66 protein-coding genes and 2 pseudogenes are annotated in these 57,671 nt (G+C 34.5%); 11 read left to right on the forward strand and 57 right to left on the reverse strand.

Going from position 1 to position 57,671, the window contains the following annotated elements; translation table 11 throughout:
* Positions 1-582 precede the first annotated feature (582 nt).
* The 22 genes from DN410_RS00010 to DN410_RS00115 form a co-directional block, all read right to left on the reverse strand.
* Entirely contained in the window at positions 583-1,530 is a 948-nt protein-coding gene (locus DN410_RS00010; protein WP_149175048.1) for a DNA-binding domain-containing protein, read from the reverse strand.
* A gap of 798 nt (positions 1,531-2,328) precedes the next feature.
* A complete protein-coding gene (locus DN410_RS00015) occupies positions 2,329-3,237 on the reverse strand; it encodes a chemotaxis protein (protein WP_149174826.1) in 909 nt (302 codons plus the stop codon).
* A gap of 125 nt (positions 3,238-3,362) precedes the next feature.
* Complete coding sequence (locus tag DN410_RS00020; protein WP_149174827.1) at positions 3,363-3,848, reverse strand: LysR family transcriptional regulator; 486 nt, start codon at positions 3,846-3,848, stop codon at positions 3,363-3,365.
* A 292-nt stretch (positions 3,849-4,140) separates the two neighbouring features.
* On the reverse strand, positions 4,141-4,476 hold the full coding sequence (locus DN410_RS00025) for a DUF3964 family protein (protein ID WP_149174828.1): 336 nt from the start codon (positions 4,474-4,476) through the stop codon (positions 4,141-4,143).
* Positions 4,477-4,525: 49 nt separating this feature from the next.
* Positions 4,526-5,749 (reverse strand): flagellar hook protein FlgE, encoded by a 1,224-nt coding sequence (flgE, locus tag DN410_RS00030; protein ID WP_149174829.1) that lies wholly within the window; start codon positions 5,747-5,749, stop codon positions 4,526-4,528.
* A 17-nt stretch (positions 5,750-5,766) separates the two neighbouring features.
* A complete protein-coding gene (locus tag DN410_RS00035) occupies positions 5,767-6,345 on the reverse strand; it encodes a flagellar hook assembly protein FlgD (RefSeq protein WP_149174830.1) in 579 nt (192 codons plus the stop codon).
* 3 nt (positions 6,346-6,348) lie between these two features.
* Positions 6,349-7,461, reverse strand: coding sequence for a flagellar hook-length control protein FliK (locus DN410_RS00040; RefSeq protein ID WP_149174831.1), 1,113 nt, complete (start codon positions 7,459-7,461; stop codon positions 6,349-6,351).
* Positions 7,462-7,471: 10 nt separating this feature from the next.
* Entirely contained in the window at positions 7,472-7,882 is a 411-nt protein-coding gene (locus DN410_RS00045) for a cytoplasmic protein (RefSeq protein WP_149174832.1), read from the reverse strand.
* A gap of 114 nt (positions 7,883-7,996) precedes the next feature.
* Entirely contained in the window at positions 7,997-9,301 is a 1,305-nt protein-coding gene (fliI, locus tag DN410_RS00050; RefSeq protein WP_149174833.1) for a flagellar protein export ATPase FliI, read from the reverse strand.
* Positions 9,298-9,981, reverse strand: coding sequence for a FliH/SctL family protein (locus DN410_RS00055; protein WP_149174834.1), 684 nt, complete (start codon positions 9,979-9,981; stop codon positions 9,298-9,300). Before DN410_RS00055 ends, fliI begins: the two co-directional genes overlap by 4 nt.
* Entirely contained in the window at positions 9,968-10,972 is a 1,005-nt protein-coding gene (gene fliG, locus DN410_RS00060) for a flagellar motor switch protein FliG (protein WP_149174835.1), read from the reverse strand. Before fliG ends, DN410_RS00055 begins: the two co-directional genes overlap by 14 nt.
* Before the next feature lie 13 nt (positions 10,973-10,985).
* Entirely contained in the window at positions 10,986-12,560 is a 1,575-nt protein-coding gene (fliF, locus tag DN410_RS00065; protein WP_149174836.1) for a flagellar basal-body MS-ring/collar protein FliF, read from the reverse strand.
* Between the two features lie 22 nt (positions 12,561-12,582).
* The gene (gene fliE / locus DN410_RS00070; RefSeq protein WP_149174837.1) at positions 12,583-12,882 is read right to left on the reverse strand and encodes a flagellar hook-basal body complex protein FliE; all 300 of its coding nucleotides are present in this window, start codon (positions 12,880-12,882) and stop codon (positions 12,583-12,585) included.
* 15 nt (positions 12,883-12,897) lie between these two features.
* A complete protein-coding gene (gene flgC / locus DN410_RS00075) occupies positions 12,898-13,311 on the reverse strand; it encodes a flagellar basal body rod protein FlgC (protein WP_071711296.1) in 414 nt (137 codons plus the stop codon).
* Between the two features lie 21 nt (positions 13,312-13,332).
* On the reverse strand, positions 13,333-13,740 hold the full coding sequence (flgB, locus tag DN410_RS00080; RefSeq protein WP_149174838.1) for a flagellar basal body rod protein FlgB: 408 nt from the start codon (positions 13,738-13,740) through the stop codon (positions 13,333-13,335).
* A 378-nt stretch (positions 13,741-14,118) separates the two neighbouring features.
* Positions 14,119-14,391: a hypothetical protein gene (locus tag DN410_RS00085; RefSeq protein WP_001058067.1), complete on the reverse strand. Its 273-nt coding sequence runs from the start codon at positions 14,389-14,391 to the stop codon at positions 14,119-14,121.
* Complete coding sequence (locus tag DN410_RS00090; RefSeq protein WP_149174839.1) at positions 14,381-14,749, reverse strand: flagellar export chaperone FliS; 369 nt, start codon at positions 14,747-14,749, stop codon at positions 14,381-14,383. Before DN410_RS00090 ends, DN410_RS00085 begins: the two co-directional genes overlap by 11 nt.
* A 23-nt stretch (positions 14,750-14,772) precedes the next feature.
* Positions 14,773-16,173 carry a flagellar hook-associated protein 2 gene (locus DN410_RS00095; protein WP_149174840.1) on the reverse strand — a complete coding sequence of 467 codons (1,401 nt, stop codon included), beginning with the start codon at positions 16,171-16,173 and terminating at the stop codon, positions 14,773-14,775.
* 19 nt (positions 16,174-16,192) lie between these two features.
* The gene (locus DN410_RS00100; protein ID WP_149174841.1) at positions 16,193-17,056 is read right to left on the reverse strand and encodes a flagellar hook-associated protein 3; all 864 of its coding nucleotides are present in this window, start codon (positions 17,054-17,056) and stop codon (positions 16,193-16,195) included.
* A 135-nt stretch (positions 17,057-17,191) separates the two neighbouring features.
* Positions 17,192-18,490 (reverse strand): flagellar hook-associated protein FlgK, encoded by a 1,299-nt coding sequence (gene flgK, locus DN410_RS00105; protein ID WP_149174842.1) that lies wholly within the window; start codon positions 18,488-18,490, stop codon positions 17,192-17,194.
* Positions 18,491-18,507: 17 nt separating this feature from the next.
* Positions 18,508-18,960: a hypothetical protein gene (locus tag DN410_RS00110; RefSeq protein ID WP_149174843.1), complete on the reverse strand. Its 453-nt coding sequence runs from the start codon at positions 18,958-18,960 to the stop codon at positions 18,508-18,510.
* Positions 18,961-18,975: 15 nt separating this feature from the next.
* A complete protein-coding gene (locus tag DN410_RS00115; RefSeq protein ID WP_000946323.1) occupies positions 18,976-19,440 on the reverse strand; it encodes a YaaR family protein in 465 nt (154 codons plus the stop codon).
* Positions 19,441-19,583: 143 nt separating this feature from the next.
* On the opposite strand from DN410_RS00115, the gene DN410_RS00120 reads away from it, so the two are divergent.
* Together DN410_RS00120 and DN410_RS00125 are read left to right on the forward strand one after the other, a co-directional pair.
* Positions 19,584-20,081, forward strand: a complete 498-nt coding sequence (locus tag DN410_RS00120; RefSeq protein WP_149174844.1) for a flagellar motor switch protein FliG — start codon at positions 19,584-19,586, stop codon at positions 20,079-20,081.
* 39 nt (positions 20,082-20,120) lie between these two features.
* Positions 20,121-20,903, forward strand: coding sequence for a CheR family methyltransferase (locus DN410_RS00125; RefSeq protein ID WP_149174845.1), 783 nt, complete (start codon positions 20,121-20,123; stop codon positions 20,901-20,903).
* A gap of 30 nt (positions 20,904-20,933) precedes the next feature.
* Here DN410_RS00125 and DN410_RS00130 read toward each other — a convergent pair whose 3' ends face one another.
* The 7 genes from DN410_RS00130 to DN410_RS00160 form a co-directional block, all read right to left on the reverse strand.
* Positions 20,934-21,650 (reverse strand): hypothetical protein, encoded by a 717-nt coding sequence (locus tag DN410_RS00130; RefSeq protein ID WP_149174846.1) that lies wholly within the window; start codon positions 21,648-21,650, stop codon positions 20,934-20,936.
* A gap of 27 nt (positions 21,651-21,677) precedes the next feature.
* A complete protein-coding gene (locus DN410_RS00135) occupies positions 21,678-22,967 on the reverse strand; it encodes a transglycosylase (protein WP_149174847.1) in 1,290 nt (429 codons plus the stop codon).
* 29 nt (positions 22,968-22,996) lie between these two features.
* Positions 22,997-24,640, reverse strand: coding sequence for a flagellar motor switch protein (locus tag DN410_RS00140; RefSeq protein WP_149174848.1), 1,644 nt, complete (start codon positions 24,638-24,640; stop codon positions 22,997-22,999).
* 334 nt (positions 24,641-24,974) lie between these two features.
* Positions 24,975-27,038, reverse strand: coding sequence for a chemotaxis protein CheA (locus DN410_RS00145; RefSeq protein WP_149174849.1), 2,064 nt, complete (start codon positions 27,036-27,038; stop codon positions 24,975-24,977).
* Between the two features lie 128 nt (positions 27,039-27,166).
* The gene (locus DN410_RS00150) at positions 27,167-27,535 is read right to left on the reverse strand and encodes a response regulator (protein ID WP_000940567.1); all 369 of its coding nucleotides are present in this window, start codon (positions 27,533-27,535) and stop codon (positions 27,167-27,169) included.
* Between the two features lie 147 nt (positions 27,536-27,682).
* A complete protein-coding gene (locus DN410_RS00155; protein ID WP_149174850.1) occupies positions 27,683-28,360 on the reverse strand; it encodes an OmpA family protein in 678 nt (225 codons plus the stop codon).
* A 19-nt stretch (positions 28,361-28,379) separates the two neighbouring features.
* The gene (locus tag DN410_RS00160) at positions 28,380-29,210 is read right to left on the reverse strand and encodes a flagellar motor protein MotP (protein ID WP_149174851.1); all 831 of its coding nucleotides are present in this window, start codon (positions 29,208-29,210) and stop codon (positions 28,380-28,382) included.
* Positions 29,211-29,382: 172 nt separating this feature from the next.
* Between DN410_RS00160 and DN410_RS00165 the strand changes: the two genes are divergently transcribed.
* Entirely contained in the window at positions 29,383-29,985 is a 603-nt protein-coding gene (locus tag DN410_RS00165; protein WP_149174852.1) for an HD domain-containing protein, read from the forward strand.
* 27 nt (positions 29,986-30,012) lie between these two features.
* Here DN410_RS00165 and hfq read toward each other — a convergent pair whose 3' ends face one another.
* Together hfq and DN410_RS00175 are read right to left on the reverse strand one after the other, a co-directional pair.
* On the reverse strand, positions 30,013-30,201 hold the full coding sequence (hfq, locus tag DN410_RS00170) for an RNA chaperone Hfq (RefSeq protein WP_088231104.1): 189 nt from the start codon (positions 30,199-30,201) through the stop codon (positions 30,013-30,015).
* Between the two features lie 55 nt (positions 30,202-30,256).
* Positions 30,257-30,475: an aspartyl-phosphate phosphatase Spo0E family protein gene (locus tag DN410_RS00175; RefSeq protein ID WP_149174853.1), complete on the reverse strand. Its 219-nt coding sequence runs from the start codon at positions 30,473-30,475 to the stop codon at positions 30,257-30,259.
* 250 nt (positions 30,476-30,725) lie between these two features.
* On the opposite strand from DN410_RS00175, the gene DN410_RS00180 reads away from it, so the two are divergent.
* The 3 genes from DN410_RS00180 (at position 30,726) to DN410_RS00190 (ending at position 32,403) form a co-directional block, all read left to right on the forward strand.
* Complete coding sequence (locus DN410_RS00180; protein WP_071711308.1) at positions 30,726-30,848, forward strand: YjcZ family sporulation protein; 123 nt, start codon at positions 30,726-30,728, stop codon at positions 30,846-30,848.
* 188 nt (positions 30,849-31,036) lie between these two features.
* Positions 31,037-31,504, forward strand: a complete 468-nt coding sequence (locus tag DN410_RS00185; RefSeq protein WP_149174854.1) for a VOC family protein — start codon at positions 31,037-31,039, stop codon at positions 31,502-31,504.
* A 254-nt stretch (positions 31,505-31,758) separates the two neighbouring features.
* Complete coding sequence (locus tag DN410_RS00190; RefSeq protein WP_255446628.1) at positions 31,759-32,403, forward strand: sulfite exporter TauE/SafE family protein; 645 nt, start codon at positions 31,759-31,761, stop codon at positions 32,401-32,403.
* Between the two features lie 101 nt (positions 32,404-32,504).
* On the opposite strand, the gene DN410_RS00195 is transcribed toward DN410_RS00190, so the two are convergent.
* From DN410_RS00195 to DN410_RS00235, 9 genes and pseudogenes are all read right to left on the reverse strand, one after another.
* Complete coding sequence (locus DN410_RS00195) at positions 32,505-33,116, reverse strand: PH domain-containing protein (protein ID WP_149174856.1); 612 nt, start codon at positions 33,114-33,116, stop codon at positions 32,505-32,507.
* 1 nt (position 33,117) lies between these two features.
* Positions 33,118-33,246, reverse strand: a pseudogene (locus tag DN410_RS00200) (sigma factor-like helix-turn-helix DNA-binding protein); the annotation flags it as partial.
* Positions 33,247-33,594: 348 nt separating this feature from the next.
* Positions 33,595-34,623: a DUF4179 domain-containing protein gene (locus tag DN410_RS00205; RefSeq protein WP_149174857.1), complete on the reverse strand. Its 1,029-nt coding sequence runs from the start codon at positions 34,621-34,623 to the stop codon at positions 33,595-33,597.
* Positions 34,616-35,149, reverse strand: a complete 534-nt coding sequence (locus DN410_RS00210) for a sigma-70 family RNA polymerase sigma factor (RefSeq protein WP_000350214.1) — start codon at positions 35,147-35,149, stop codon at positions 34,616-34,618. Before DN410_RS00210 ends, DN410_RS00205 begins: the two co-directional genes overlap by 8 nt.
* Before the next feature lie 80 nt (positions 35,150-35,229).
* Positions 35,230-35,802 (reverse strand): recombinase family protein, encoded by a 573-nt coding sequence (locus DN410_RS00215; RefSeq protein ID WP_097815844.1) that lies wholly within the window; start codon positions 35,800-35,802, stop codon positions 35,230-35,232.
* A gap of 369 nt (positions 35,803-36,171) precedes the next feature.
* Positions 36,172-37,620, reverse strand: a complete 1,449-nt coding sequence (locus DN410_RS00220) for a serine hydrolase domain-containing protein (protein ID WP_016093005.1) — start codon at positions 37,618-37,620, stop codon at positions 36,172-36,174.
* 319 nt (positions 37,621-37,939) lie between these two features.
* Positions 37,940-38,742: pseudogene (locus DN410_RS00225) on the reverse strand (AAA family ATPase).
* Complete coding sequence (locus DN410_RS00230) at positions 38,735-40,180, reverse strand: Mu transposase C-terminal domain-containing protein (protein ID WP_149174858.1); 1,446 nt, start codon at positions 40,178-40,180, stop codon at positions 38,735-38,737. The pseudogene DN410_RS00225 and the gene DN410_RS00230 overlap by 8 nt, the downstream one beginning before the upstream one ends.
* A 19-nt stretch (positions 40,181-40,199) precedes the next feature.
* The gene (locus DN410_RS00235) at positions 40,200-40,754 is read right to left on the reverse strand and encodes a recombinase family protein (RefSeq protein WP_000904909.1); all 555 of its coding nucleotides are present in this window, start codon (positions 40,752-40,754) and stop codon (positions 40,200-40,202) included.
* Positions 40,755-40,988: 234 nt separating this feature from the next.
* Between DN410_RS00235 and DN410_RS00240 the strand changes: the two genes are divergently transcribed.
* Positions 40,989-41,522 (forward strand): ClbS/DfsB family four-helix bundle protein, encoded by a 534-nt coding sequence (locus tag DN410_RS00240; protein WP_149174859.1) that lies wholly within the window; start codon positions 40,989-40,991, stop codon positions 41,520-41,522.
* Positions 41,523-41,632: 110 nt separating this feature from the next.
* Here the strand turns inward: DN410_RS00240 and DN410_RS27750 are convergent, their stop codons facing one another.
* The 5 genes from DN410_RS27750 to DN410_RS00260 all read right to left on the reverse strand — a co-directional run bounded on the left by DN410_RS27750 (position 41,633) and on the right by DN410_RS00260 (position 44,705).
* Complete coding sequence (locus DN410_RS27750; protein ID WP_179958555.1) at positions 41,633-41,797, reverse strand: hypothetical protein; 165 nt, start codon at positions 41,795-41,797, stop codon at positions 41,633-41,635.
* 192 nt (positions 41,798-41,989) lie between these two features.
* On the reverse strand, positions 41,990-42,574 hold the full coding sequence (locus DN410_RS00245; protein ID WP_149174860.1) for a type 1 glutamine amidotransferase family protein: 585 nt from the start codon (positions 42,572-42,574) through the stop codon (positions 41,990-41,992).
* Between the two features lie 87 nt (positions 42,575-42,661).
* The gene (nfsA, locus tag DN410_RS00250) at positions 42,662-43,396 is read right to left on the reverse strand and encodes an oxygen-insensitive NADPH nitroreductase (RefSeq protein ID WP_149174861.1); all 735 of its coding nucleotides are present in this window, start codon (positions 43,394-43,396) and stop codon (positions 42,662-42,664) included.
* A gap of 269 nt (positions 43,397-43,665) precedes the next feature.
* A complete protein-coding gene (locus DN410_RS00255; protein ID WP_149174862.1) occupies positions 43,666-43,983 on the reverse strand; it encodes a magnetosome magnetite crystal formation protein family in 318 nt (105 codons plus the stop codon).
* A 143-nt stretch (positions 43,984-44,126) separates the two neighbouring features.
* Positions 44,127-44,705, reverse strand: coding sequence for a YdcF family protein (locus DN410_RS00260; protein ID WP_149174863.1), 579 nt, complete (start codon positions 44,703-44,705; stop codon positions 44,127-44,129).
* 160 nt (positions 44,706-44,865) lie between these two features.
* Here DN410_RS00260 and DN410_RS00265 point away from each other — a divergent pair, with 160 nt between their 5' ends.
* The gene (locus DN410_RS00265; protein WP_149174864.1) at positions 44,866-45,531 is read left to right on the forward strand and encodes a DUF421 domain-containing protein; all 666 of its coding nucleotides are present in this window, start codon (positions 44,866-44,868) and stop codon (positions 45,529-45,531) included.
* Positions 45,532-45,565: 34 nt separating this feature from the next.
* Here the strand turns inward: DN410_RS00265 and DN410_RS00270 are convergent, their stop codons facing one another.
* Positions 45,566-46,921, reverse strand: coding sequence for an MATE family efflux transporter (locus tag DN410_RS00270; protein WP_149174865.1), 1,356 nt, complete (start codon positions 46,919-46,921; stop codon positions 45,566-45,568).
* Between the two features lie 138 nt (positions 46,922-47,059).
* Positions 47,060-47,890: a MerR family transcriptional regulator gene (locus tag DN410_RS00275; protein ID WP_149174866.1), complete on the reverse strand. Its 831-nt coding sequence runs from the start codon at positions 47,888-47,890 to the stop codon at positions 47,060-47,062.
* Between the two features lie 269 nt (positions 47,891-48,159).
* On the opposite strand from DN410_RS00275, the gene DN410_RS00280 reads away from it, so the two are divergent.
* The gene (locus DN410_RS00280; protein WP_149174867.1) at positions 48,160-49,323 is read left to right on the forward strand and encodes a cation:proton antiporter; all 1,164 of its coding nucleotides are present in this window, start codon (positions 48,160-48,162) and stop codon (positions 49,321-49,323) included.
* 64 nt (positions 49,324-49,387) lie between these two features.
* Here the strand turns inward: DN410_RS00280 and DN410_RS00285 are convergent, their stop codons facing one another.
* From DN410_RS00285 to DN410_RS00320, 8 genes are all read right to left on the reverse strand, one after another.
* Positions 49,388-49,666 carry a DUF3986 family protein gene (locus DN410_RS00285; RefSeq protein ID WP_149174868.1) on the reverse strand — a complete coding sequence of 93 codons (279 nt, stop codon included), beginning with the start codon at positions 49,664-49,666 and terminating at the stop codon, positions 49,388-49,390.
* A gap of 81 nt (positions 49,667-49,747) precedes the next feature.
* Positions 49,748-51,097: an aspartate aminotransferase family protein gene (locus DN410_RS00290; RefSeq protein WP_149174869.1), complete on the reverse strand. Its 1,350-nt coding sequence runs from the start codon at positions 51,095-51,097 to the stop codon at positions 49,748-49,750.
* Between the two features lie 189 nt (positions 51,098-51,286).
* Positions 51,287-52,837: a solute symporter family protein gene (locus DN410_RS00295; protein ID WP_218947451.1), complete on the reverse strand. Its 1,551-nt coding sequence runs from the start codon at positions 52,835-52,837 to the stop codon at positions 51,287-51,289.
* A 2-nt stretch (positions 52,838-52,839) separates the two neighbouring features.
* The gene (locus tag DN410_RS00300) at positions 52,840-53,181 is read right to left on the reverse strand and encodes a DUF485 domain-containing protein (protein WP_000817374.1); all 342 of its coding nucleotides are present in this window, start codon (positions 53,179-53,181) and stop codon (positions 52,840-52,842) included.
* A gap of 235 nt (positions 53,182-53,416) precedes the next feature.
* Positions 53,417-54,046 (reverse strand): sterol desaturase family protein, encoded by a 630-nt coding sequence (locus DN410_RS00305; protein WP_149174871.1) that lies wholly within the window; start codon positions 54,044-54,046, stop codon positions 53,417-53,419.
* Positions 54,047-54,125: 79 nt separating this feature from the next.
* Complete coding sequence (locus DN410_RS00310) at positions 54,126-54,419, reverse strand: cytoplasmic protein (protein ID WP_088231518.1); 294 nt, start codon at positions 54,417-54,419, stop codon at positions 54,126-54,128.
* Between the two features lie 19 nt (positions 54,420-54,438).
* Positions 54,439-55,071, reverse strand: a complete 633-nt coding sequence (locus DN410_RS00315) for a LysE family transporter (protein ID WP_149174872.1) — start codon at positions 55,069-55,071, stop codon at positions 54,439-54,441.
* Between the two features lie 139 nt (positions 55,072-55,210).
* The gene (locus DN410_RS00320; RefSeq protein WP_149174873.1) at positions 55,211-55,939 is read right to left on the reverse strand and encodes a YqcI/YcgG family protein; all 729 of its coding nucleotides are present in this window, start codon (positions 55,937-55,939) and stop codon (positions 55,211-55,213) included.
* 263 nt (positions 55,940-56,202) lie between these two features.
* Here DN410_RS00320 and cspB point away from each other — a divergent pair, with 263 nt between their 5' ends.
* Both cspB and DN410_RS00330 read left to right on the forward strand, forming a co-directional pair.
* Positions 56,203-56,400 carry a cold shock-like protein CspB gene (gene cspB / locus DN410_RS00325; protein WP_001161727.1) on the forward strand — a complete coding sequence of 66 codons (198 nt, stop codon included), beginning with the start codon at positions 56,203-56,205 and terminating at the stop codon, positions 56,398-56,400.
* Between the two features lie 119 nt (positions 56,401-56,519).
* Positions 56,520-56,768 (forward strand): DUF2564 family protein, encoded by a 249-nt coding sequence (locus tag DN410_RS00330; RefSeq protein WP_000534394.1) that lies wholly within the window; start codon positions 56,520-56,522, stop codon positions 56,766-56,768.
* Positions 56,769-56,801: 33 nt separating this feature from the next.
* Here the strand turns inward: DN410_RS00330 and DN410_RS00335 are convergent, their stop codons facing one another.
* Together DN410_RS00335 and DN410_RS00340 are read right to left on the reverse strand one after the other, a co-directional pair.
* Positions 56,802-56,978 (reverse strand): zinc-finger domain-containing protein, encoded by a 177-nt coding sequence (locus tag DN410_RS00335; protein ID WP_149174874.1) that lies wholly within the window; start codon positions 56,976-56,978, stop codon positions 56,802-56,804.
* Positions 56,979-56,990: 12 nt separating this feature from the next.
* Positions 56,991-57,650 carry a ribonuclease H family protein gene (locus DN410_RS00340; protein ID WP_149174875.1) on the reverse strand — a complete coding sequence of 220 codons (660 nt, stop codon included), beginning with the start codon at positions 57,648-57,650 and terminating at the stop codon, positions 56,991-56,993.
* Positions 57,651-57,671 lie beyond the last annotated feature (21 nt).

A 57,671-nucleotide genomic window follows, 5' to 3' on the forward strand; every position in this document is an offset into this window, starting at 1 on the left:
TTTAATTAATGCAGATGTAAATGCTGCGGCTAACATTTTACGAAAAGTAATCCCAAATGCATGGACAAATGGGATAGAGGGGTTAGGCGTGAAACAGCTCGCTAATGTGTTAACTCCCCTGACGTTAATCGTCCGTTAGGTCGAAACGTTAGAAACCCCCACTTCAAGCTTCGCTAAGTGGGGGAGTGTTCATATAGATAGATTAAAAGTTTTCTTTTTAGCTTGGAGAGAAGCCCTAGCCGTATTTAAATGCGGTCGGTGCCTATTTCAATCCCCTCTCATGTTAAAACACAAACAGAAAATAAGAATAAATCCCCTTTCTTTTCATAGCCATTTAATAGATTTAAGACCATATGTGAACTTATAAGAAACGCGTATTGATACGAATTTTTCGATTATGAATAGCTAGACAGTTGGTGTTTGAGAACAAGTGGCGTATGCATGTGACGATTCGTAATAATGCTGATGCGTAAAGAGGAATTTGCACTTAGTATAGTTTCACAAGTAAACCAAATCCCACAAAAAAATAAAAGGGAAATGCATAGACCCTATGTATCTCCCTTTTATTTTGTACCCAATACTTTATGGCGTTACCGTCATAACTTGTCCTCTGCGGTCGACCATTATTTTCATGTTTCCGTCTTGTGCGTTGTATAATCCTATTTTATGTAATTCTATTTTGCAGTCTTTCACAAATTTCGGTAGTTGACGAATTTGATCGATGTCGGAACTCGTAATGAAGTTAATTACATGACACGTCATATCTTTAACATCTTGTACAAGTTCTTCTTTCTCTCGTTGTAACCTCGCATTTTCTGCTTGTAGCAACTGCAATTCACTTTCTATACTACGTGCATCCTTCTCGTCTTTCGAACGCTCTGCAGCCATGCTAGAAAGCTTATATATACCTTCCATAAACTGATACAGTTCATGTTCTTTCTTTTCACTATTGTTACGAATTGTGTCAAAATTATCAACGATTCCAGATAGAACTGTTACAAGGCTTTTTTCATCCTCTTCCACTATAGCGACTTCTTTTACTTCTTCCTTATTCGCTATTATCGTTTCAGCCATTACTTTTTTTATAGGTGTATATTTTCGTTTTCGCCCCGGTTTTTGTTTTTCAATATTTTCAAACGGTATTTCCTGCTTTTTTAATTTATAGTACGTATTTTGCAATTGGCTTTCTGTTTTTGGAAATATATTCAGTTCGTTTTTACTAACATATTTTGAAATATTCGCGATGTTTAAACCGTGACGTTGACTAAATTGATACACTTCATACAGTAACTCTAGTTCAGACTTCAGCCACGTAACCGCTGATTTTTCATAGGCGCGCATTCCGCCATTTTTTTCTATATCTATTTGAAATAATACCATTCTATTATATAAATCAACTAGTTCTTCATATTTTACTCGGAATTGTTTCTCTATTTTTTTAAATTCCGTTTCTAATTTCATATCGTTCATTTCATTATTTGACATGTTTTGTAAAAGACCTAATACATTGATTGCTGTGTGGTGATACATACTCTGTGCCACTTCCCCTCATCCTTTCACAATTCTCATCCGACTCCCATGTCTTTCAAGAAAATAGCAATTTTTACATATCCATATTATAACATTTCGAAATTATCTGTCAAATAATTAACATACAAAAATGTATAGAAAATATAAAATAGAAAAACTAAATTTTTTGAAATAATATATGTATAATCCTATTTCAAAAATAATCCACATAATTATATTATATGGTATTCTGAATATATTTTCACCGAAAACATTTGCGTTACCACGAAATCTCACTACCATAATCCAAAGCTACATTCTCTTAGCTTTTTAAACAAAAAGCATACCACTTATTGATGAAACCAATCAAAAATGTACAATACTACATACAAGCACAAACACTCTCAAAATGTTTCACTTCCCTGCCTATGTAGCCTATAAAATACTAAAAAGGAACTAACCAAAACTCACATGGCTAGTTCCTTCTCCACTTACAGAATAGAGGTGTACACCGGTTCTTCAAACATTCTCTCAATGGCTCACTTCTTCTACTTACCTAAGAACTACTTCATATCTCTGGTCTCACATCATTTGGACCTCTATTAGGCACTGACCGCTTCCACACACGGCTAGTTCCTCTATTCCTAATAATTAAAATGAAGATGAATACTGACTCTTTAAAAACTCTCTCGAGGCCTCGCTCCTTCTACTTACCTAAAACCACTCCGGATCTCTGGTCTTAACATCGCATGGGGCTCTATTCAGCACTAACCGCCGCCACACATGGCTAGTTCCTCTATTCCAGCTAAATAAAAGCTTTTACAACACTAACTTATCTACTAAACCAATTAGCTCTTGAATATCCGGCTTACTTACTTGCGCATTTGCCCCTACTGCTTCACCTTTATGGAATAATTCATTTGTAATTAATGAAGAGAAAATAACAACCGGTAAACGATTCATCACTTCATGATCCTTAATCACTTTCGTTAAATGATGTCCGTCCATTTTTGGCATTTCAATATCAGTAATTAGCAAGTGAATATGTTCAAACATTTTTTCACCTTGCTCTTTTGCTAGTTTTTCAATATGTGCTAACGCTTCTGCACCATTACTGAAGAAGTTCATTTTTGTATATCCAGCTGACGATAATGTTTCTTCTAGTATTTGACGAAGCATTGCAGAATCTTCCGCAATATAAATTATCTTTTCAGCACGATCTGTTTTGTGCTCTAAACCAGATAATGATTTCTTTTCATAACCACTGTCACTAATTTCACAAACAATTTTTTCATAATCTAATAGTAAAATAATTTTCCCATCTAATTTTACAATACCAGATGTCGTTTCTTCTAGTCCCATAGATAATGAAGCTGGTTCATCAATTTGTTCCCATGAAATACGTTGAATACGATGCACTTCATCAACGCGGAAAATTACTTTCATTTGGTTTAATTCTGAAATGATAAATTTCGTTTGATCCAGTGGCTTTGTCGATTTCAAGTTAAGAGCTGTCGCTAAGTTAATAACAGGTAAAATTTCACCGCGTACTTGAACAACACCTTCAACTGCATGATGAGATTCTGGCACAGTTGTAACAGGGAATGGATTAATGATCTCACGTACTTTCATTACATTAATACTAAATAGGTTTTCACCAACAGTATATGTAACAATCTCTAATTCATTTGTTCCGCTTTCTAATAAAATACTTTGTGCTTGTGACATAAAGGTGTCGCTCCCCTTCCATTAATTCCGTATATCTAATTATTAAGCTTTATTAAAACAGAAAAGTCAACCACCTATATTTACAATATAGATAGTCGAACGATTCATTCATTTATTAATTACACTTATTCTTGTATAAGCGATGCAAGTGCCTCTAATAACACTTCTTGCGCTCCTACAATTTCTGTCGGCATTGCTTCCCACTTTTTCGAAAGCTCCGTTTCTACCCTTACTCTTAACGCTGTATCCATTTCTGCTAGCACGTATTCTTTCGTTGCTATATCAACATCAAGTAGAGCAAGTGCATATAGTTCCGGATCATTTATGTTTTCAAATAACCTTTTCAATACTACCGGCGCTATATGTTTTAATTTTTCAATATGAATTTCCTTATCCGAGAATAATAACTCATATTGAATAAATGTAACATTTTCTTTAATTACTTTAAAGTAGCAATTATTTTTTTTATCATTCACAAAATAACCATTTGAATCTGCAATAATACTCTCTACTTTACGAATTAAATCTGGCAAACTACTCGCCGCCATTACAGTACGCTGCTCAATCTCACCTGGCGAAATGAATGTAACGCGATACTTATTCTGCGCCATCCTCCTCACCTCTCCTTTTATAGAAATTCAGTCTAATTTTACAACCTTACATTAACCTATTTTATATCACCGTTTCTAGACTTGGATACATCCTATCGTCAAAGAGCTAAGAAGAAGCAGCAACCAATACTTAGCTTCCAACCTCTTCAACTACCTTAGTAACTCTCCATATCTCTGTCCTCACACATCGTCCGAGCCTCTCTTAAGCACTAACCGCTCCAAAACACCGCTAGCCCATCTCTCAAAACCTAAAAAAGTGCTTTTAAAATCTTTTAAGGGCTTTTAAGATCTTTTAAGAACTTTTCAGTAACTCGATGTTATTGAACCAAAACGCAATTTGCTGATCCGTTATCCCTGATAACGTAACAAAAAACTCACGACACTTCATCTCATCTTTAAACAGTTGATACTTCCAAACGCCAGCGCTACCAACACTTACGAAATACGATTCGTGAATACGGCCAATCGTTGCTTGTTTTTCACCAAATGAATACGGAGGCACTTGCTTAATTTCAAATTGATCTGGTAAATATACATGCTCTTCTCGTTCCATTTTCAACACTTGCTCAGCAAGCTCACGTTTGTTTTCGAAAAAAGGCAATTGTAAAATTCGCTCTTGTCTTGTCATACGAATAAAAAATCCTTTCTACTTCATTACAAATTTTCTTTATGATTTATTATCGAATTAAGTTTACAACTTCATTTAATACTTCATCTGAAATTTTAATTACTTTCGCATTTCCTTGGAAGCCACGTTGGTATAGCATTAAATCTACGAATTCTACAGATAAATCTACGTTTGCACCTTCTTGCGCACCACCACGTACTTTTCCTGCACCATTTTGACCAGATACACCAAGTGCTAAAATACCAGTTGTATTCGTCGCTGTAAAGTTACCATTACCCGTTTTCATTAAGCCACCTTCGTTCGGGAACATCCCAACAGCTAATTGACCTGCTGCTTTTATACTTCCATCAGAGTACTTTACCATCACATATCCACCGTCAGCCATAAAGCAATCTTTAACAGTTGCCGCTGGTCTACCGTCTACGTTTGTTACTGCTATTGTTTTCTCTGTCGGATGGTTTGTTAATTTGCTAAGATCTATTTTAACTGTTCCACCATTAAATGGAATATTCGCTTCAGGATTGATCGGATCTGGCTTTCCTACCGCATCGAATTTCACATTACCAGCTGCTCCTTGGACCTCATGAAACTCTGTTTCTTTTTTCGAGTCATTACGCATCTTTACTGTATATTTATAATTATGTTCACCATCTTGTGTAAACTCCATGCGCATTGTCCATGTATTACCGGCATCATCGTATACAGGTAATTCTTGCGTAATATGTTTTGCATCAGCTGGAATGTTTCCTCCAACGATTCCTTTTGACGTTCGAATACCACCGATTGCTGATCCCATTGGAATTTGCAATGGTCCCGGAATACCAGATAAATCAACATTACCAGTTGAAGGATCAGCTGGATAAGCGAATACATATTGACCTTCTGTATTCGTAATATAGTAATCTGAAGATATTGTAAATGTCCCTTTACGTGTAAATTCCATATTCCCAGCTTTTGAATCACCTACAACGAAGAAGCCATTGCCTTCCATTGCTACTTGTGTTTTACCACCAGTTAACGTAATTGTACCATCGCTGTAATCCGTAACTGTTCCGCTCATTTTCACACCGTTACCGATACTTTTTGGGTTCGTTCCTGCGTATCTTTCATCACCTTTTGCACCGACTGAATTGTTGTACAGTAAATCATCAAACATTGCTTTTTGTTTTTTATAACCAACTGTTTGTGCATTAGCAATATTATTTGAAGTTACACTTAATGCATTTTGTGTTGCATTCATTCCTGAAATACTTGTATATAACGCTTTAATCATACTGTATGGACACTCCCTTATGAATTTGTTGTTTTTACTTCTTCAGTTACTTTTTGATCGTCTTTCTTTACATCTTCTGGATTGGTTTCTCCAATTGGTTTATCAGATACTCTTTCAACGAAGCGAAGTGATACCACTTTATTATCAATAACGAGCTGTACTTCGTTATTTTCTGCAAGGCGAACTGTCTCTACTTGACCAGTTACTTTATTACCGTCACCGTCAACACCTCTTACGTACTTCCCTAAAAACTTCATTCCGCCATCAAGCGCTGTCGAATACATCGTCGTTCTTAAAGAGTCAACTGCCTTTGTCATATTTTGCACTTGTTCCATAAGAGATAACTGCGCTGTCTGATTCATCATTTGATTCATATCCATTGCATTGAATGGATCTTGGTGCTGGAAACTCGCTAAAAACAATTTTAGAAAATCATCTTTTTCCATTACACCAGGTGTTTTTTGTTCACTTGCTGATACTCCATTTGTTTGCCCTACTGGCGATTGTACACCGTTTACAGGGACATTACTTCTTTGCGCTCCTGCTTGTAACGGAATATGATTTGTACTCGTTGTATTTAATCCAACTGTTGGCACGCTTTATTCCTCCAATAATCCCGCAAATTCTTTTGATTGTTGATTCTCCTGTTTCGTACTTGCTAACTTCTGTTTTTGCCTTTGCTCTTGTTCTCGCTGTTCTTTACGGTTTTCATCTTTATCTGAATAACTAATTTGAATATTAATTTCTTTTTCTTTCAACTTTAGTCTCAATTCATCAAATATGATTTCAACACGTTTTTTCGCATCGTGTTTTTCCATTTCGACATGAACATCAATTTGATCGCCATGCTTTTTCATAAATACAGTTAATGTCCCTAGTTTCTCTGGGTTTAACTGAAATAGAACACGTTCTTGTTTCACTACAAATTTTTGCAATGCTTCTACTTGGGCTTCCATTTTCTTTCCTAAGTCAGGTAATGAAACTTTCTCGGCACCGCCATTTGCTTTTCCTATTTGATCCGTACTCGTCGCTTTATTTAATAACTCAGCACCAACCTTACTCGAATCGTTTAACGCGTCAACTTCTGGCAACTCTATCTTTACATTATCGCTCTCTGATTCCGGAAGATCTGCATCTAAGCCTTTAAACTCTTCTTGTTTCTTTGCGATATTACAAGATTCTGATTCTACAACTTTCAATACTTGCATCGTTTGCTCCGGCATCGTGACTTTATCTAATGCCATTTGAATTGTATCTTCTAAACATATAGCATTTTTAATATTCATATTTGAAAGAAGCTCTTGTAATTGTTGTAATTCAGCTGCTGGTAATTCGTTAAGCTTTATATTTCCGTATTCTTTATATAACTCTTGTATTTTTTGTATGTATTGATATAACAATTCTGGCTGCACACGTAATTGCTCAATTGCAACCATTTGCTCTGATACAGCTAACAGTATTTGTTCTGTTTCTTTTTTCTCTTCTTTCTTTATAAGCGGCTCTTCCTTCTTCACCGGCTTTTTTGCGAGAAGATACTCTTTCTTTTCGTCTGGCGCTTCCTCTTCCTTTACTTTCTCCGTTTTCGGTCTTGTTTTATTCTCACTTCTCATCGTTTGATCAAATGTAGACTCTTCACGTTTCGGCTGTATTTCAAGACCTTTTTCTTCTTGCGGAGGTAAACTTTGTTTCACCGGTAATACAAACTGTAACACAACTTCCACCTCATCTATTTATACACATTTTTAAATCAAGAAGCATCTTTTCTTCTAACTTTTCTTGCGCTTTCGCAAGTTTCTTACAATCTTCTTGATACATTTCATCAATAACACGTTCTTTTTCTTTTATTTTTTCTAAAAGGCTTTCATTTTTTCGAATAAAATCTTCCGTTTTTTTAATTTTTCGATTCCATTCTTCTATTCTCTCAGGCGAAAATGTATGTGAAGACAGCATACCAGCCATGATACGTCGCCTTGTTTGTACGACTTTACTTCGCGATTTCACAACATACAAATCATATTCTTTTTTTTGTTCTATTTTTCTTTTTTCAGCTGTTAGTTCGTACACTTCTTTTAAAATATGTTCTTTTTCTTGATTCATCTGCAATTTTATCGTGTCGTACTGCTGCTTATCCACCTATTTTCATAGCCCCTTCCTATTATAACGCTCTCTTTTTCTATTATATAGTTTTTTTACAAAAAAATCTGTGAAATATTAAAAAACAAAAATAAGACCCCAAAACGCGAGGTCTTATACAATATGATGCATCGCTTGGACAATATCTTCAAAATGAAAACAATCCGCTCGTCCTTGTTTTAAAAACGTATTTATACCTTCTACTTTATTTTTGCATTCAAAAATATAAGCATTTTCTTCATTTTCTTGAATTGTTCCTAATTTGAAGTACAATTCATTTTCCTTATAAATCGATAAGATTTTTCTCATTTCATTTGCAAATTGCCAATGATTCGGTGATACGATTTCTTCCATAATCCTACTTACTGAATCTAATACAGAAATAGCTGGATAATGACTAAGTGTTGCAAGCTCACGCTTTAATACGATATGCCCATCTAAAATACCACGCGCTAAATCTGGTACTGGCCCATTTAAGTCGTCCCCATCAACAAGCACTGTATATATACCTGTTATTGATCCTTTTTGTGTTTTTCCAGATCGTTCTAACAGTTTCTTCATATAACTTTCCATCAAGAGCGTTTTACCACCTATCGGTAACTCTTTAACAGCAATATCAACACTTCGGCGTGCATCAGCAAAACGAGTAACAGAATCCATCATAAGTAGTACGTTATTGCCTTGGTCGCGAAAATATTCAGCGATAGATGTTGCAAGCTTAGCGGCGCGAAGTTGCATGAGATGGCTTTCATCTGATGTTGCTACAACTACGACACTTTTTTTCATTCCTTCTTCGCCTAGTTCTTTTCGGATAAAGTCTTTTACTTCTCGGCCACGCTCTCCTACTAAACTAATAACATTAATATCAGCTTTTGCGTTTTTCGCAATCATTCCAAGTAAAGTAGATTTACCTACACCAGATCCGGCGAAAATACCAATTTTTTGACCGATTCCAATTGTTAACATAGAATCTATCGATTTAATTCCCGTCTCAAATACATCAGTAATTTCTTCACGCTCAAATGCATGTATAGGCGGGGCATCTAATTTTATTTTCTGGAGTGGTATGTTTTCAGCGTTTTCATTTAACACTTCACCATTTGCGCTTAACACTTTTCCGAGCAAATGATTACCACGAGGTACAGCAACATCTTCTGCTATTAATGTGACCGAATCTCCGTAACATACTTTTTCCGTCTGTTCAAAGGGGAGTAACATATTATTTTCTTTTTCAATCGCAATTACTTCACATAAGACGTTATGTTCTCCAACGAGGCAAACATCGCCAATTTTCGCTTTCGGCCCTTTCGCTACGAAAAACTGCTCTTGTACACTATGAACTTTACCAACTTTCGTATACAGTGGTGTTTCAATGAACGTATTCCATTTCTCATTCTCATTCATTAAAAGCCTGTTCATACGTTTTGCTCCTCAAATACTTTCTCTTCTTCCCATTTCTGACGAAGTTTCGCAAATATAGGTGCAAATTTAAATTCGAAAAACTCCTTTTCTTCTTCCAGAACAAATTCTCCAAATTGTAAGGAGAAATCGTACTTCCATTCAACTAATTGCAAAAGCCAATATTCTTTCGTATTTTCTTTCTCTTCTTGAATACGTTCAAACGTTTCTGGATGTACTGTAATGATTAATTTTTCAAATGAAGTAGGCAATGTTTGAACGATACCAGTTAAAATTGGTAAAACATCTAGTAATCGTGAATCTACCGCTTGATTCACAATTTTTTCCGCTAACTGGAAGGATTGATCCCATAGTAATTCTGTCCATTCATACGCTATTTCTTGTTGTTCTTTTTGAAACTGAATACGTGCTGCTTCCATCTGTTCCATTTGCTCATGGATGTGCTTTTGAAATTCTTCTTTTCCTTGCATCAACTGCTGTTGCTCTCGTTCTAACATTTGCTGTTCTTTCCTTAGTTGACTCATTTCAACATGTAATGCATCTTGCTGCGCACGAAGTTCTGCATGATCAACTTGCACTTCTTCTATATGAACTGGGGCGGGCTTTGGAAATTGCAATTCATACGTCTCTTCAGAAAAAGAAACAGAATTCTTCGGAATTCTGTTTTTAAATAAGGACATCATCTTCACCTCTTTGAATGATAATTCTTCCTTCTTTCTCTAACTTTTTCACTGTACCTGTAATCGTCTGCTGCGCTTTTTCAGCGTCTGTCATCTTAAGTGGTCCTAAACCATCTAATTCTTCTAAAATCATCTCTTTACGATTCATAGACATACATGTAAATAGTTTCTCTTTAATTTCTTCTTTTGCAATTTTAAGTGCTTTTGCGATAACCCCATTATCTGTAATTTCCTCTAATACACGGCGAAGCGCAAGATCTTCAAGACCGAGTAAGTCTTCAAAGACAAACATGTTTTCTTTAATCTTTTCAGATAGTTCATAGTCCATCTCATCCAGCTTTTGAAAGACTGTTTTTTCAACACCTCGTGAAACGTTATTTAAAATGTTCACAATTGTTTTCAGACCATCTGTTTTATTAATCGCACTAAATGCCATATTATTTAATTTTGCCTTTAATAATTCACTAATTTGATTAATTAGTTCGCCATCTACTTGTTCTAGCTTTGCAATACCCATTACTGTTTCTACTCGTTTATAATCTGGTAATCTCTCAATTAATTGAGAAGCAAGCTGCGGCTTAATATAAGAAGCAATAATCGCAATCGTCTGCGGTGATTCATCATTAAGTACTGTAAGAAGTGGTTCTAAATCTGTTAGTGAATTTAAGAATTCAAATGGATTATCTTTGTTATACCAAAGGTCTTCCAATAATTTTTCGAGTTCGTCTTCTGGCATATTTTTGAATATGCGACGAATATATTCTTTATCTGGAGTGACTAGATTCAATTCTTTTACATTTAGTTCATATAAGAACTCCCCTAGTACATTTTCTAACGTTTCCGGTTTATATACACGAAACTTCGCGATTTCACGAAGTAATACTTCTTTTTCCTCAGCTGTCATATATTCAATGACTTGTGCTGCCACCTCTTCATCTAATGTACGAATGAGGATGGCAGCTTTTTCTTTGGAGGAGATTCCATCTAACATCGTTGTTCCTCCCTTACTGTCCGTTTAACCATTTTTTAATAACTTTTGCAGTACCTTCTACATGTTCCTTCGTAGCTTCTTGCACTTGTTCATCTAACGTTGGTTCTTTCGGTTTTTCTAGTTCAGGTTTTGGTTCAGGCTCTATTTTTTCTTCAGGAATTTCCATAATACTTTCACTACTTGCCGCAACTTCATCTTCTGCTAAGTATTCTTCATATTCCTCTTCTTCTTTCTTTTTCTTACGTCTCGCTAGGAAGAACCATACTAGACCAACAAGCGCTAACAAGCCACCTGTAATTCCACCGATTAGCCACCAGTTCAAGCCACTTTCTTTTTGTTTTTTCGGCTCTTCTGCTTTTGGTTGATCAAATTGAACTGTTACAACGTTAACTTGCCCATTTGTAAAGTTTCCGTTCGGATCAGCTTGCAGTCCTGCTGCTGTTCCAATTGCTTCTTTAAACGTTGTCATATCGATTCTTCGTTTTACTAACGTATCATTATCTACCCATACTACAATATTTGTTTTCGTCAATTCTGGGTGTTTCTTAATCGTTTCAACTGTTTTATCTATTTCATAGTTTTCGATTTTGTTACCATTTTTATTATCGTAGACGATTTTACCATTTTGATTATTGTTCGTACCGTAGTTTGGTACTTCACCGTTCGCTGTAATACCAGCACCTTGCTTCGCATCTGCACCTTCTTGGGCAGTAGAACTTTCTTCTTGCTCTTGTTTACTACGAAGTACACCTTTATCACCATATTTTTCTGACTGACGTGTTACTTCATCATAATTTACGGTAACTTTCGTATTCACTTTATATTCATTTGGTTTAAACATCGTCATGAGCGTTGCATCAATATCTTGTTTTAACTTACCTTCAATTTGATGTTGCATCTCAACTTCTTTTTCATAAGAAGAAGAACTGCTAGCATTCGCTGCATCCGCTCCTTTTGAGATTACACCTTTTTTACTATCTATTACACTTACTTCTTCCGGTTTTACACCAGGAACTGCCGCACTAATCATTTGCTGTATACCCGCAACTTGATCAGCTGTTAAAAGTTGTCCACGTTTCACACCAACAGTAATTGCCGCTGTTCCTTTCGCTTTTTCCTCATCAAAGATCGTTTCTTTTTCAGGTAACGTAATTTGCACATTTGCCGTTTCAACTGTTGCAAAATTCCTTACAATATCTTGCTCCAATTGCTTTTTCGTACCGACAATTTGCTTCATTTTTTTATCTTGCTCACTTGAACCGAGCGAGCTTTCTAATAAAATTTCCTCACCGCTTTTCGAATTAAACGGTAAGCCCATTCCATTCATTTCTTTTCGAACCCATGGAGCATCATTCTTTTGCACACGAATCGAACCATCAGCTGCTAATTGATAATCAACACCTAGCTTCGATAATTCTGCTGTAATCTCTTGTTTGTCTGCATCATTTAAATTTTGATATACAACAACATATTTATCTGGCAAGGTGAAGTATAAAAGTGCTCCTGTTACAATGGCTAAAAGCGCCGCACCAATGACTAATTTATGCCACGTTTTTAACGATTGGAAAACATTTCTTATCTTTTCCATTTAAACACACCCGTCCACTTTCCTAAATTTGCATATTAATTAGCGACTTATAGTTTTCAATAAGATTATCACGCACAAGAGCTGCAGTTTTCATTTGTGATTCAGCTTTTTTTTGCTGAATTAAAACGTCATGTGTTTCTCCTACCCCTTTTGTTAATAAATCATATACCGCTGTTTGGGCATTGTTTTGCGATTGATTCATATCTTCCAATAAATCAATAAACTTTTTCCCCGGGGCTGCAGATGTTTGCGAAGGTTTAGAAGCGCCAATTGCCTGAATCGCTCCAAATGGCTGTGTCTGTATCAATGGTTGAATTTTCATTTCTCGTCTTCTCCCTTATCCTCTGCCAATCTCTAAATCTTTATCGAGCATTTTTTTGTTCGCATTTAATACACTTGTATTTGCTTCATACATTTTTTGAGCAATCATTACATTCGTCATTTCAGCCGTCACATCAATGTTCGGATAACGTACATATCCTTCTTCATTTGCATGCGGATGCGTCGGATCATACACTAAATTTTCAGCTTTATCTGCTTCAATACTTTTTATTTTCACTCCATTTGCAGGAGTACTGTTTAACATATTTGCAAAACTATTGTTTGATTCTAGCACTACACTGCGGCGCTCATACAAATCTGCCCCTGGTGCTGCAGTTGTATTTGCATTTACGATATTATTAGAAGTAACTTCCATCCATTTTCGCGCTGTAGTAAGTCCTGAACCACTTGCATTAATTGCCTGAAACATAAGTTGCCTCTCCCTCTATTCTTAACGTCCGCGCGCTGCCTGGTTAATTGCATATTGCGTATTAATTGCATTAATTGAAATACCATATAATTGATTTGCTTTCATTAAATCTAGCATTTCTGTCGATACATCAACGCTATTTCCATCTTTATTCATTTGCATTGATTTCGTTTGAATCTTTGCATATGTATTTTTCATATTTACTGTTGGTAAGTGCATTTCATTCGTTTGATATAAATCTGGATTGCTATTTAAATCTGAAGGATTACTTTTATATAATGCACTACTTTTATTCATCTGTTCAGCAAATGTTACATCTTGCGCTTGATAGCCAGGTGTATTTGCATTTGCAATATTACTAGAAACAGTATTTCGTTTCGTCACTAAATAATTCATATAGTGGCTTACATCGCTCACTAAATCTGGCATATTCAACATCCCTTCTTTTCCACTTGGCCATTTCGAACATTATTATCCGCTAATAGAAGTTTCACTTCATTATTTATTTTCTTATATGTATTTATTAAAATATTAACTGTTATGTACCCTTACATATTTTATTCCATTTTTCCATTGTTGTCTTTAGAAAAATACAAAAATATAAAAAAGAATGAAAAAAACTGTATACACGTAGTAATCCATGTCGCATTTCGATATATGTACTACAAACTAACATCCATTTTTATATTGTATAGAGAACTACTATTTTTTTCACTACAGCCATGAAGAGAAACCTCAATCAGCGGAACTCCTAAACAAAGGGATGGATTCCCTTTCAAGAAGGGAACCCGTTTCCATACTTTATATTTAATATTTTCCGTAAAATGAATTAGCTTTCATTCGCCCATCATTTGTCATAATCATTTCTTCCAAAATCTTTTGCTTATCTCGAATGTGCTGAGCTGCCTTAATAATGAATGGACTTACTTCCGTTGCAACTTGCGCTCGCGTTTCTTCATCCAATGTCATCATCCAGCGATTTAACATTGCACTCTTCTCAGCAAACTCTTCATCTGACACTTGCAATTCACCGATTTCATTAAAACAGCCGACAAATGCTCGATAAATATCATTGTTCATTTTCGAGTGCTCCGCGGTAACCATCTATTAAATCTTGTAATACTTTCACGATCGTATCGATATCTTTTGCTTCACGTGTTACTTTCATTGTTTGAATTTGAATGCTAATCCAATCATATAAGCCAAATAGACTATCATATAAATCTTTCGTAATTTCAGGATTTAATTGCAACTTTAATTCTTCAAAAATACGTTCTAACTTTTCAAGAAGCACATCACCTTCTTGTAGTTTAAAAGTATGTAAAAGCTCTTCTAAATTACGAAATTCTACAATACATCTTTCATAAATAAAAATTGTATTTTTAATTGGATTACTCGTCATAATATCATTTTGCATATAACGTTGCCATGCTTGCATACAATCACTTCCTTAGCTTTTCATTAATCATCACTTTTTTGTTTTGTCATTGCTTTAATTGTTTTTAATTGGCTATCAAGCGCCGCTAATGTACTTTCTAACTTTTGATACTTCTTCACAATTTCATCTTGCTTTTGCAAGTTTTGCGATTCAATATCTTTAATCTTCTTATCTAAATCACTTACACGTGAATCGATGTTTTTCACACGTTCCCCAACTACACCCTTATCACCAAATAACTTTTCAAGTGGTTCTTCCATCATCTTTCCTATCCCATTTGAACTAAAGAAGAACTGTTTTGCTGCATCAGGATTATCTTTTAACGCTTTTGTCAATTTTTCATCGTCTACTTGCATTGTTCCATCTTGTTTTAATTGAATACCGTATGTAAACAAATAGTTGCCATCCTTTGAAAACGTCACGACGTTATTCATCATTTGGCGAACACTTTGCATAATTGCTTGTCCTTGAAAAGCTCCATTTTTCCCATCAAAAATATCTACTGTACCTACAGCCTTATTGTAATCAGCTACCATCTTTTTAATTAAATTAGCTGCATCTGTGACGTTTGAATCACTCACTGTAAACTTCAAATCTATACCTTTTTGATCCGTAGCTTTTGAATCTGTACCCGTTTCACCACTAAGCTTATTTTCAACTATTGGATCTGTTACTTTTAAAAGCTCAATCTTCACACCAGGAAGTGTTTCAATTGTGTTACTAGCACTTTTTTCTTCGATACCATTGATACTATATATTGCATCTAATGCTTTATTAATCGTGTTTAATTTCATTTCTGTAGTAGAGCCTTCCACTTTCGAATAGAACAAATCCGTAAGTACATTAGGTGGTGTTTCTTCTAATTTAATATTATTCGTTGCCCCTTCTTTCGTAGAGGACATAAACATTTTACTACCAAGTGTATATACTGATACGCCATAATCCCCATCATTAATTTTATTAATTAAATCTTTATATGTCATATCAGTTGTTACTTTTAGTTCTTTTTCACCTAGTTTTATTGTTTCATTTCTTGGAAGCTTCTCATTTATATTAGTAATATCATTAGAAGCTATTTGATGACGCTGTGCCAGTTGATTAATTTTCACATTAAATGTTCCTGCAATAGCTCCACCATCTGCTTTTACGTTAATATAGCCATCTTGTGATGTCGTTACTTTTTTTTCATTCCCTTTAAAAGCCGCTAAGTTTTTAAAGGTTTGTGTGAAAGAACTAAATTCTGATTTTAAACTTGTGTATAATAGTTTATCTTGTGAAAGTTGGTTTTTTTCATTTGTATACGGTGTTTTTCTCATATCTAACGCGTTCATTTCTAATTCAACGAAGTTAGAAGTATCGATCATATTATTACCGAGGTTCCAAATCTGTTGTCTACCGCCAATACCCGTTAACGTGCCTGCCATATTTCTCACTCCTTATCGTTTACATATAATCTAAAATACTCGTTTTACTCATCGTACTAATTGCTTTAAGCGTCGCCTCATACGTTGCATTAATGTATGCTAAATCAGAAATTGCCACTGCTAAATCAACATCTTCAATTTCTTTACGGTTTTCTTGAAGTGCTAAGTTTTGCTCACTTAAAATCGTCTTGAACGTATCTACAGTGTTCATCGTCGCTCCCACTTCTGTTGTACGATTAATAACACTATCTAAATTTTTTTTATTCTCCTCTAAGAAAGGTTTTAGTGCATTTTGATCGCCGCTCTGCAAAGCATCTTTCATCTTTACTAACGTTTGAATAACAGGAGTTAGTAAATCATCGCCTTTACGAAATGCTTTAATTTCATAACCGTCATTTAGCTTCCACATTACATCTTTTTCGCCACCTTGGTATGTACCATCATCCGTAAATGGTGGTTTTTCTGCACTATCTCCACCAAAAAGATAGCGACCTTGCTCTTTCGTATTTGCTAAATAAACGACTTGTTTTAGAATTTGATCAACTTCTGTTCCAATTGCTTTTAATTCCTTTTCACTATTTGTCCCATTTAGTGCTTGAATCGTTAATTGATCTGCTCTCGCTAAAGATTTCACAATACCTTGTAATGTATTTTCAGTTTGACTTAACACATTTCTAGAATCTGCTATATCTTTTTGCATTTGTTCAATATTCGCCAATGAATGCTGTATCGCAAATGATTTACTTGCTGCCAGCGGATCTTCACTCATAAGAAGGTTTTTCTTCCCTGAAGTTACTTGATTTCGATGATATTGCTGCTGCACATTCAAATCCATTAACTGATTCTTTGCCCAGTTTGCATTTTGAAATGTAGATACTCTCATCCCTATTCTCTCCTTTATCTATATTTGAATTGGCGCAAAGAAGAAACCGCAGCTATGTACGGTCATTCCCTTATCTAACCGCGCTGGGTACTCTCTTCCCACATAAAGAAAGTGCTTTTTGCTTTTCATTACCTGTTACCTAATAATTGAAAACAAACTGTCAAATACTTCATTCATCGTATTAATCGCTTTAGAGTTTGCCACGAAGTATTTTTGGAAGGCCATTAAATTTACCATTTCCTCTTCCATATTCACGCCTTCGATACTCATTTTTTCTTGCTGAATACCATCCAGTAAATCACCATGAATACTTTGATAAGCATTCACTGCACTTTTATCGGAAGCTACACCAACTATGAATTGGTCTAACGCTTGTTTATACGTAAGCCCCTCTTTATAATCTCCATCTGTAATTCCTGCCAGTTTATTTGCTGTTTCAGCAGATATTTTCATTTTCGAAACATCTTGCGCAAATTCTGGGTTTAATTTCATCTCTTGCGCATAATCTCCAACGAAGAAATCTTTTCCCATCACTGTATTCACTTGCGTTTTCACTGAACTCATGAAGTCTTCAAGATTTTTCTTATAACCTGCAATCTTCGCTTTCGTATCTATCGCTGATTGGATCGCGCCGCTAGTTAAAGGAATTCCCGAACCATAAATTTCAACAGACATCGGTTCTTTTTCTTTATTTAATTGAAGTGGATATGTATCTTGTCCATTTACTGTTAAAACACCATTCATTCTAACACTCACAATATTAGGATTCATAGATTCATAAGACACTTCTATATTGGCATACTTAGACATCTCTGTAACGATACGGTCACGTTCGTCTAGCAGTTGATTCGGTACTTGTGTGCCAGCTTGCCCAATTTTTTTATTCGCTTCTGCTAAACTAGCAGCAAGACGATTAAATTCATTCACATGCGCTTCAATATCTTCTGTCGTCTGGATTTCCGCCGTAGCTAAGTTTTTTGCAAGGCGATTTACCTGACTTGTGAATTTTCCTGTTTCAGCAATTAATGTATCATAGTAGTTTGATTGCTCCGGATTTTTTGCAACTTCACGGAAAGCGTTGAAGAACCCGTCCATTAAACTGGATAACGAATTCTTTCCAGTCGTACCTACCATAGACTCTACTCTCGATAAAGTAGAATTCATATATGCATAATATGAAAACTGTGACAATTGATCATTATATTGCTTCGTTTTCACTTCGTCCGTAATACGATCAACACCTAATGTTTGTACACCGTTACCAATTCTTTGTGCCGGCATATGCCCATTACTCGCTCCAGCAGAGGCAATATTCACTGCTTGACGTACATAACCCGGAGTATGAATGTTAGACAAGTTTTGTTTCGTCGTTTGTAATCCCATTTGGGCCGCTAGCATACCTGATAGCGGTGTATTATAATCAGATAATCTCATATTGATTCACTTCCCCTTTACAAAAGTTCGTTCATAAAGATTTGCGAATTATTGTTTCTCTCCAAATTATATTCAGAAACTGAATCCACAATACTTTCTGTAGTTTTTAATAGTACGTTTAAGTAATATTGATTTTTCAAAAGAATCATTTTTACATTCTCTTCTAATTCAACTAATGTTTTTTGTAATTTTTCTATTTTTTCAATTTCTTCAAGAGAAAAATACGAAAATAACGCACTCACACGAAATGGTTCGACTCCCTGTTCTTTACAAAACTGAACAACCATTTCTTCAAATGAGCTTGATAATCCTTTTAAACCGTCTATGTACTGTAATTGCTCTATTTGTAACTTTTGAACTGCGTTTACATTTTTATGTTTTAAATTCTCGTATATGTTTTCTCCAAGTGCTTGAATATTTTCATACGCTTTTTGAATAATTACGAGCTTTTCATATAATTGTATGTACATATAATTTCCTTCCTTTTACAAGACTAGATTTACAATTAAACCGTGGATTTCTCCGATTTGATTTAACATTTCTAAATGCCCTGTTTTTGTATTAATCAAGTTCATAACATCTTCTAACTCATTTAATCCCATTTCTGCCTGTTTCACAATCGTCATTTTCTGTGAATATCCGTAGCGCGGATGACGAGACATAACGTCTTTATATTGCAATACATTATCAACGTAAAAATTCAAAAATGATTTCACCGTATTTTTATATTCCATAACATTATCAAGCGTTAATTCCATTTCAATTTTCTCTTTAATTTCTCCAATATTATCGACAAACGCTTCCATTTGTTCTAACAATTTATCTTTTTTCGGATCTGCATGCAAATTATCCGAAAATGCAAGTCCTGTCCTGACATTTGCTTCTTTCGGCATTTGAGTAGCAGGCGGTATATGCGATAAAATTGGGTTATGCGAGATAGAACGTAGCATATATATCACCTATTTATTTTTTTATTTCTTCCTAAAGTTAATCGTAAAATCTATTTATTTATAATTATACTCTGAACACTCATATTTTGCAGTTATTTTTTATAGAAGATATGTTACAATTTAGCATGAGGTGGCACAATTCTATGAATATTTTTCTTTGTGGTTCAAATCAATTAACAACATTAGATCAAGAAGAAATTAAAAAATTTTTAACTGACTATGCTCATAAGCATAAAATTTACATATTATGTTATAAGTCTATTGAAAATGAAGTTCTTCGTTTTTTCATCGAAAACGAAAGACTCGCCCAAAATTTATGCCTTTACACACTACAACCGTTACAAGCAGTAACAGATGAATTTCAAGAAGTCGTTGATTACTTAAAAAAACACGGAGCCGAGTACGTTGCTTTTGATCACCCTACCGACTCCATTTACCGATCAGATTATATGTTTTTTGTAAAACAAATTATTGAAGATACAGATTTAGTTCTCTGTTTTTATAATGGAGACAAACATACATCAGTCATTCCTGTTGATATTGCAAAAGAAGCGGGGATTGATGCTGTTATTTATGATTTACCAGGTTTACATGAAAAGCAAATGAAAAAAAGCTTTGAACAAAAAATTCGTATGATGTAAAGGGGGAGGCACAATATCGTTATTGTGCCCATTGTAAATATGATAATTGAACAAGATTATGATCATTTTATCGCAAGTTTTAAACAACAATTCAATATGGATATCGCTTCGTATAAACAAGATAGAATGCGCCGTAGAATTGATGCTTTTATTACGAGAAAAGGCTTTGAAAACTACATTAATTTTTTCAGCCATTTACGTGCCGATCAAAATTTATTTTTAAGCTTTATTGACTATATTACAATTAACGTTTCAGAGTTTTTCAGAAATAAAGAACGCTGGCAAACGTTAGAAACGAAAGCACTACCAAAACTACTTGAACAAAATAACGGGAAATTAAAAATATGGAGTGCCGCCTGCGCTGCCGGTGAAGAACCATATACACTCTCTTTAATTTTATCGAAGCATCTTTCTCCATTTCACTTTGAAATACAAGCAACGGATCTTGATTTTCATATATTAGAAACTGCAAAGCGCGGGCAATATACAGAACGTTCTTTAAAAGAATTACCTGCCGATTTGAAAGAGCGCCATTTTACGAAAGAGGATGATACATATTCATTGCATCAAAGCATTAAGCAACATGTCACGTTCAAACAACACGACCTCTTAATGCAGTCATTCGATACAAATTACGATTTAATCGTATGTCGTAATGTAATGATTTACTTTACAGAAGAAGCCAGAGTAAAACTGTATGAAAAGTTTAGTCGTTCTTTACGAAAAGGTGGCGTACTATTTGTTGGTAGTACAGAACAAATTTTAACGCCTGAACGCTACAACCTTCAGCGATTCGATACATTTTTCTACGAAAAAATGTAAAAAGGTCGTCACAATAAAGTGACGACCTTTTTACATAACTCGAATCAAAATAATAGCAACAATCCATATAAAGAGAAAAAGAAACGTCATTGACCATTTATGTTCTTGCATCGCTTGTTTCAACGTTTGAGATAGTTGCGTCATATTCATTTCTGCGAGCGCTCTCCATACACTTACGTCTCGATCTTTAACCATGCGACCCATGCCACTAATTAAAATGGTTTCATTAGACAATTTCGTTATATAAGCAGCAATAACCGTTACCATTAAATTTATATTTCCTTCTGAAGAATCACTTTCCACTCTAGAAATAAGCGCACTCACATCTAATAACGGGATATGTACCTTTCTACCAAATGATAATTGTACTTCAGCAAAATCATACGTTCCATCTAATAAAGGAAGTTCTTTTATATGTGCTTGCTTAACAAGTCCTTGCAGGCTTCTAATTACTTGTTCGTATATTTTTTCTGTTTGCTTTCCTTCTCCAGATAAAGTATGTAGCTTTTTAAAGAGTTGTAACACTGTATCCATCTCTTTAAAAAGCATTTCCTTCATACTCTTTCCATCACTTAAACTTGCAAGTAAAATTCCTATTTCATTATTTTTCGTAACGATTTTAGATTGTCCAGTAAACACTAGGTTACTACGCTTTCGCTCTTTCTGAATTTCATGTTCTGAAAGAGCTTTAGGCTGTTTTAATGGTTGCAGCGTCTTATTTTCAATTGTTGTACGTTTAATTTCCATTTAAGCGCCTCCACTACTATGAAATAATTAGCCCCATTCTTTATTACTCTTTAAAACTAAAAACAGTACGAATAAACCTGACATGATAGCAAACACATTAGATGCTTGTACTCCTTGCTCACCTTGTTCCTCTTTCTTCTCTTCTGGCTCTTCTTTCTTTTTCGAGACGCCGTGATTGTCAATTTTTTCTTTTTTCTCTTTTTGAGCCTTTGCATTCGTTACTTCTTTATTTTCTTTCAACGGCTCTTTTATAAAACTGTTTACTTCCTCGTCTTGCCTCGGAATTTGAACAACTGGAGGGTTTTCTTCTTGCGGCGGGATTTCTACCTTCCAATCGTCCTGCTTCCCAGTTTCGTTCTTCTCTTCTATCGTATTTTCATCCTCTTTTTCTTCTAGCTTTTTACCATCTTCCATTTTTTTCTCCAAAATAGAAACGATATACTCACTTTCCACCACCAGCTTATTACCTGCCGCATCTATTATTTCCACAAATAGTTTATATGGCCCAATTGGCAACTCATCAGTTATTTCAATTCCTGTTTGCCAATCCATTTCACGCTTGTTGTAGTCTAATAAAAAAGGAATCTCTATTTCGTCTTTTCCCTTTAGTATAACGCGGGCTTCTTTCACAACGGATTCTATGTCTGCTGCCTTCACTCGCACACGTATAGAATCGCCTTGTTTTCGTTCAATTACGTTCTCCTCCGCCTCATCGACAGTAATTTTATGCAACTTCGGCAACTCTTTATCTACTGTTGGCGTTTCATTATTTACACGAATAAGCGGGACTTTCACTTCATTTTCTATAAGCTCTTCCTTCTCATTTTCTTTATAACTTTGAATGAGCTGAAGGTGCCAGTCACCTTGCAAATCAAAAATCCCGATCTTATACTTAGCAATCCATCGCTTCGTTTCTTCTTCATACTCAAAAGATAGCATTCTTTCTTGTTCATATTGCTCGCCATTTTTTTGCAATTGCAATATACCTTTCATACTTTGAATGCTTTTCTCATTTCGTTCTACAGTAATCCGTAATTCTTCGCCAACCTTCAATTCCTGCTTATTTACTGTAATAATCCCTTGATCCGTTTCTATCTTTCTTCCAATCTCTTGTTCATTCGTTACTTCTTTTTGTTCCTCTTCAACTTGGTTCATTTCCACTCGTTCTGTCTGCTCTTGAACTACCTTGTTTTTTTCTTGCATATCCACTTCATTTATAATTTGATCTCGCTCAATTTGTTCTTCCGCTTGAATTTGCAAAGGGAAGAACAAATGTATGCATAGCCAGCAAACTAGAAAAAACTTTACGTTTTTCATCTACTTGTTCAAACTCCTATTTCAACGCCTTACAGCGTTTTCGTCACTTTTACTCCGAAAAAACCATCTACATTTACAAGTTCACCATACGCCACTAATACATCATTTACATAAATTTGAATCGGTTCATCAATATCTTCATCCAATACAACCGCTTCATTTTCTTGTAAACTTAATATATCTTGAATTGTTTTCACAGTACTTCCAAATACAAACTTCACATTCATTTCTACATTTTGCAAGATGGATGTATCCATATATACTGGCTCGATTTGTTTCACTTCTTTAAATTCAATAGGTTGCACAACAGGTGCTACAATGTCTTCCTCTTCTATTTCTTCCTCAATCTTTTCCTCTTGACCTTCCACCATTGGATATAGAAGTCTCCTCACCATTTCTTTCGCCTCGGAAATCGGTAAAATTTGATACATTTTCGATTGAAGTAAATCGCCAATTTCAATGTTGAATGTAATTTGAACAAGCTCGTCCCCGTCCATAGCTTCTCCCAAATATTCCATCTCTTCTCGCAGCGTAACAAATTTAACTTCTGGTGGTGTCATATCCATTTTTTCTTTAAACATTTCTGACATGGCAGTTGCCGCATGCCCCATCATTTGATTCATAATTTCTTTAATACCACTTAACTCTAATTCACTTAGCTCTTTCTCAGGGTCAATTTCTCCTGTCCCCATCATCATCAAATCTACCATTGTTAAAGCAACATCTTTCGTAAATACGAATACGTTCTCATTTTTTAACCCTTCAACAAAATCGACATTTAAAATGACGAATGGTACAGGTACCCCATCATAATGACGAACATTAATCGCCTCTACGTGTGGTGTGCTAATAGTAACTGGCTGATTTAAAAGTGTTGATAATACTGTTGAAGCTGAACCAATTGATATATTCGCAATTTCACCTAGCACATCTTTCTCTTCTTGCGTTAACTGCTCTTTTTCAACATGTTCTTCTACAATCTCAGTTTCCACAATTTCCACCGGCTCATTTGTTTCTTCCACTTCACCAGATAATTGCAGTAATTTATTTATCATTTGTTTCGTATGTTCAACTGAAACAATTTGTACCAATTTAGAGTTTACAAGATTATCTATTTTTAAATCAAACGACACTTTAACAATCATGTTACTTCCATTTATCCCAGAGATTTTCTCCATTTCTTCTGATAGCTTTACAACTTTAATTGTCGGTGGAGACATATCTACTGTGTCTTGGAAGAACTCTGACATAGATGTAGCTGCGAACCCCATCATTTGATTCATCGCTTCTTGTACGGCACTTAGTTCTAATTCGCCAAGTTCTTTTCCATCTTCCACTTCACCTGTCCCCATCATCATTAAATCAGCAATGGATAAAGCAACATCTTGCTGGAGGACAAGTAGATTTTCTATATCTAAGCCTTTTGTAAAATGAATATTTAATACAACATGAGGAATTTCAACATCACTTGTATCATATAAGTCTACTACCTCTACACGAGGAGCAGTTATACTTACTTGCCTATTTAAAATTGTTGATAATACTGTCGAAGCTGAACCGAATGATATATTTGCGATTTCACCAAGAATATCGCATTCTTGAGACGTTAAATCCACCTGTTCTTTCTCTAGCACAATTGTACTTGTATCCCCTTTTGTGTGTTGCTCTGGCATTTTCCCCGCCTCCTTATTTCTGTTTTTCCATCTAATAATATAAAGTGAAACTTTAATTAGCAGGGTTTTCTTCATCCCCCACTAATTATTAGTTCACACTAATCAGACCATTATCTTCCGCCTAACTCCATCGCACTCTCCGAATTTTGAGTTTTGGGTCTTACTACCCGGCAAATAGCGGGATAAATTCTCAATTATTATATTTTAACAAACTTATTATACGAATCGTTCATACACATTTATTTCCAATTACATGTGATTCATTTTTTCATATTCGTAATGAACCAAAAGACTCCCCAATTGTATACAAGTGGGGAGCCTTCCTTCATTCCTATTATAAACCTTCTGGGTTTAAAATGAGGACCACTCGTCCATCACCAAGAATCGTCGCACCAGAGAAATAGTTAGAGCTCTCTGCAAAGAAGTCACCTAATGACTTTAAGACTATTTCTCTTTGACCGATAATTGTGTTTACAATAAGTCCATAGCTGCGATGTGTATTACGAACAATTAACACAGGAACCATTTGACTATCATATGACTCAAACGCCTCATCTACTGTTTTTTCACCAAATACAGTACTTAAATGCTTCACTTCAATAATTTGATCGCGATAGTTTAATACATCTTTCCCTTGTAAGGATTGAATGTCTTCTCTCTTAATTCGAATTGCTTCAACAATATTTCCAAGAGGTAAAGCATAACGCTTATCATTCGTTTGAACGAGCATCGATTGAATAATAGATAAAGTTAACGGAAGTTCAATTCTAAATGTACTTCCTTTTCCTTCCTCAGAATCAATAATCAAATGTCCACCTAAACTATGAATTGTATGCTTCACAACATCTAATCCAACACCACGCCCTGAAAGATCTGATACAACTTCAGCTGTACTAAATCCTGGTTGGAAGATTAGATCAAATACTTCACGGTCTGTTAATTTATTTGCCTCTGCTTCTGTTACAACGCCATTTTTAATCGCTTTTTCTAATACTTTCCCTTTATAAATACCATTTCCATCATCAGTAATTTGAATAACGACATGATTTCCACTATGAAACGCCTCTAATTTAATCGTACCCGTTTCGTTTTTACCTGCATCACGACGTTGTTCAACCGTTTCAATACCATGATCAATCGCATTACGAATTAAATGAACAAGTGGATCACCGATTTCATCAATAACAATTTTATCAACTTCAGTATCTTCACCTGTAATTTGCAAATCAATTTTCTTCCCTAAATCTTTCGCTAACATACGTACCATACGCGGGAAACGGTTAAAAACAGTTTCAATTGGTACCATACGCATATTTAGTAATACATTTTGAATATCTTTTGAAATATCACCTAATCGATTTAAATGCTCAATTAATTCCTTGTTTTGAATCGTTTGTGCCAATTCATCGATGCGCCCACGCTCAATTACGCTTTCTTCAAACATATTCATTAGTCTTTCAATTTTCTCTAATTGAACACGAATGGAACGATTCTCCACTTTAGCATTTTTCGTTTTCGTTGTGCTTTTAGCTGACGTAGCACTAGCAGGTTGTGCCACCGCCTCTATAGGGGTTTCCATCTGCGTAACCATAGCAGGTTGTACTACCGCCTCTATAGGAGTTTCCATCTGCGTAACTATGGCAGGTTGTACCGTTTCTTCTCTTTGTACAAATTCCTGTACAATGACTTCTGGTGAAACTACTTCCTGCGAGGATTCTCCTTGCTTTACTTCTACTTTATCAATTTCAGAAACATGAAGTACTACTTGTTTCAATTCTTCTACACTACGATCCGTATTCATAAATACTGTGAACTCAAATCCGAAAGCATCCGCCTCGATTTCTTCAATACTTGGAACTGTTTTTTGTATATCACCTAAATTTTGCAGTGCTTCAATACACATAACGGCACGTACTGCTTTTAAAATCGCTTGTTGTTCAACAGTTATGTACACTTCATGCGAAACTACATTCTCATTACTTATACGATTGTTCTCCACGTAGGCTGCAGAGACTTCTACATTACCATTCAATAGCGCTTCTAATTTTTGTTTAGTCGATGCAGCATCAATATTACCCATTCCGCCTTGTTGCACATCTGCAACCATCTTCTCCAAATTATCAATGCACTCAAAAATCACATCAATAATGTTCGCATTTACCACTATATTCCCATGGCGGATTTCATCTAACACATTTTCCATTTTATGCGTTAAATCTGCCATTTCTGTAAATTCCATACTTGCAGACATACCTTTAAATGTATGAGCTGAACGGAATATTTCTCCAATTACACCCATATCAGCAGGATTCTGTTCTAAAATTAGCACATTTTCATTTAGCGACTGTAAATGTTCTTCTGATTCTTCAAAAAATATATTTAATAGATCTGTTTGCATTTTATCCCCTACCTGTCTAACAAACATTTCATTTATGTATAACAATTTAGTGTTTTATATCGAGAAAAAAGGGGGCCACACATCTATCTACTATCATTGTTTTGATTCCTTGTGGCACCCCTTTTATATTAGCTGTTTGCTACTTTTGTTAAAGCTTCAATTACACGATCCGCTTGGAATGGTTTTACAATAAAGTCTTTTGCCCCGCCTTTAATTGCATCTAATACCATCCCTTGTTGTCCCATTGCAGAACAAATAACAACTTTTGCACTTGCATCAATTTTCATAATTTCTTTTAATGCTTCAAGTCCGTCCATTTCCGGCATAGTAATATCTAATGTTACAATGTCAGGTTGAAGCTCTTTATATTTTTGAATTGCTTCTATCCCATTCTCCGCTTCACCGATAACTTCAAATTCAGCATTACTTTTTAATAAGTTTTTAATCATCGTTCGCATAAACATCGCATCGTCTACAACTAAAATTTTATGTGCCATTCTTTTAGATTCTCTCCTTCTATGTATAAAAATATCTTAATATTTCACCTTATCATTCTCACTCATTATACAAAATAAAACGATAAAATTTAATATTTTTTTAAAAGAATTTCTGTATTTTTATTATATTATTATTAAAATAATATACTATTCTTTTATATAAATGACAACGCGACGGTTTTTCTCCCAATTTTGCGGTGAATCATTTGGTACAACTGGCTTTGTATCTGCATATCCTACCGCAGCTAATCTTTTATCATCCACCTGATACACCTCGATTAAGTGATGTATCATATTAGCCGCTCTTGCTGAAGATAACTCCCAGTTAGAAGGAAACTTTTCATTATGGATTGGTCTACTATCTGTATGTCCTTCCACAACAATCGGGTTTGGTACCGATTGGAAAAATCCGACTAATTGACTAATTATCTCTTTTGCTTCTGGTTTAACGTTCGCATCACCCGTATCAAATATTAAATTATCTACTATAACGATGCTTACTCCTGTATCCTCTCGGTATACATTCACTTGACTAATACCGTTATTATCTACATACGCTTTTAACTTTTTATACAAGTCGTCCATTCGCTTCTTTGAGACCATTTTTTCATCATTTTTTTCATGTGAAATATCTGGTATTGTATTTTCCATTACTTTTGCATCTACTTGCTCCGCGTCACTAAACTTTTCAAGCATCTTTGATAATTTTACTGTATCTTGCTTTGATGTAGCAACTAGTAATACAAAGAAAGTTAATAATAACATCGTTAAATCTGTAAAAGTCGTCATCCAACGAGGCGATCCCTTTTGCGGTCGTTTTTTCATCATACCACTCCTTGAAATATTAGGCTGCTCGTTTTACTTTTTTTGTCTTCGATTCGTATACATATGTATCCAGTTTTAACTTTAATTTAGAAGGAATTTGCCCACGATATAATTCTGAAATGGCTTCAATTACAAACCTCTTCTCTGTATACAAATCCTCAATTCCACGATACACCTTTTCAGCAAGAGGGATTGCAATCATATTCGCAAGTACAGATCCATACAATGTCGTTAGCATTGCAACTGCCATCCCTGTCCCAATTTGCGACGTATCTTGCAAGTTTTGAAGCATAATGATAAGACCGATTAAAGTCCCTATCATCCCCCAAGCTGGGGCGAAATCACCAATTTTATCTAATAAAGTTGCCCCTTTTCTTAATTCGTACACTTCTGTTTCTACATCTTTCATTAACACTTCTTTTAATTCATCTTCATCGTAACCGCTTAACATGAGTTGAATTCCTTTTTGAATAAACGGATTGTCTACTTGCTCCCCATCCACTTCTAAAGAAAGTAAACCATGTTTTTTAGACTTTTTCGAAAAATCTACAAACAAATCCGTTAACTGTTCTAAATCTTCTTCTCTTCTATGTAAAACAGTAAAAATACTTTTCGTATATTTTTTTATTTCTCCAAATCGATATGCTACAACAATCGTCGCCGTTGTTCCCCCTATAACAATTAAAATAGATGAAACGTCTAAGAAGTTTTTAAACGCTTTTATTCCGCCGCCAAGCATGATTGCTGCTATCACTATGGCGAAACCTATTATGACACCCATTGGGCTAGAAATGTCAAACTTCCTTTTTCTTCTTTGTGGTCTAGCAAATATTTGATTTTCGTCTCCCATATTCTCGCCCTTTCCTTTTTATTTTCATAAAACATTTTTTTATTTTAATAATACGTTTTCACATATAATATTCATTATACTCTTATCATCTATTTATCGCAATATACTCATAAAATTGACACATCTCATTTCCATATTAGAATTATGGTATGGAAATATGAGGAGGATCACGATGGAACATAACATTTTACAAATCATTGCATTAGCAGAAAAACTAAAATACGAAATGCGACATAGCTGGCTTTCTAACGGCCGCCAAGAAAGTGTCGCTGAACATACGTGGCGCATGTCTCTAATGGCCATATTAGTTGAGCCTTATTTAGATCAAAAGGTAAACATTGAAAAATTACTTAAAATGGTTATTATTCACGATTTAGTCGAAGCTGAAGCAGGCGATATTCCTGCCTTTGATACAATGAATAGTCACGAATTACAATTACAAAAACAAAAAAATGAACTAGAAGCAATTTCAAATATTAAACAAACATTAACAGGTTCTCTCGGTGAGGAATTATATGATTTATGGATGGAGTTTGAAGTGAAAGAGACGTACGAAGCAAAAGTTGCAAACGCGCTTGATAAACTTGAGGTGAAAATTCAGCATAACGAAGCTGATATTGATACGTGGCTACCAATTGAGCATAAAATGACATTCCAAGTAGCCAAGCATACGAATTTTGATACTTTCCTATCTAAATTACAAAAGATTATTGAACAAGATGGCGAAAAAAAATTAATAGCTGCCGGCATTGACGTTGAAGCTTGCAAACAATAATGAAATAAGACACTCAAAATGAGTGTCTTATTTCATTATTGTTGATACAGCCTGCTTGTAAATAAGTTGTTGTTTTCCATCGACTAACATTAAAATTGTAAATTTATCTATCCCAACAACTTCTCCTACTATTCTAACGCCACTCTTTAAGAAAATTGTAACCGTACCCTTTTCTTCTTTTATTTGTTTATACAGCTCTTCTTGTAAATGTTCCAATTGCTATTCTCTCCTTTATTGCAAAATATCTTAATATAAAAAAACTATAAATTCCTTATTTATACACATTATCTTTCACATTCATAAACTTATTAATTAGTATATCTAAATCTCGGCTAAATAACAAAACTTTATCATGATCCAATCCATGTCTTGCAACAAGTTGAATTAGCTCTTTCTTTTTGTTTTCTATTTTATTTTGTAATTGTCCCATCTCCATCTCTATACTAAAACTCCCTTTTCCCATAATATTACTTGTAAAATTATAGTACAAATTCCCACATAAAAAAATATAAAAATGGTTTTTTTTACAATTTTTTATATTTTTTTATGAACAAACTGTAAATTGTATAACGATTCACTCACATATCCCCTCATAAATCACCTTACAAATACAACCCAAATGAACTTACAGGCGTTTGTCTAATTACAAATGAGACTGGCTCCTTTTCCATCCAAAAAACATACTGTATATAGTAGTCCATGAACTATAAAAATGAATTTCCTAAAAAGGAGGAAAACACATGAGCTATGGTGGAAGTTGCGCTGGTTTCGGCGGTGGATTTGCTTTGCTTATCGTACTATTCATCCTTCTAATCATTATCGGATGTAGCTGTTGGGGTGGCGGCGGCGGATACGGATATTAACATATCATATCCTTTGCACTAACTCTAAAGGAATGCAGCAAAGAAACTAAAAACTATATGAAAACAGCTCATATTTGAGCTGTTTTTTCATACTTTCGTATGAAATTATATCCCTCTTTTTTGTGATTTCAACTAATAGAAAAACGTTTACTATAAAATAAGAAACATTTTTACTGAGGAGGATTACAATGATTAAAGGTCTTTACGAAGCACATTTACCCGTCCGTAACTTAGAAGTGTCTATACCTTTTTACGAATCACTTGGACTGAAATTATATAAAAGAGGAGATGATATTGCTTTCTTTTGGATTAAAGAAAATGAAAGTTGGCTCGGCCTTTGGGAAGGCACAGAATACAAAGTTAATTATCATCCCTCTTTACGACACATCGCCTTTCAAGTAAGCTTACATGATTTAGAACATGCGATACATTGGCTAAGTCAAAAAGGCATTTCAGCACGAAAAGACTTTGGAATGGAACCAATTGAGCCAATTGTTTTTCCTGAATTAGCACATGCCGCCGTATACTTTAACGACCCTGATGGAAATAGTTTAGAATTGATTGCACAATTACCTGTTGGACTTCCTACAGCGGAGAAAGTGTATTTAAGTGAGTGGAAAAAACAAGTTCAAACATCGTTATTACATAAGGATTAAGCTTTTATGTTAATTTGATCCCATTCATTATTTCTTGCCCAACAATAATTTTTTTTAAAATGTCAGTTGAGAAGACACTACATATTTATGTTAAAATACAAATAAGTTTGTGAAAAAGTGCACTTAAATGATAAACTTCAACTAGTTACACTTGATTAAATAGGAAGGCTATTTGGGGAATTACATTCATTTTCATATGTATTATATTAGTAGCTTCTATTTTACAAACAAGCACAGGTTTTGGCTTTTCTATTATGGCAACACCTTTATTACTCATGTTATTTCTACCACAAGAAGCTATACAAATAAATATCATTTTATCATTAATTATTTCCATATCACTCATTTGGAAAATAAGAATGGACATTGATTTTTTTCTACTGAAAAGATTAATTTTCGGAAGTATAGCTGGTGTACCTTTTGATATTTTAATCTTCATTTCCGTTAACATAAACACTTTTAAGTTAGCAGTTAGCATCCTACTCTTACTATTAACATTGTTGCTAATATGCAATGTTAAAGTTAGATCAACACCGTTTAGAGATTTCGTAGTTGGTGGATTATCAGGTCTTTTAACGACGAGTATCGGTATGCCCGGACCTCCTCTGTTACTTTACTTTACAGGAACTGATACTGAAAAAGAGAAGTTGAGAGCAACTACTTTAGCTTTTTATCTGTTTATATATTTCATTAGTCTACTAACTCAAATACTCTTTACTGGGACGAACGTAACAATTCGGGAATCAAGTTTTTATGCAATTCCAATTGTATTTTTAGGTTTGTTTATAGGTCAAATTATTTTCAAATGGCTTAATCAACAAGTCTTTAAAATATTTACATATATCCTTTTGAGCTGTACAGGTATTTATCTTCTTATTGACAGTTTGCATTTGTTATAGATGGTGCACTGACACATAGATTCAACTGAATTATTAGCTACAAAATCATTAATACAAACTAACTAAACGATAAAAGCAGCTATTATGCCGCTTTTATCGTTTTATGTTAAATATGGTAAAGCTATGAGTCCACCCATCATTATTACAAATACACTGAAAAAAATCATCCAGCCTTTTTCTAAATCTGTATATTTCCCTACTTTTACTCCACGTTTTTTTAACTCTATCATAATCATTGCAATTTCACGTGTATACTCAACACTTCCAAATTGTATATAATTGTTATTATATTTAATCTCAAAGACATTTTTCATTTTTTTATGTTGCGAAATGGATTGTATATCCTCTAATGGTATACTATGTTCATTTGTTTTTTTAAAATAACAATCTAATCCTTTCATGATTATTCTTTTATTTGTTAACACGATATAATAATAAAAAGTAGCTCCTACGTATAATATATTAGGTATAATTTTACTATTTACCATACATCCTTCGTCTACTAGTAGTTCCTTCTCAATTTCTTCACCAGTTTGTAATTCGTTGCGAATGGATTCTTCTAACATTTGTAAAGTTAATTTTTTTAGTAATTCTCCATTTCTCACATAATATTTATCTATATTTATAGAATCATTCGCCTCTTTTTCTAAACGTGTAATTTCTTCCTCTGAATATTGGAGCTCATTTAACATCGATAATAATCTTTTATCCATATTACACACTCCCTTTCCACAGTTTTTGAAGTTTTTTCTTCCCACGAGAAATTCGATTGTATATATAATCCGCCGTTACTTTTAATTCTTTCGCAATATCATCAATGGAATGTCCATCAATATACCTCTTGTCACTTTTGGAGTTATTTTGCGCTTGTTTTAAGCAATATTTTGCATTATAAGTAAATATTAAAACGCTATCATCATATGAAACGTGTACAGAGATAATAAAGTTGTTTAATTTACAATAAAGTCATTTAAAAAATAATATAGTTGTTTAAAAATCCTTCTTCTAGGGGTACCGTCAGGAAAATGCGGATTTACAACGTTAAGGAAATTTAATGTGAAAAAGCCGGATTCCAATAGCTATGGAATCCGACTTTCATGACGTTTTTTAATAAAACCCATTATTCAACTATCGCGTGTTCGTTAGCTTAAGGTACTTCCGCGATATGAGTAAACAAAGCAAACGAGGTCATTATTTACTTTTATTTAAAGGAACGACTAATTCTAATTCCTTTATTTCTTTACTAAATCCTTCACTATTTGTTCGACTTGGCTTGAGTGTAAATGATTTTGGTATGGTATCCATTGGAGGCAATGTCAGTACCATATGATGACCATAGTTCCCAACAGCCATGCCTTCCTGTAGTTTTAGCTTATCATATACCTGACCATTATTATCGACTACAGAGAAATTAAACCATGGCCAACTATCGTTTTTATCCATTTCGGCAGGGTAATCAATCGTTAGGTCTATTCTTGTTGATAAAGGTGAGAATGTTACTTTGTCGGCTGTTAGTGTATACACTTCATCAACCGTTTGTGTTGTAACTTCTGGATAAAACTCAAATACATCACCTTTTATTTTTTCAAGTGGGAAAGCCACCTTCAACTTACCTTCATAACCAAATAAATCTTCTCCATGGACCTCAATCTCAATGTTATTGCCATATTCATTATACTTAGAAAAGGTAAATTGATGATGTTCAATTATTGTTTTCGAGTTTACGTCATCTTGCCCTATTGAACCCATCGCTGGTTTAATTTCTTGTTGTCCATTAATTGTTATATAGCTAAATCCGGCCTTCTCTTCTTTCATCGAAAGTTCTTTTTGACCTGTGTAAACAACTGTTACGATTAACCGGTTTCCATCATAAGCTGCTTCTTTTACAGTCATTGTTAAGCCGTTTTTACTATCTTGTTTATCAATTACTGTCGTAAGTTGATCGTGTTCAATTTTATCTGAGGCAATGTCTCTAAAATCTTTATAAATTGGACCAATTAGCGGAACATTTGATAAGGCTTCCGCCATGCCTGTTGAAACAAATCCAGAACCAAGCAAAGATAGACATAACCCACATGCAACCAAGATTGACCGTTTTGTGGTTCTTTCGGCTTTTCTTTTTTTCTTGGCTTGAAAGATAGCCGCCTTCTCCCTAGCCATTAACTTTTCAACAGGTACATTTATGTTGTCGATGGATCGATTGAATTTGTCTTTATTCATAAAGATAGCCCTCCTTTAAAATGGGTCTTAACTCTTTTTTCGCCCTATTTAAGTGTGATTTCACGGTTCCTTCCGGGTAATTCATGATGGTGGCAATTTCCTTAATGGACAAATCGTGATAATACCTCAACAAAATAATGGTCTTAACAGTAGGATTTAAGAATTTAAATGCTTCTGATAAATCCATCGAATGCATGATAAAATCAACATTTTCAGAAGCGATTAATTCAGTAAAGATTTCCTCATTATCTGTAGTAAAATGGCGAGACTCTTTCCGAATAAAATCAATCGATTTAAAAACTAGAATTTTTGTAATCCAACTCGAAAAATGTTCAGGCTTTTTTAATGTCTTTATTGAAATATAGGCTGTATAAATTGTTTCTTGATAGACATCAAGAGTATCTTGTTCATTTCTAACATATGCATAGGCTGTTCGATACAGCTTTTGTCGAACAGAATCAATCAGTTGTTCAAATGCTTCATCATCACCTTTTTTTGCTTTTTTCACTAATTTTGCTATATCCATTTTGGTTCTCCTCTCCGTTACACAATAAAGTCGAATGAGGAAGTAAATTGGTTGCAAAATAATTAAATATATTAAAATTGTTATCCATTATCTTTTTCCATTTCCTTTAGCCTACGATAAAATGCCGCCTGACTGATTCCTGTAATTGCACATATCTCCTTTACAGTTTTATTGGTAGTTTTACGTAATTCAATGGCATGATTCATACCTTGATGCTTATCCGTATATTTTTTAACTCTTCCTCGATATTTCCCCTTTTGCTTGGCCAATTTAATTCCTGAACGTTGCTTCTCTTTAATCATTTCTCGATCTAGTTCACTAAAGGCTGCCATTACCGTTAAAAAGAATTTACCAGTTGGTGTTCTGGTATCTATTCCTAAGTTTAAAATAACAAAGTGTATATCTCTTTCTCTAAGTTGTTCAACTAATTGCAGTAACTGAATAGTGTTTCGACCAAGACGATCCATTCGTGTCACAACTAATGTATCATTAGGAGCTACCTTGGAAAGAAGTTCATCTAAAAGTGGCTTTTGTTTAGAAACGCCACTTATTTTCTCCTCCACAAGTTCATCTACTCCGTATTTTGTAAGTTGATCAATCTGGCTATCTAGATTTTGATCTTGTGTACTTACTCGAGCATATCCATAAATCATTTTTATCCCTCTTTTAATCTATAAATTTGATAAGTGTTATTGAGAGTCTATTAAGCTAATTGTCACTTTTGGAGTTATTTTGCGCTTGTTTTAAGCAATATTTTGCATTATAAGTAAATATTAAAACGCTATCATCATATGAAACGTGTACAGAGATAATAAAGTTGTTTAATTTACAATAAAGTCATTTAAAAAATAATATAGTTGTTTAAAAATCCTTCTTCTACTAACAAGGCAGGTTAGTGGAAGAAATAGCAAGTGCGTTTAACTAGGAGAAGTGTCGATGACATTAAAGAAGACACCGAGGTGTCTTCTGTTTTTTAAATTAAGAATATCGATAAATCAGGATTTATTTACTTAACATTATACTTATTTTCGGACCGAGGCATCTAATCGGTGAGTATATACAAACCAAGTAATGCTTGCTGTTAATAATGTTGACGAAATTAAAGCTGTAAGAACACTATATGTTTGCCAAATAAGTATCGTTGACCAATCGAAGGCAAAAACCATTATACACTGGGCAATCGTAGCGATTAGGAAAATAATTGTTACGATTGTTCTCTTTTTTGTCATTGGCTGCTGCTCATTTGTTTTCCTTTTTCTTAATCCTGAGAAAAATAACAGAACGGCTAATAGGCAAAGAATAATTGTGGTAGACGACAAAATGATGTCCAAAAGCTGTGTGCTGCTTATCTCATATGACTGAGTTAGATTGCCGTTTAATATATTTTTAACTTTTAGTACCAGGTTTATATTGGTATTTGCGCCGTTGCTCAGTAAGCAGATGGCTGTTCTTTCATTTGGCAGTATGGCTACTTCGGTACTAAAATTTGGATTACCCCCAGTGTGTTCTATAAACGTTTGTTCGGCGTTTACCGACCAACCTGCCGCATAATACATATCATTGACAGCCGAAACAGACATATCACCCCTATGTGATTTTTCGATAGCCCTGTGAAATATTTCGGGTATGTCCTGCACGATACCCATCTGTATGCCCATCCAACGCGCCATATCTTTTGTATTAGAAATGATATAGCCGGCAGGTTTATTCCCAGCATAATCCGGAGCGTTAAATGGAGTTGTTATAAAAAAGGAAGAACGGTAGCCCTGTGCTAACTGTCCAGTGGCTTGAGCATCTTCTTTATAAACATACGTCTGGTGAAGACCTAAGGGTAGAAATACCTGTTCCTTCATAAAGTCTTCATAGCTTTGTCGTGATACAATCTCAATAACCAAACCCAATACGTCATAATTAACGGTTCCATAGTTATATTGTTCACCGGGAGAGAACGCCAATTCTGCATCTACCAGCGTTTCCACAGTCTTTTGCAACATATCAGGCGTATTACCTTGGGGAATATTTTGAATATGTCTAATATTTGTTAGGCCGCTGGTATGGTAAAGAAAGTTATTTAGTGTAAGCTTTTGCATATCAACAGGTTTACCTTGATACTTTAACGTAAACCAAGGTAAATATTTTTGGATAGGGTCAGTCATTGATAGTAGCCCTTGCTCTTCCAATAGCAAAATCCCCATACCAGTAAAAGCTTTACTCACCGAGGCCAACTCATAGAGTGTATTTTCACTTGCAGACAATCCCTTTTCACGATCTGCATACCCAGAAGAAAAGTAGAACACTTCACCATCAGCAAGTATTGAGATTGACATTCCAGGCACACCTGATGTACGACAGGCATCATCTAGCAATGCTTGTATTGCCACAGATTTCGAATCTGACAACGCATAACTTTGTGTTGCGAATCCTGAGAATAATATAAATATCGTTAATACAAAAACAATAGTCTTTTTCATACACTCTCCTTTTTGAAGAATTATTAGGGTATAAATAGCTTATTTTTATAATTATAAACTAAATTCTAATTTATCTTTCTATTCACCTATATAATATGAAATAATTGTGAAGATTTACACTTAAACTAACGGTGGCGTTAGTTCAATAAGAAGTAAACAACTTTATTATTCATTTTTTAAGCATTACATAAGCAGATGGATATAATTTGAAACAACTTTAAAGAGCCTTGCTGCATATAGAATGTAGTAAGGCTCTTATCTTTTTTAATCAAAATTCAATAACTTTATTATCACTATACAAAACGATAGCGTTTTTTATTTACTTGATTCCGATTACTAAACTATCTCGTGCGGCTTCAACAACTTCTATTGTTATTGTTTCAAGCTTATTAATTTCGAGTATTCTTTCAATTTGAGTGAACAGTCTCTGTATGAGCCTAAAGTTCCCTCCAGTAATCTTTATTATGCTGGTTATTGCCTCATAATCGGAAAAGTCCTCCAGCTTTATAGAAAGTCCTAACTCTCCCCATTTATATTCCAAAATATGATGGGTTTCATCTTTACTAAGTTTATCAAATTCATGGGCAAATCCAATTCTAGAGTAGAGTTGAGGGTATCGAGCCAATCGCTTTTCAATGCCAGGCATTCCAATTAATATCATCGCTATATCATTTCGATCGTAGATATCTCTAAGTTGTTCTAAATTTTGTACTTTTAGGCGATCTATTTCATCAACAATAATCAAGTCGATATCTTCATAAGCGTCAGTGGAGTATTTTTCTTCTTCTCCTTTAGTAAGTACTTTATACATAGTTCTTACCATATTCATTCTAATTCCAATAGTATGAATCTCGTCAGTCATTTTAGTGGCTCGTACAGCTGGAGCTGTATAAAAAATTGTCCTAGCTTCAAGTATCTTTTCATCTGCATCTTGGCCAATTTCATTTGCTGTTTTATAAGCTATTTGTTTTTCAATGGAATCCCAATCCTTGAGGACAATGTTTTTCCTACACCCGGTAATCCGTAACAAATGCCTATATATTTATATTTAATACATGCATCACAAAATTCGGCGAATCGCTTATATTCTTTTGTTTCAATAAATTTTTGACTTTTATTCATTGAAATACCTCTTTAACTTTGACTTTTTGGTAGGTTCATTTGTTTTGTTCTCTAGATCCTTTTGCTTTGACAAAGCAATTTCTTCTACAACAGTTTTTCCGGAATCGAGTTGCTTTTTTAGGCTTCTTCGTATTTTATTTCGTGCTGAAACAATTTCTTTTAAATCTACTGTATAATCAGAGATTTCAGGGGAAATAGCCGTACATAAGTATTTATCTTGATAAAACACTCGAATCTCCGCAATATCTCTTGGATCATAACGAATAATGACCGTTTCTCCAACGTATGCAGCTAGATTTCTGTCTATATATCTAAGTCCTTGGAAGTGAATCCCGTCAGAATGAACTTTCCTTGGTTTCGCTACATTTAGCAATAATAAATCAAGACTTTCCAAACTCTCAGGCATATTGGGAAGAAATCCAGAATTATTCCACGCCTGTATAGGTTCTTTTTTTGTTGTACTGTGAACCCTATGGTGATAGTTACTTATAATGAAATTTGATAATTTTTCATCTAACTCTTTAATGGTAAGAAGTGAAGTGCTTGTCTGATTTCCCAAATAACCGGGTAGATCTTGCAGAAACAATTGATTAATGGTTAAAAAGAATCTCTCTATTTTCCCACGCCCTCTTGGAACACCAACTGTAGAAAAAACTAGATTAATTTTTAAATCAACTGCTACTTGCTCTAAATGGTTGGATGTAAAGTCACTCCCATGGTCTGTATAAAATATTTCAGGAATACCACATATTTGCCAATCGGGATTACTTTTTTTCCATATTGCTTGGTGTAAGACCAAAGAAGTATGTATAGCAGAGGGATTTTCAAAAGTTAAGAAATATCCAGCGACTGCTCGGCTATAATCATCTAAAATGATTGTTAGCCAAGGTCTTTCTGGTTTCCCTTTTTCATTTAAAACTATAATGTCTAATGGGGTATGGTCTGCTTGCCAAATTTCATTGGGGTAGCTTGCCTCTCTTCGATGAATTAAATCATATTGATTGTTGTATGCTTTTTGACCATCATGCGCTAACTTCTTCAAGCTTGGCGAAAGGGACTGTGATACCTTATGCACTTGATAATAACTTGGTTTTTCCCAGCCTTTTTTCTGACATTGTTCACAAATCATCCGATGAATAGACGTTAATGAATTCCTTTTGTACTTCAATATCAAATGTTCGATCGATGCGAAAACTTCCGGCTCTAAATGTGTTTTGCCGGCATCACTTCTTGTTTTTCGAATTAAACCTTTTAATCCATTTTGTTTATAGTCCTGAATCCAGTATTGCAGCGTTCTTTTGGCAATACCGGTTTCTTCTATAATAACAGCTAATGTTTTCTCATCAGTAAGATAAGGCGCAATGATTTTACACTTTACCATTGCTTCTCGACGTTGTTCTTCTGAATAAGCCGTTAATGGAGGATGTTCATTTTTCATTAATACCCACCTTTCCAATTTATTGTCTTTCTAAATAGCGATAAATTGTAGTGCGAGATACACCCCATTTTTCTGCGACATCTTTGATAGGTGTACCACTTTCAATTAGGGATTTCATCATTTCTATGTCTTTCAATCCAAACTTTTCTGGTCTGCCACCGAGCCTTCCTCTTGCTCTAGCTGCCGCTCGACCGGCAGCCGATCTTTCTTCTATTAAATTACGTTCAAATTCAGCAAAAGCTGCGAATAAGTGAAACATCAATTGTCCTGTTGCATTACTTTTGTCCATTGTTAGGTTTTCTTGAAGACTATGAAAACCGATACCACGTTTATTTAAGTTATTCACAATTTGGATCAAATCTTGCATGTTACGTCCTAGACGATCCAATCGCCAAACTACAATTGTATCGCCTTCACGTGCATAATGAATTGCTTCCTCTAAACCAGGACGTTGTTTTTTTGTTCCACTCATTTTATCGTGAAAAATTTTCTTACAACCATATTGAGTTAGTGCATCCGTTTGTAAATCTAAATTTTGTAATCCTGTAGATACACGTGCATATCCAATTAACACCAATTATCACTCTTTCTAATTTTTACTCTATTACCATTGTAACATAAGATAGAAACACATTGGTTATTGAACATAGAATAATGAACAGAGTTTTATTACATATAAGACAATAAAAAACGCTTCTTTTAAATCAAAAAGAAGCGTGTCCAGAAAAGGACGAGTTTTGTAACATATATCTAGACTGTAAAATATTAACATGCTATCATTTTGATTAAAGGGGAGGGGACTACCAAGGTGGTTAGAAATGAAAAAGAAATTCTATTAATGGATAGTGACAAAAACTTTAATTCATTACTTGAAATAATTGAATCCGTACCTAGTAGAAGAAGGGGTATTTCCATTGAAACTCAAGAAAGAGATAAGAATTTTCGCGATGTATTAATGCACCTGTATGAATGGCACGCAATGCTGGAGAGATGGTATAAAGAAGGAATGAATGGAGATATCCCTTTTATGCCAGCACCCGGTTATAAATGGCGTACTATAGGGCTACTCAATATGCGAATTTGGGAAAACTATCAAGATGTAACATTAAATCAAGCTATAAAAAAATTGAAGTTAAGCCATGAAAGAGTGATGGAACTAATTAAATCACATACCAATGAACAAATCATGACAAAAAAACACTATAAATGGACAAAAACAAGTAATTTATACAGCTATTTTGCAGCAAACACATCTAATCACTACATTTGGGCTATAAAAAAATGTGGAGCTATTGCAGGGTTCATAAAAGAGGAAGAAGAAAAGGACAAGGTTATGAAATAATTTATAAAGCCAATCAGGCGCGTTTGTGAAGTAATAAAAAAGGTCTGATTTCCCAATTTTAATGCTGGGAAATCGGACTTTTTTTATGTACATATAGTGCAAAACAGCACTTAAAACGAGTGCAAAATAACTCCCAAAGTGACAATAGGGGTACTTAATGATTTATGAATAATGTACAAAATTAATTTTCCATATTGATCAATCACTTCTTTCAAAGCATCTTGATCACGTTTTTTCATAGCTATAATTAAATCCTCTTCAGAGTTGAAAATCATAAGCATCTTCCTTCCTCAGTTCCCCTTTAGCAGCTGCCTTTACTTACTATTGGCATTTCATTCTCATTTTCTATCACTTTTGTAAAAAATTATTAATTTTTATTTCTATGTATATGATAACAAACAAAATACCTAATTTCAGAAAGTAGTATCTACAATCTGAAATTAGGTATTAACAATTAATTTATTCACTTATACTAACGTTTCATCACAAAGCTCTGTTACATTTTTAAAGTATTGCAAGTTCTCCTTCGCTTCAGCTTCATTAAATAAATTGAGTTGCTTCATTATTTCAGTAGCAAATTCAACGTACGCAGATCCTACCGCTGTTATTATTTTTCCATCAACAGTTACATCTTTATTTTGTTTATATTCCCATTCATGTAAATGCGCTAAGTGTTTTTCATCTAATGTTAATGATGTTGAAAACTTCTTTTTATTAAGTACTCCTGCTGCATGTAGTAAAGATGTTCCTGCACAAATACCCGCTATCCATTTATTTTGCTTATGTAATTCATTCACGATAGATAACAATTGTTCATTTTCTAAATGATCAAAAATATGTCCTCCTGGTACGATAAACACTTCATAGTCCGCTATTTCAATATGCTCAATAGAGACATGTGGTTGACATAAAAAACCACCTTCTCCTGTAACTGTTTTTCCGTCTACAGTTGCTGTTATTATTTCGAATTCCTTACTGATCAAAAATAAACTCGCTATATTCACTTCAAACTCTGCAAATCCATCGAATAAAAAGATTAAAGCTTTTTTCATATTATCCCCTCCCCCTATACTTATTCGAAGACAATCATATTTCTCCTCCAAAAAAGGCAAACCCGCACCTCAGGTTTGCCTTCTTACTCATTTCTTATTAAATCCTTTTTCACTTAAAAACTCTTTCATATGCATTCTTTTTTCTTTAGACATAAACGAACTCATTGATTCCGTCCATGTTATGTTTTTTTGATTTGATGATCTTTCTTTGTAATAAGCGCTCATCGTTTCATCGTATTCGCTTAATAATTCATCATATTTCTTTTCATCATATCCATTTTCATGAAGGATTGCTGATACTGGTAAACGCGGTTTCACTCCATGTTCTTCATTTGGCACGCCAACTGTCATTCCGAATACAGGATATACTTTATCTGGTAAATGAAGTATATCACTCACTTCTTTCGGGTTATTACGAATACCACCAATATAACAAATACCGTATCCTAACGATTCTGCTGCTAACGCCAAGTTTTGCGCAAAAAGTGAAGCATCTACCGTCGCAACGATAAAATCTTCTACCCCTTCATGCTTTATCTCCGTACCATGTTTTTCACATGCCATTTCAAGTCGTTTTAAATCTGCACAACAAACAAAGAATGCTGCACAATCTTTCACGTGACGATTTCCGGATAACTCTGCTAGTTTAGCCTTTAGTCCCGGGTCTGTTACATTTATAACAGAGTACGCCTGTACGAAATGTGAGGAAGCCGCATGCTGCGCAGCTTGCACCATTCTTTCTACCACTTCTTTTGAAATTGGTTCTTCTTTATATTTACGAATTGAAACGTGTTGCTCCATTTTATGTATGATCTCATTCATGAAAAACACTCCTTTTTTCTCTTTATAATGAAAAATTAACATATCTTTTTCAATATTCACAACTTATAAGCACAAAAAGAGCAATTCTTTTTGAATTGCTCTTTTTTAAAACATACATTATTACGGTAAATGAAATTATATCATCGATTATTTCAATATATCAACGATTCCTTACACTATATCAACGATTTTTCGAATATATCGACGATTCGACAAGGGATATCGACTTACCGACAAATAACGACAAACTTACAATAAATTATTCCATATTACGCCGTTTTCAAAACTTTAATACCTTTTACGATATTCCAAATAAAGTAATAAATTCCTACAAGAATGAACACTGCATATGTGATCATCATTCCAATTCCTGCACCATCAGATTGATTGAAGCTTAAACCATATATTCCTGATATCGCTAACCCTCCGAATAAAATTGCATACGGGAAAATATGTGACCAAAATGCTTTTTTCGCGTGGTATTTCACTTCATCCTCCGCAACGAAGTACACGATAATTGGCAGTAAAAATGGTGCAAAAAAGATACTAAAGTAACAGAGCGAAGATAAAATATTATTTCCTTTCATCCGATTCACCTCTTATTTTTTGTTACCTTCATTATGTCAGGAATCTACCCCAGAAACTATCGCTTTATCTTTCATTAAGATGACATATTTGTAAGATTTCCCGCAAAAAATCCCGCCTGGAATGCTAGGCGGAATCAATTTCGCTATATTCGATTCATAAACCAATATTGCGTAATCGCTAAATATTCTCGTACATTTGATGAAATGATAATTCGCTTCGGTGTTTCGGCCGGAAGACCTTCTAATTGCAAACCTTGCTTTGCTGCTATTTTTTTCGCTCTAAACATATGGAAATCGTTCGTTACGATCATACCTTTTTTCATATTGGCTGGGATTAACGGTTTTGAGAATGTAATATTCTCATCTGTACTCGTTGATTTATCCTCCATTATAATACGGTCTTCTGCAATATTTTGTTTCATTAATCCTTGTTTCATCGCTAATGCTTCTGAAATATCTTCACCTTTTCCTTGTCCGCCAGATACGATAGCGATTGTTTTCTCATGTGATTTTAAATATTCAGCTGCTTTATCAATACGATATTGTAATGAGTACGATGGTTTCGTTCCGTTTACTTTCGAGCCTAATACAATGATATAATCGGCATCGTCGGTGGCATTCATATGCCCATGCTTATAAATGTTATATTGTAAAAATCCCGCATACACGGCGCAAACCGTTATCATTGCTATAATATACTTAATTATTTTCTTCTTTCTCATATCTATATACTCCTATGTTCTTTGCTTCTTTCATCATAATATCCATTTATTTGTTTGTATACAGACAAATTCCAACTAACCCTAATTTATCCTCCAAAAGGTAATATTTCTATTATTTTCGGGAATAGTAAGTACAACTTCGCACGAAGGAGTGTCCCTATTGCTTCTCTTTTTATGTAACGTATCATTCTTTTTTATTTTATTTTTACTATCGCTTAAGCTACTCGGTAAATCCGCATTAGCACAACTAACTCCTCATGATTTTGGGGCTATTATCTTTTTATCTTATTTAGCTTTTCAGGCCATACCAGTCTCTGGTGCTTTACAAGCCTTTCTCGGTATGGTTGTTATTACATGTTTGCATTTACTTCTTACAAAATTAAGCTTACTAAACAAACTAAATCGTTTCATTCTCGGGCACCCCATTATTTTAATTAAACACGGTGATATAATTTTTGAGAATTTACAAAAAAGTAGATATCCGATCGCTGAATTACTTTCTAACCTTCGCGTTGCAGGATATCCAAGTGTTCATGAAATTGAATATGCAATTTTAGAAACGAATGGAGCGATTAGTATTTTACCAAAGAGGGAGCTTGTACCATTAACTCCGAAAGATTTAAACATTGATGTTACATATGCCGGATTACCAATTGCCCTTATCGTTGATTCACAAATTCAATACGATAACTTAAAATTAATTCATAAAGACGAAAAATGGTTATATAAAGAATTAAAAGAAAAAGGAATTACAACTATTAAAAACGTTGCTTTTGCGTCTGTTCAAGAAACGGACGGATCATTTGCGATTAGTTTAAAAAAATAAAAACTCCCCTTACTTGCTTAAGGGGAGTTCTTCATCATATTGCTTCTTTCTCACCTGCCATATTTAATGGCACAGGATGTTTCATACGATTCATCGTAAATACGATAATCGCTGTCATTACTTCAGCTACTGGCATAACGAGCCAAATTCCATTTATCCCAAATAATTTCGGCATAATCCATAACAATGGGATAATAAATAGTAATCCACGGCTCATTATAATAAGCACTGATTTTGTCGTTTGTCGCACTGATTGGAAATACTCTCCATACACAATGTTATAACCTAAAAATACGTATTGGATAAAGAATAAGCTAATACCTGTTAAGGTTAACTCCAATAATTCTGGAGATTGAACATCAAATAAACCAATGATATATTTCCCGAAGAATAATCCGACAATTATCGCAACGCCTCCAAGGACAACTGCAATTTTCACAGCAAACTTCAATCCTTCACGAAGTCTCTCTGCTAAATTGGCACCATAATGGAAACTAGCAATTGGTTGTAATGCAGCACCTACACCAAAGAATAATAGTAATGTCATCGCATGAATGCTATTGACCATCGCATAGGAAGCTACTCCTACTTCTCCTGCATATTGGACGAATGCGATATTAAAACCAATCGTTACGATTGCCACCGTACTTTCTGTTATGAAGCTCGGAAAACCTATTATCATAATTTGTTTAATCGTATCCCATTCAAAATGGAATTTCGTCCACTTTAAAATACTACTTTTTCTAAAGAAATGCGTTAATAATACAAGGAAACCAATCGCTGCCGAAAGAATAGTCGCTGAAGCAGCACCTGTTACGCCCCATCCAAAAATAAAAATAAAGATATAGTCAAACACTATGTTTAATACAGCCGTTACAACAAGACCTGCCATTGCTAAATTAGGATTTCCATCATTTCGTATAAATGTACTTAAAATATTTTCTAAAACGTATATCATTCCAAATGTTAATAGTACGTGTAAATAGTCTAACGCATACGGTAAAATCACTTCATTTGCACCGAATACGTATGCTAAATCTTCTATTCTCCATAAGCAAATTGCTGCTAAAACACCTACGATAATTACTGCTACCGTCATGGATTGAGTAAAAATAGACCTTGCTCTTTCTATTTTATTTTCACCTAATGCAATGGAATATAACGTTGCCCCGCCCATTCCAATCCATAATGAAATAGAGAAGAAAATTGAAAAGGCTGGAATAGCCACGTTTACTCCTGCTAAACCGTTTGCTCCAACTCCTCTACTAATCATAACCGCATCAATCACGATATTAACTGACATTAATACCATTCCTAGAACGGCTGGTATTAAATAAGAAATAAATAAACTTTTTATCGGTTTTTCTCTTAATTTTTCTGTTGCTTCCATACTATTATGCTCCTTTTTTCAACGCTCTGTTCACATTTTAAACCTTCAAGTAACTTGAAGGTCAAGAGAGAATTAAAAAATAGGTAACTGAATTATACTAATGAATGTAAATTTGTAATCAGTTCAAAGGTTTTCACCTTATTTTTTCACTACAGGAATTTGAATTTCTGTTACTTGCTCATCTGGATTTCCTGTTACAGACCAATCAATTAATGCAATCTCAATCGCATCTCCACTTACTTCATATCCTTCTTGATCAATGTATGCAAGTAATTCCTTGTACGTTGCATCTGTTTCTTCATAAGGTCCATGATGATAAGAACAAGCATATAAACCTTCCTTAATCGCATCTGAAGTATGCACTTCATACGGCATATAATCCAAAAGAATAAACACGCTACTATAAGCTTGAAACTCCTTTTGCATTAATCCCTTTTTTGCAACGGTTACACCGATATCTCCAGAAAATAAGCTATCATCCATTTGCCTCATATTTTTTTGCAATGAGTGGATATAGTACTCAAACATATCATCCGTCGTATTCGGGGCAACTGCAATTGCTGTAATTTTCCGCTGTGGGATTTCTTTAATTACCATTTGTTCCGATTGTGCTTTTGTTGCTTCCTTAATTAAACGAATTCTATGCTCCATTTTCGCCAAAGCGTACTCAATTTCTCTTTGTTTTTTCAACATCAGTTCTTGTTGTTTTTCCAGTAAATTGAGTGCATATGCTGGATTTCTTTCATCAATATAATTCTTGATTTCCTTTAATGGAATATTTAACTGGCGTAAAAATTTTATCGTATCTAATAGTGAAAATTGATCGATTGTATAATAGCGATAATTCGTTTGCGGGTCTACAATAGACGGATGAAAAATTCCTTTTTCATCATAATAGCGTAAAGTCGATTCCGCTATATTATGCATTTTTGCCATTTCTCCAATTGTAAAACGTTTATTTAATAACATATTCCCTTCTCCAATTCGTTAAAAATGTAGCTTTATTTCTTCTTATTATATAGTGATTCCCTCCATACCTAAATCAAATCCTATTATGAAAATCTGCTATTTTTTCATTGATTTTTAATAAATTTTATTATATATTAATTACAGGTTCAAATTACGAGTTCAAAAGAACTTGTAATAAGATCCTTTGTTTAATGGGTTTTTACATATTTTCATTAGGCAAATTCCGAGAAATCGTATGATAAAAATAAAAATGATGAGGAGAGGATCCGATGGAATTCGAATTTTTCTTTCAAATTGCACTTATTTTATTAAGTACAAAGCTTGCTGGTGATCTTAGTGTTAGATTAGGTCAACCTTCTGTACTAGGTAAATTAATTGTCGGTATCGTTATCGGTCCAGCTGTATTAGGTTGGATTGAAAATTCAGAGCTTCTAACACAATTAAGTAATGTCGGTGTTATTCTTTTAATGTTTATGGCAGGACTTGAAACAGACTTAGATGAATTAAACGCAAATCGTAATTCTTCTTTAGCTGTTGCACTTGGAGGTATCATTCTTCCGTTCGTAGGTGGTTACGTTTCTGGTCTTGTTATGGGAATGGAACAAGGAAATGCTGTCTTCTTAGGATTACTTCTATGTGCGACAAGTGTTAGTATTTCTGTTCAAACACTTCGCGATTTAGGGAAGATGAAAACACGTGAAAGTACTACTATGCTTGGCGCTGCTGTATTTGATGACATTCTTGTCGTTATTTTATTAGCATTTGCAATGAGCTTCTTAGGTACAGACGATGTTAACCTAGCAATGGTCATCTTGAAGAAAGTTGTATTCTTCGCTTCTATTATTTTAATCGGATGGAAAGGTGTTCCTGCGATTATGCGCTGGTTATCACCACTACGCGTATCTGAGTCTATCGTGAGCGCGGCTCTTATCATCTGTTTCTCATTCGCATATTTCGGCGAACTATTAGGAATTGCTGGTATTATCGGTGCTTTTGCAGCTGGTATCGCTATTTCTCAAACGAACTACAAACATGAAGTAGAAAAGAAAGTTGAACCAATCGCTTACGCTATGTTCGTTCCAGTATTCTTCGTAAGTATCGGTATGAATATTACATTTGACGGTATTGGCAATCAAATTTGGTTCATCCTGGCATTAACAGTAATCGCTGTATTAACGAAACTAATCGGTTGTGGATTCGGTGCGCGAATGACTGGATTTGACGCTAAGTCTTCTGCAATTATCGGTGCTGGTATGGTTTCACGTGGTGAAGTTGCACTTATCATCGCAGGAACAGGACTTTCTTCAGGTCTACTAGCACAAGATTACTTTACAGCTATCGTTATTGTCGTTATTTTAACAACGATGATTACACCACCAATGTTAAAATACACTTTTGGTGCAAAAGATAAAGCAATGAAAGCAAGTAAATAAATTTCATATTAATAAAAGGAGATTACTATCTTATAAGATAGTAATCTCCTTTTGCATTTTATCTTTAAACAATTCCGTTTATTTTTAGCCAGTTTTCAAAAATAGTTCTTGCTTCTTCATCATCGATATCATTACTAAATGAATACACCATAATGCCATAATCATTTATATATTCACCTAGTTTCATTTTCTCCACTTTTTTGTAAAAATCGGTTATTTCATAGTGTGGAATATAAGCATCCCAAACTGGTTCATGCATTCTTTTGTACGCTGTCACTTCTAAATCATATCCATCTTCATAATATCCGATGTGATAATGTTGACTAGGATCATATTCCCCCATAAAATTCCCCTCCCTTTGAAAATTTATCATATTTTACATAATAAACAAAAGCGAGCTGTATATTACAGCTCGCTTCATTCATTAAATACGTTCCATCGCCGTCTTCAACGTTCCAACAACGAAAGCAATTTCTTCACTTGAAATAACAAGTGGTGGTGCTAATGTTAAGACGTTATTATATCCTGCTGTTGTCATACCGTTACGGCCTATAATTAATCCTTTTTCTTTACAAGCATTTACAACACTTGCAATTTTGTCGTTATCAATTGGCTCTTTCGTCTCTTTATCATTTACTAGTTCGATTCCAACTAGTAGACCTTTTCCTCTAATATTTCCAACTAACGGATGTTCCCCGATTTCTTCTTTTAATTGATCTAATAAAAGCGAGCCCATTTGTGCAGAGCGCTCAATTAAATTTTCATTTTCCATAATCTCTAAGTTTTTAAGCGCTAATGCACAAGCTGCAGGATTTCCGCCGAATGTATTAATATGACGGAAGAATTCATATTCTCCCTTCCCTTTAAATGCTTCATATATTTCTTTTTTCACAGCTGTCGCTGATAATGGTAAATATGCGCTCGTAATCCCTTTTGCCATCGTAATAATATCAGGCTTCACGTCATAATTCATAAATCCAAATGCTTTTCCTGTGCGTCCGAAACCACAAATCACTTCATCGCTAATGAGTAGTGCACCGTGTTTTTGACACGTTTCATGAACAGCTTTCATATAGTCTTGTGGCGGCATTAAAATGCCTCCGCCCGTAATAATTGGTTCCATAATAAAAGCGGCAATCGTTTCACTTAATTCCCATGTCATAACACGATCTACTTCTTTCACACACTCTACATCATAAATATTTTGTGATTCGATTTCTGGCATGCGATAACAATCGGGCGGCGTTACATGTAAAAATCCTGAAGCAAATGGCTCATATTGATATCTGCGCTGTGCTTGTCCCGTCGCTGCCATCGTTGCCATTGTATTCCCATGATATCCGCGGTAACGTGACATAAATTTATAACGATGCGGTTCACCTTTTTGAGCATAGTATTGTCTTGCTATTTTAAAAGCTGTTTCGTTCGCTTCGGAACCACTATTAGAGAAGAAAATAACATATTCTCCTCCAAGCCACTCATTTAATTTTTCTGCAAGCTTTATAGCCGGTTCATGCGATTGTGACATCGGAAAATATGATAATGTTTGTAATTGCTTATATGCTGCCTCTGCGAGCTCTTTTCTTCCGTATCCACTATTCACACACCAAAGACCACTCATACCATCTAAATATCTTTTCCCTTGTATATCTTCAACCCAGCACCCTTCAGCTTTTGCCCCTACCATTGTACTATTTGGACTAAAGGGACGCATTCCGTGCCAAACATATTGCTCATCTTTTGCTAATAATTCATCTGTTTGTTTCGTTTTCATCATTTCTTCCACCTTCCATAACAACTTATTTTTCACAAAAGCTGCGCTGGTGCCATGATGATTTAAATTTCTCCCTGCTATTTTCATTCCACAAAATTAAGACAAATCCTACTTACAAAGCAGTATTATTTACAAGAAAATAACAAAAGAAAAAGGAGCTTTTCTTATATATCGAAAAGCCCCTCTTTTTTAATGTGAAGATGCATCGCTAATACCATGACCGGTATTAGATTTCACAAGAATTTCATCAAATTTCGCTGCGTCCTCTTTCTTGCTAGATAAAACAGTTCCTAAATAGGCTGCAAGAAACCCGAGCGGAATCGAAACAATGCCCGGTGTCGTATATGGGAATATCGCTTCTCCAACAAATATAGCTTTTCCAGCTACAGGGTTCCAAACGTTTGGACTTAACGCTACGAGAACAATTGCTGATACAAGACCTACGATCATACCAGAGATCGCACCGGTCGTATTAAAGCGCTTCCAATATATTGTAAACAAAATAACTGGTAAGTTTGCACTCGCTGCAACTGCAAATGCTAATGAAACTAAAAATGCTACGTTCAATGTTTGAGCAAATAACGCTAGTATAATAGATAATACCGCTACTCCAATAGATGCATAACGAGCCATTGATACTTGCTCTTTTTCAGTTGATTTTCCTTTACGAATAATCTCATTATAAAAATCATGTGCAAAAGCTGATGCCGCTGTTAATACAAGTCCTGCTACTACAGCTAAAATCGTTGCAAAGGCAATGGCTGATACGAATGCAAATAAGAAATCTCCGCCTAACGCTTTAGCTAATAAAGGTGCTGCCATATTACCAGCTGGATTTGCTTTAATAATTGCCTCATTCCCTACAAACGCAGCTGCTCCAAATCCTAAGAAAATTGTCATAATATAAAACGCACCAATTAACCATGTCGCATATACAACAGATTGACGTGCCGTTTTTGCATCACGTACTGTAAAAAAGCGAACAAGAATATGTGGTAATCCTGCAGTACCAAGAACTAGTCCTAAATTTAAAGATAGCGTATCAAGACCATCCTTATACTTTACTCCTGGATTTAAAAACGAATCTTTTAATGGAGTAGCAGTTTTCATTTGAGCGAACATTTCAGTCACACTAAAATTAAATTTTGCGAAAACGATAACAGAAATAATAAATGTACCAGCCATAAGTAATACAGCCTTAACAATTTGTACCCAGCTCGTTGCAGTCATTCCGCCAAAAATAACGTACACTGTCATTAATGTACCAACAATTAAAACGGATGTTGTATATTCGATTCCTAATAATAATTTAATAAGTGCACCCGCACCAACTAATTGTGCAATCATATAAAAAATGGATATCGTCATCGTATTAAGCGCTGCAACTCCGCGAACTTTTTTCGCATCAAAACGCGCCGCAATCATATCTGCTAATGTGTATTTCCCTAAATTTCTAAGTGGCTCTGCAACTAAGTATAATACAACTAAATAAGCAACTAAGAAACCGATACTATAAAAGAAACCATCAAACCCAGTTAACGCGATCGCTCCAGCTATACCAAGAAAAGACGCAGCAGACATATAATCTCCCGCAATGGCCAGACCATTTTGCCAACCCGTTAATCCCCCTCCAGCTGTATAAAACTCACTCGCATTTTTCGTTTTCTTCGATGCAAAATAAGTTATGACGAGTGTACCAAGAACGATGATTAAAAATAGTGCAAAAGCGGTTGTATTCAAAGTCAGCCCCTCCCTTTTTGCATCTCTTGCAGAATGTTTTGTGAAATTTTATCAAAGGATTCAGCTTTTTTGCTATAAATCATACATAATGACCACGTCATGATAAATTGTGCAAAAGCAAATATCCACGCCCACGTAACATCACCAAATGCCGGTGTATTGAGTACCTTTGAATACGATGTTAAAATAGGTAACGCAATAAAAAAACTTAAAAAGAAAATACTCATTGGAACGATGAACTTCTTTTTCGTATTTAATAATAATTGAAATTCTTCTGACTGAACAACCTCTGTATAATTCACCTCATTTTGTAACTTACGGGCTGACGTATCATCTCTTTTCATTCTCTAATCCCCTCTCTTTACTAGAAATACAATTCCCCCTTGCATACCTAAAGACTAAATTTTATAAATATTCAGAAACTTATTTCCATTTTAGACAATCCATACATTCCTGCAAAGATTTTTCGATAGACATTTTTCGGCATTTTCCCCTAAGTTTTTAATATACTTTTTCACCATAAAATTTACGCACCAGTGAAGCTTTAATACTCATTAAAACAAAATAAAAAAGTAGTGCTTATCGCACCACTTCCGTCTTTTTCTCCTTTTCTAAATTACGGGCTGTTTCACTTAATTCCACTTCTTTTCCATCTTTAAGCGTTCCAAATATAAAATCGAACACTGGATTTGAAACACCGAACCAAAACTTTTCATTTTTATAATGATGTAATATATGCTGTTTTTTGAGCCATCTTCCAAACTTAGTGAAGGGACGAATCGGTCTATGTGCAATATAATGTTTCCATTCGTAAACGAGGAGCATAATAATCATTCCGATTCCAAATGAAAGTGTTATAGTAACACTTTTTGTAATACCATATGATATAAGTAAATATATAGTAAAGCTAGGTATACTAAACCATACAGGCAAAAATAAAAGTTTTAAATCATCTGGATATACGTGATGATCATAATGTAATCTTCTTAACATTTTTAATAAGAATGCATTTTTAGGTGGCTTTAAATGGAATAAAAAACGATGTGTCATATATTCGTTAAACGTATAAAAAATAATTCCAAACACACACGCTAACATACCCATCCATGTAAAAAATTGCATTTTTAAAATAATGATAAAAACAAATAGAATACTATACATAATAACGATATCATGTTGCAAAAAGAACTCTTTCCCCACTCTCTTCATCTTTCTTCCCCCTTTTCCCCAAAAAACAGCCGCAACATATCGTTACGACTATTTCTTTTCTATTCTTATTCTATTCACTTTACAAATTTGCCTGCTGCTCTATTGTCGAGAAAAAATTGTTTGGCCCAAATATATTTTGCTTCGGAATAATATGTTCCACTGCAAAGACTGTTACTTCGCCCCTTTGTACTTCTCCAATAATGAGTCCAAATAATTCATGATTTACCGCAAACGTCGGTTGCTTCGTTTGCAGTAATCTTGCTGCATTCTGAAAGACTGCCTCATATAATGGATTCCTATCAGTAATTTCTTTTCGGATTTTTGGTGCTAACGTAATAATAATTTCTTTTCCGTCAATAGTGGTTCGATACATAAAAATCTCCCCTTCAATCTTATGTGAACAACTGTAAAGCCTTGTATGCAAAATGGATAGAATATCCTACCAAAATAATACCTGCTCCGGCTGTTATATAGCCAAGTGCTTTTTGCTTTAATAAAGTCCTTCCAAAATGTACAGAAAAAGCAATATTTAAGTTCCACAAAATAATACCAACAATAATGCACAGACTGTACAAAAAAGCTTCTTGTTTCGTCACCTTTATAAGTAATGAGCTAAGTGTACTTCCGTATATGCCAAACCAAAAAACAAGATTTAATGGGTTGGATATTGCAATTAAAAAACCTGCCATAAACGATTGTTTAAGGCCACCTACCTCTTCTTTTTTATATTCCATATTCGAGTGAGAAATTCCTTGTTTTACACTTTGAAATCCTAAATAAAATAATAAGAAAAATCCTGTGCAATACATAAAAGCTTGTACATATGTATACATAAAGACAGAAGATAAACCGAAATAGATGAGAAGCATAAACAAAATATCTGCAGTCATTCCACCAATTCCAACAACCCACGCGTGCCAAAACCCTCGTTCAATTCCTCGTTTTAACATTTCAATATTAATCGGACCTACTGGCGCGGCCAATGAAATACCTAATACAATTTGCTGTATAATTGCTCCAAACATTGCTCTATCCTTTCTACTTCTTTTACTATTAAGTAATGATGTAACTTTAAAAAATAGACTAGCTTTCATAAGAAATATTCACTACTAAAATACCCTTTTTTATCCAAAATATACAAAAGAGCCATCCAGATGATGGCTCTTATTTTTCCACTCTATGAAGAAAAGGACATCTCCCTTTCATTGGCTCTACATCATCCCCTATAAAGTATTGTTTCCATTCACGATGGTCTGGATCACCATAATGACTAATGTTAGGATGTTTCGGCAGCTGATCCCACTTTTCAACTCGTTCACGAACCATTTGTCTTGAATATGCTCCCTTAGGACGATCGCCTTCTAATCCATCAAAAATGGTGCGTGGCTGAAATCCAATAACGAGGGAATTTCCTAAATGTCTCGTTTTTCTCTGTTTATAAGCTGGCGCATTTCCAAACGCGAATATTGGCTCACCACCAAATGAAAATTCCCATAAATGATGGTCAGGGTTTTCTGGAATTTGCCTCGGCCATGTTTGATGATCGTTTTCATGTAAATACTGTAGTACTTTCCAAAAGTATTCACGGTAATATTCCAATGAGTATTCTTCACATTCTGGTTCTACAAAGAGAAAAAAGCCTCTTCTTACAATCGGCCGCTCTTTCATTAACTCCAAAAAAGATAACATTGTATTCGGCAAATGACTCCAATCATTATGAGAAAGAAATGAATAACGAAGCTCGTTCTTTTTCAAAGCTGTTAAACCAAAATAACAAGGAAAAGTTGGTTCTAACACGATACTCGAAAAATTTTGAAATTCTTTTGCAACCCAATTCGGTATGTCTGCTCTAGTTTTCATTCCTTCATTATCTAACAAGTAAGACTCATTCATCCTTTCACCTCATTATGTATAGCATTCAATTAAGAATATTACATACTCGGCCTGTCCTATACCTATTTAAAAATTAGACTAAAAAATTATTTAAAAATACAAAAAAATAAAATCGCTTACTTGACTAAATTCTACCAATTCGTGTATATTTAAATTAATCATTTAGCAGAATATTCAAGATTATAGCATTTTTAATTTATATTATCTTTTTAAATGAATTTCACTAAATGAAAAAAGCAAACGTTTTTAGGAGGAATTGTAACATGCAAGGAAAAGTAAAATGGTTTAACAACGAAAAAGGTTTTGGATTTATCGAAATTGAAGGCGCTGACGATGTATTCGTACATTTCTCTGCTATTCAAGGCGAAGGCTACAAAGCTTTAGAAGAAGGTCAAGAAGTATCTTTCGATATCACTGAAGGAAACCGTGGACCTCAAGCTGCTAACGTAGTAAAACTTTAATCCAACATATAACAGGAGGTTACCTTACTTGGTAACCTCCTTTGTTATTCCTTTGTATATTTCCGTTTTACAGAGCAAAAACTATGTGAAATGCGCACTATACAAAGGAGGAATTATTAATGGGATCAGAAGTAAATGATTTTGAAGAAGTGAAATTCCGTGTAGAAACAGCACAAAAAATGGTAGGATCAGCGACAATTTCAATGGATCCAGATACATTAGAGCATGCCACTACTGCTGTAGAAGCAGCTCGTTCTCAACTTGAAATTATGAAGTCTGTGGCGACAGATTTAGATGAGCCATTTCTAATGAATGAGGAAAAGAAATTAAGCAAGTGTGAGCATCAATTAAACGAAGCAAAGCACTAAAAAAACATCCAGAGAATTTTCTCTGGATGTTTTTTATGACAACTGTTCTCCATACTTTTTCAATGTTTCTCCAACTGTACATTGCCTAATACAAAAGGAATGGGCATAATATTTACTATTTGTCTTTCGATTATGTTCTCGTAAAAAGCACCCTTCACAATATGTTTCCAATAAGTCATTTACCTCCATAATGAGTTGCTTTTTATCCATCTTTGCACCTCTCTATTCGGTTATTTCTTTATGACTATCAATGACCGTTCCTTCTAATGCTTGCGTAGCTAATTGATGTGCTTCTTTATTTTGTTTTCTAGATATTGGCTCGCATACAAGTTTTAATTTCATTTGCTTCGCCTTTTGTTCAATTTGGTCTAAATAATGATTTAAATGCTCATCATAGCAAGGCCATTCTCCGACCAATTGCTGCAGCACCACTTGAGAATCTCCGCGAAGTGTAACTGCTTCATACTTAATCCCTAATTCCTCGAGTATATTCATACCGTATAACAATGATGCATATTCCGCTTCATTATTATCATATATACCTTCCATATATGCATTGCGGCGAATTCGGTAGTTTGTATTTCCTTTTTTATAATACACACATATACCGACTCCAGCTTCTTTCGTCTGTACATCATAACCACCATCAAAATAAACAAGTATTTCTTGAGGTTCTTCCTCCACTTGTTTACTCAGCTTTTTCATTTCCTTTAATGACCATTCTGCATCCATTTCATCGTAAAATGAAATTTCTTTCACTCTTCCTGTTTTCTCGAAGTCCTCCGCAAATTGAAGTGCTTCCTCTATGTTCATATAATCTGTTGTTAATTCAGTATGCAAACCACGCTTCGTTTTATACAGCCAATGAATTTTATATTTCATACTAGATTCCCCTTATGTAAG

Source organism: Bacillus sp. SH5-2 (assembly GCF_008368905.1).
GTDB classification, from domain to species: Bacteria; Bacillota; Bacilli; order Bacillales; family Bacillaceae_G; genus Bacillus_A; species Bacillus_A luti.

Coding starts and splice junctions, on each gene's coding strand:
- DN410_RS00320 (WP_149174873.1), bottom strand. CDS start 55,939: ATGAATGAGTCTTACTTGTTAGATAATGAAGGAATGAAAACTAGAGCA.
- DN410_RS00115 (WP_000946323.1), bottom strand. CDS start 19,440: ATGCTACGTTCTATCTCGCATAACCCAATTTTATCGCATATACCGCCT.
- DN410_RS00100 (WP_149174841.1), bottom strand. CDS start 17,056: ATGAGAGTATCTACATTTCAAAATGCAAACTGGGCAAAGAATCAGTTA.
- DN410_RS27750 (WP_179958555.1), bottom strand. CDS start 41,797: ATGATTTTCAACTCTGAAGAGGATTTAATTATAGCTATGAAAAAACGT.
- DN410_RS00255 (WP_149174862.1), bottom strand. CDS start 43,983: ATGAAAGGAAATAATATTTTATCTTCGCTCTGTTACTTTAGTATCTTT.
- DN410_RS00085 (WP_001058067.1), bottom strand. CDS start 14,391: ATGAACAATGATATTTATCGAGCATTTGTCGGCTGTTTTAATGAAATC.
- DN410_RS00120 (WP_149174844.1), top strand. CDS start 19,584: ATGAATATTTTTCTTTGTGGTTCAAATCAATTAACAACATTAGATCAA.
- DN410_RS00230 (WP_149174858.1), bottom strand. CDS start 40,180: ATGAAAAATGAACATCCTCCATTAACGGCTTATTCAGAAGAACAACGT.
- DN410_RS00185 (WP_149174854.1), top strand. CDS start 31,037: ATGATTAAAGGTCTTTACGAAGCACATTTACCCGTCCGTAACTTAGAA.
- DN410_RS00245 (WP_149174860.1), bottom strand. CDS start 42,574: ATGAAAAAAGCTTTAATCTTTTTATTCGATGGATTTGCAGAGTTTGAA.
- DN410_RS00215 (WP_097815844.1), bottom strand. CDS start 35,802: ATGATTTATGGATATGCTCGAGTAAGTACACAAGATCAAAATCTAGAT.
- DN410_RS00305 (WP_149174871.1), bottom strand. CDS start 54,046: ATGAAGAGAGTGGGGAAAGAGTTCTTTTTGCAACATGATATCGTTATT.
- DN410_RS00160 (WP_149174851.1), bottom strand. CDS start 29,210: ATGGGAGACGAAAATCAAATATTTGCTAGACCACAAAGAAGAAAAAGG.
- DN410_RS00210 (WP_000350214.1), bottom strand. CDS start 35,149: ATGGATATAGCAAAATTAGTGAAAAAAGCAAAAAAAGGTGATGATGAA.
- DN410_RS00125 (WP_149174845.1), top strand. CDS start 20,121: ATGATAATTGAACAAGATTATGATCATTTTATCGCAAGTTTTAAACAA.
- DN410_RS00010 (WP_149175048.1), bottom strand. CDS start 1,530: ATGTATCACCACACAGCAATCAATGTATTAGGTCTTTTACAAAACATG.
- fliF (WP_149174836.1), bottom strand. CDS start 12,560: ATGGAAAAGATAAGAAATGTTTTCCAATCGTTAAAAACGTGGCATAAA.
- DN410_RS00275 (WP_149174866.1), bottom strand. CDS start 47,890: ATGTTATTAAATAAACGTTTTACAATTGGAGAAATGGCAAAAATGCAT.
- DN410_RS00015 (WP_149174826.1), bottom strand. CDS start 3,237: ATGTCACAAGCACAAAGTATTTTATTAGAAAGCGGAACAAATGAATTA.
- fliE (WP_149174837.1), bottom strand. CDS start 12,882: ATGAAAATTCAACCATTGATACAGACACAGCCATTTGGAGCGATTCAG.
- DN410_RS00180 (WP_071711308.1), top strand. CDS start 30,726: ATGAGCTATGGTGGAAGTTGCGCTGGTTTCGGCGGTGGATTTGCTTTG.
- DN410_RS00280 (WP_149174867.1), top strand. CDS start 48,160: ATGGAATTCGAATTTTTCTTTCAAATTGCACTTATTTTATTAAGTACA.
- flgE (WP_149174829.1), bottom strand. CDS start 5,749: ATGATTAAAGCGTTATATACAAGTATTTCAGGAATGAATGCAACACAA.
- fliG (WP_149174835.1), bottom strand. CDS start 10,972: ATGTTAGATGGAATCTCCTCCAAAGAAAAAGCTGCCATCCTCATTCGT.
- DN410_RS00090 (WP_149174839.1), bottom strand. CDS start 14,749: ATGCAAGCATGGCAACGTTATATGCAAAATGATATTATGACGAGTAAT.
- DN410_RS00025 (WP_149174828.1), bottom strand. CDS start 4,476: ATGACAAGACAAGAGCGAATTTTACAATTGCCTTTTTTCGAAAACAAA.
- DN410_RS00140 (WP_149174848.1), bottom strand. CDS start 24,640: ATGCCAGAGCAACACACAAAAGGGGATACAAGTACAATTGTGCTAGAG.
- DN410_RS00020 (WP_149174827.1), bottom strand. CDS start 3,848: ATGGCGCAGAATAAGTATCGCGTTACATTCATTTCGCCAGGTGAGATT.
- DN410_RS00145 (WP_149174849.1), bottom strand. CDS start 27,038: ATGCAAACAGATCTATTAAATATATTTTTTGAAGAATCAGAAGAACAT.
- DN410_RS00055 (WP_149174834.1), bottom strand. CDS start 9,981: ATGTCCTTATTTAAAAACAGAATTCCGAAGAATTCTGTTTCTTTTTCT.
- flgB (WP_149174838.1), bottom strand. CDS start 13,740: ATGCCAGATTTAGTGAGCGATGTAAGCCACTATATGAATTATTTAGTG.
- DN410_RS00195 (WP_149174856.1), bottom strand. CDS start 33,116: ATGGATAAAAGATTATTATCGATGTTAAATGAGCTCCAATATTCAGAG.
- DN410_RS00155 (WP_149174850.1), bottom strand. CDS start 28,360: ATGAAAAAACGACCGCAAAAGGGATCGCCTCGTTGGATGACGACTTTT.
- DN410_RS00285 (WP_149174868.1), bottom strand. CDS start 49,666: ATGGGGGAATATGATCCTAGTCAACATTATCACATCGGATATTATGAA.
- DN410_RS00150 (WP_000940567.1), bottom strand. CDS start 27,535: ATGGCACATAAAATTTTAGTTGTAGACGATGCGATGTTTATGCGAACG.
- flgC (WP_071711296.1), bottom strand. CDS start 13,311: ATGTTTCAGGCAATTAATGCAAGTGGTTCAGGACTTACTACAGCGCGA.
- cspB (WP_001161727.1), top strand. CDS start 56,203: ATGCAAGGAAAAGTAAAATGGTTTAACAACGAAAAAGGTTTTGGATTT.
- fliI (WP_149174833.1), bottom strand. CDS start 9,301: ATGAACAGGCTTTTAATGAATGAGAATGAGAAATGGAATACGTTCATT.
- DN410_RS00300 (WP_000817374.1), bottom strand. CDS start 53,181: ATGAAAAGAGATGATACGTCAGCCCGTAAGTTACAAAATGAGGTGAAT.
- DN410_RS00135 (WP_149174847.1), bottom strand. CDS start 22,967: ATGAAAAACGTAAAGTTTTTTCTAGTTTGCTGGCTATGCATACATTTG.
- DN410_RS00330 (WP_000534394.1), top strand. CDS start 56,520: ATGGGATCAGAAGTAAATGATTTTGAAGAAGTGAAATTCCGTGTAGAA.
- DN410_RS00315 (WP_149174872.1), bottom strand. CDS start 55,071: ATGTTTGGAGCAATTATACAGCAAATTGTATTAGGTATTTCATTGGCC.
- DN410_RS00110 (WP_149174843.1), bottom strand. CDS start 18,960: ATGTACATACAATTATATGAAAAGCTCGTAATTATTCAAAAAGCGTAT.
- DN410_RS00190 (WP_255446628.1), top strand. CDS start 31,759: ATGGCAACACCTTTATTACTCATGTTATTTCTACCACAAGAAGCTATA.
- DN410_RS00270 (WP_149174865.1), bottom strand. CDS start 46,921: ATGGAAGCAACAGAAAAATTAAGAGAAAAACCGATAAAAAGTTTATTT.
- nfsA (WP_149174861.1), bottom strand. CDS start 43,396: ATGAATGAGATCATACATAAAATGGAGCAACACGTTTCAATTCGTAAA.
- DN410_RS00260 (WP_149174863.1), bottom strand. CDS start 44,705: ATGAGAAAGAAGAAAATAATTAAGTATATTATAGCAATGATAACGGTT.
- DN410_RS00310 (WP_088231518.1), bottom strand. CDS start 54,419: ATGTATCGAACCACTATTGACGGAAAAGAAATTATTATTACGTTAGCA.
- flgK (WP_149174842.1), bottom strand. CDS start 18,490: ATGAGATTATCTGATTATAATACACCGCTATCAGGTATGCTAGCGGCC.
- DN410_RS00130 (WP_149174846.1), bottom strand. CDS start 21,650: ATGGAAATTAAACGTACAACAATTGAAAATAAGACGCTGCAACCATTA.
- DN410_RS00205 (WP_149174857.1), bottom strand. CDS start 34,623: ATGAATAAAGACAAATTCAATCGATCCATCGACAACATAAATGTACCT.
- DN410_RS00220 (WP_016093005.1), bottom strand. CDS start 37,620: ATGAAAAAGACTATTGTTTTTGTATTAACGATATTTATATTATTCTCA.
- DN410_RS00165 (WP_149174852.1), top strand. CDS start 29,383: ATGGAACATAACATTTTACAAATCATTGCATTAGCAGAAAAACTAAAA.
- DN410_RS00095 (WP_149174840.1), bottom strand. CDS start 16,173: ATGGCAGGCACGTTAACGGGTATTGGCGGTAGACAACAGATTTGGAAC.
- DN410_RS00290 (WP_149174869.1), bottom strand. CDS start 51,097: ATGAAAACGAAACAAACAGATGAATTATTAGCAAAAGATGAGCAATAT.
- DN410_RS00340 (WP_149174875.1), bottom strand. CDS start 57,650: ATGAAATATAAAATTCATTGGCTGTATAAAACGAAGCGTGGTTTGCAT.
- DN410_RS00335 (WP_149174874.1), bottom strand. CDS start 56,978: ATGGATAAAAAGCAACTCATTATGGAGGTAAATGACTTATTGGAAACA.